Genomic DNA, 57,671 nt, shown 5'->3' with positions numbered 1-57,671 from the left:
GTTTGTGCTTGCGGCGCCACCCACGGGCCGCTGCCGGGGGCCGGCGCGCCGGCGCCACCGTTCAAGGAGTACCGCATGCCTCCGATCCGGCCCATTCAGCCGAAGCGCTGGCGGATTCAGGCCCAGGCTGTCGATGGTCTGACGGTCACGCTCGGGCGCTACGACACCGAGGAGGAAGCTCACCGGGACTGCAGTCGGTTTCAGCAGGAAGGCGCCTATCGCAACCTCCGCGTCGCGCCAATCCCACCGCCGGCCCAGTCACCGCCGGAGCCGTAGAAGACCGGCGGCGCCACCGGGGAGCGCCGCCATGTCGCACCGGCGCGGCGCGGCGCCGCAGCGGGGCCGAACGGGCACCCAAATGCGTGTGCTCGCGCGGCCGCCGGTGCGGCTGTGCCCCGCGAGCGGCGGTGAGGATGGTATGTCCTATCTCATTGCGGCCGGGCTGACGCTCCTGAACGCCGGCTGGCTGGCCCTGGTTGTCGTCGGCCTGCCGGGCACGTGGCTGATGGTGCTGGGCACGCTGCTCGTCGCGTGGTGGTGGTGGGACACCGGCGACGGCACCCCGCTCATTGGCGTCCCCGTCCTGATTGCGATCGGCGTGGTCGCGCTGGCCGCCGAGGTCTTCGAGTTCGTCGCCGGCGCGGTCGGCAGCCGGAGCGTCGGCGGAACGCGCCGGGGGGCGCTAGGCGCACTGCTGGGAGCCATCCTGGGTGCCGTCGTGGGCACCTTCTTCGCGCCGGTGTTGGGCTCCCTCCTGGGCACCTGCGGCGGCGCCGCGATCGGCGCCTGGGCGTTCGAGCTCAGCGGCGGGCGTTCTGGCCACGCAGCTCTGAAGTCGGGTCTCGGGGCGGGCGTGGGACGCTTCGCCGGCACGGTTGCCAAGCTGATAGCTGGTGCCGCGATCTGGATCACCGTGGCAATCGCGGCGTTCTGGCCGTGATGCGGGCTTGCGGCTGGCATGGCAACCCTGCGGTCTTACCCAAACGTGTATAATCAAGGTGTGACGGCGCCGGCCCGCCGGCGTGCGACACAACGTGCGCGACGGAAGACAGATGGTCAGTGACCGGGGCAACAACGGTGAGCCCGGGAGCGAGGCTCCGCAGCGGCTGCGGGACTGGATCCCGCTGGTCTACGACAAGGCCTGCGAGCGTGCCCATCGTCTGCTGGCCAAGTGGTCGGGCCTGAACCGGCCGGGGACCGCGTCGCTGGTCCACCAGGCGTTCTTCAAGCTGTCGGAATGCGGTGTCGAGAACTGCACGTCGCGCGCCCACGCCCTGGCGCTGCTGGTCCAGAAGATGCGCCAGCAGTTGTGCGACCTGGCCCGGCGGATCGACGCGCAGAAGCGCGGCGGGCGCGGGCACAACGGCGCGCATCGGCCCGTGTTTCACCGCCAACTGCTCTCCGACGAGTGCGCGGCCCAGCAGGGCTGGGACAGCTCCGATTTCCTCGCGCTCGACGAGGCCCTGCAGCGCCTGCACGAAATATCACCCCGTCACGCGCGCGTCGTGGAGCTGCTCTTCCTGCTGGGCCTGACCTTCCAGGAGGCGGCGGACGAGCTGGGGCTGTCGCGCGCCAGCATTCACAACGACTGGCGGCTGGCGAAGGCCTGGTTGTTCAACGCCCTGGACGGCAGCACGCCAGCCAACGACAGCGCGACGGTGCCGCCATGAACGCCGACAGCTTCCGCATCATCGAGCGGGTCTTCCACGCGGCGCAGAAAGTGCCGCCCGAGGCCCGGGATGCGTTTCTGACGTCGGAGCTGCCCGACGCCCCGGATCTGCGCCATGAGGTCGAGAACCTGCTCGCCGCCAGCGAACGCGGCAGCACATTCCTGGAAACGTCGCTCCTCGCCGGCCCCGTGGACAAGCCGCCCCGCACCGATGCGCTGGTCGGCCGGCAGATCGGACCGTATCGCCTCATCCGCGAGCTCGGCCACGGCGGGATGGGCACCGTGTACGAGGCCGAGCAGCGCTGGCCGCACCGCCGCGTGGCGCTCAAGGTCGTCCACACCGGCGGCGGCGACGCCCGCTGGTCCGGTCACGAGCCGCGCATCCTCGGGCGGCTGAACCACCCCTTTGTCGCCAGCATCTACGACGCCGACCAGACCGAGGACGGTCTTTCGTACTTCGTCATGGAACTCATCGAGGGCGAACGGCTGGACGACTACGTCAAGCAGCACAACCTGCCGCGCCGCGAGCGCCTCGTGCTGTTCTGCAAGATCTGCGAGGCGATTCAGCACGCCCACATGAAGTCCGTCATCCACCTGGACCTCAAGCCCTCGAACATCCTCGTCCTGCCGCCCAAGGACCCCACCTGCCAGGAGCTCCAGGTCAAGGTCGTCGACTTCGGCGTCGCCGCCATCACCGGCAGCGACACGACGCACGGGACCAGGATCGGCACCACCGGCGCCATGGTCGGTACGCTCGCCTACATGAGCCCCGAGCAACGCCGCGGCGAACGCGAGTCGTGCGACGTCCGCAGCGACGTCTACTCGCTCGGCGTGATCCTCTTCAAGCTCATGACCGGCGACCTGCCCTACCCGGTCGAGGACCTGCCGCTCCCCGAGGCGTGGCGCGTCTTCGCCGAGCAGCAGCCGCGACGCCCGCGGGCCATCGATCCCAGCGTGCCGCCGGATGTCGAGACCATCATCCGCACGGCGACAGCCGAGGAGCCGGCCCGGCGTTACCAGAGCGTATCGGAGCTGGCGGGCGACGTGCGGCTCTACCTGACGGACCGCCCGATCACCGCCCGTCCGCCCAGCACCTGGTACGAATGGACGAAGTTCGCGCAGCGGAACAAGGGGCTCGTCGCCACGCTAGCGGCCGTCCTGCTCGGCCTCGCGACCACGACCATCGGGACGTACAGCGGCCTGCTGCGCGCCCGCGCCGCGGAGGAGCACGCCCGGGCCCAGGCCGAGGCCACCAAGCGGCTGACGGAATTCATCCTCGGCGAGGACACCGGCGCCGACAGGGCCGAGGACGATGGCCAGCCGGCCTCGCCGCCGATCCTTCCGCGGATTCCGCTCGAGGTGCTGCGCACGACCGCAGCCCAACTGCTGGCACAAGGCCGCGCGGAGGAGGCCGAGGCTGAATACGGGCGGCTGGTGGCGATCGCCAAGCTCGTGCTGCCGCGCCGCAACTGGTATGCCGCGAAGCTTCAGAGCGAGCACGGTGAGTGCCTGATCCGCCTCGGCCGATACGCGCAGGCGGAACTGCCGCTGCTCAGCAGCTACGAGGGCCTGCGGAGCTCCTACGGACCCGAGCATCCGCAGACGCTCGAGGCCATGCGTCGGCTGGTGCAGCTCTACGATGCCTGGGGTCGGCCCGCCCAGTCCGCCGAGTGGACCGCGCAGCTCTACAAAGCAAGCGTCGGTGCCGGCAGCGACACCCCCGAAGTCCCCCCGTAGGCGCACCACGGCTCAACGGCCCTTGGCGAAGAATTCCTTGATGCTGTCGTAGATGTCGTCCTTCGTGTTCACCCGGCTGGTGACCATGTTCTCCTGGTTGGCCAGGTGCTCACGCAGGACGTTGATGAAATGCCCGCTGCCGTAGGCGCTGGCCACCTGGCAGTAGCCGAACTGGTTCGCGTTCGGCAGCAGGTGCTGCTTGAGCATGTCGCAGCACTCGCGCGAGTCCGCCTCCGATGAGTTGTCCCCGTCGGAGAAATGGAAGAGGTAGATGTTCCATTCGCTCGCCGCGTAGTGCTTGTCGAGCATTTCCTTGCAGAACTTGAACGCGCTCGAAATCTTCGTGCCGCCATCCTCGCGCAGATGGAAAAACGTCTCGCGATCGACCTCGGCGGCGTGCACGTCGTGCACGATGTACCGGCTCTCGATGCCGTCGTAGTTGCGGCGGAGCCAGGCGTCGATCCAGAAGGCCTCCAGCCGGACCAACTCTTTCTGCTCGTGACCCATCGAGCCGGAGACGTCCATCATGTAGACGATGACGGCGTTCGATTGCGGCTTGCGCACCGGCTTCCAACTGCGATAGAGCTTGTCCGATCGTTCGAAGACCATTTTCGGGTTGTTCGGGTCCCAGGCGCCGGACATGATCAGCCGGCGCAACGCGCGACGGAACGTTCGCTTGAAATGCCGCAACGACTCCGGACCGGATTGGCGAATGCTGCTGTAGCGCTCCTTGACGCTGGTGATGTTGTGGCGGCCCTTGGGCATGATCCGCGGGAGCTGCAGCTCTTCGCCGAGGATGTCAGCCAGCTCTTCGAGCGAAACCTCGACCTCGAGGATGTGCTGGCCGGGTTCGGTCCCGCCGGGGCCGGCGCCGGATTCATCGCCGTCGACCGTCTGACCGGCCTCGCCGTCGCCCTGCCCGACGCCCTGGTCATTGTTGTCGCCATAGCGGAAATGGGGCAGGTCGATACCGGGCACGGGGATGCTGACGAGGCGCTTGCCCTCTTTGCCGATCAGCTCGCCGCGGGTCAGGAATTTGCGCAAGTCCTTACGGATGCGCCCCTTGACGATCTGCCGGAAGCGCTGATGGTCCTTGCCGATCTTGAGCGGGCCGCCGTTATCCACCATGGCACCTGCAAGTCCAGGAAAAGGCGTCAGACGCCCTTTCTATCGGATTCTATACCGCCAGAGGTGAGAGCCGTCGAGGGCGCGAGCAGCGCTTGGGTGGTGTAAGGGCACCGAGTGGCGACGACGTGCCATTCAACAGCTCGTGGCACGGTCAGATGAACTCGGGTTCAAGCGATTCCCGGATCCAAAGAAGATTGCTGATAGCTGGACCACACTCTTCAACGAGGTCCTTTCGAAATGGGACGAGGATGAAGAGCCTGATAGCGCAGCAGTCGTTTCGACCGTGCGCAAGAAGTTGGACCACGTCTTTGAACGTATGGCAGCCATCCGAGAGATCCTGGCCCCCATCCTGCCGGCAGCGACGATGCCTGCGTCCGGACCAACAACCCCTTGATGTGCGCTACGCTCTTACTGGCAGCGCAGTCTGGTCGCTGGTCCAATCGCGCACCTCACTCCCGGCACCGGCGCGCCCTTCCCCGGGGCCACGCCGCACCAGATACACTCAGGCTATCGACCCGCCCGGCGCCGTTCACGCTGAAACCGCAGTGATCTACCCCGCAAGCAGACGACCAGCGGCGGTCACGATCCCTCCTCCTCCCAGGGAGAGGATACGCCGCTCCTGCCGTCGACCCTCCCCCTGCCCACTTCCTGAGAGGGAGGGGAATAAGGCGCCGTGCCCCGCACCGGAAACGGCGCGCGTTAATCCTCGCGCTTCGTGTCGCCGCGGGCGAAGATGCTGGCAACGTAGTTCAGCACGTCCGTCGCGCTCGTCTCGTTGTAGCCGAAGAACTTGATCAGGCGCTGCTTCACCACGTCGATCTTCGCCTGCGTCTCGTCATCGACGACGCCGGACACCACGTTCTTCAGCTTGATCGTGTCGCGGCTGTCCTCGAACAGCTTCAGCTCCAGCGCCTTGTAGAGCCGCGCGTTCGTGTTGTACTCGAACTTCTTGCCGTCCAAGGCCAGCGCGCCGATGTAGTTCATGATCTCCTGGCGGAAATCGTCCTTGCGGCTGTCGGGAATGTCGATCTTCTCCTCGATCGCGCGCATCAGCCGCTCGTCGGGCGCCTCGTCCCGGCCGGTGTACTTGTTGCGCACCTTCTCGTGCTGCGTGTAAGCCCGCACGTTGTCGATGTAGTTCGCGCACAGCCGCTGGATCGCATCCTCGTCCGCCGAGATCGCCCGCTGCACCTCAGCCTTGAGCGTGTCCTCGTACTCCTCGCGGACGATCGTCAGCAGCTCCTTGTAGCGCTTCTTCTGCTCCTCGTCCGTGATCAGCGAGTGGTGGCTCAGGCCGCCTTCCAGCTCGTTCATCACCATGAACGGGTTGATCGCCCGGTCCGCCTGGGCCTGCTCGCCCACGAGCGTGTTCGAAATCTTGTCCTGGATGTAGCGCGGGCTGATGCCCACCATACCTTCGCGCGGCGACTCCTCGCGCAGCTCCTTGACCGAGTCCTCGGTGAAGCCCGGGATGTTCTTGCCGTCGTACAGCTTCAGCTTCTGCAACAGCGTCAGCCCGGCCTTCTTCGGCTCCGCCAGCCGCGTCAGCACGGCCCACATCGCCGCCACCTCGACCGTGTGCGGCGCGATGTGGATGCCGCGCACCTTGTCCTTGCCGAAGTCCTTCTCGTAGATCTTGATCTCGTCCGACAGCCGGATGTTGTACGGAATGTCGATCTTGATCGTGCGGTCGCGGAACGCTTCCATCAGCTCGTTGCTCTGGAGCTTCTTGTACTCGGGCTCGTTCGTGTGCCCGATGATCACCTCGTCGATGTGCGTCTGCGCGAACTTCTTCGGCTTGATCGTATGCTCCTGCGACGCCCCCAAGAGGTCATACAGGAACGCGACGTCCAGCTTCAGCACCTCGATGAACTCGCAGATGCCGCGGTTCGAGATATTCAGCTCGCCGTCGAAGTTGAACGCCCGCGGGTCGGAGTCCGAGCCGTACTGCGCGATCTTGCGGTAGTTGATGTCGCCCGTCAGCTCGGTCGAGTCCTGGTTCTTCTCGTCCTTCGGCTGAAACGTCCCGATGCCCAGCCGGTCCTTCTCCGACAGCGCCAGCCGCCGCACGACCACGTGCTCCAGCACCTTGCGCCAGTCGCCCTCGTACTTCATCAACAGGTCTTCGAACGTCTTGCGGCAGAACGGGTCGAGATCGCCCTCCACGCGCAGTTGGCGATCCTCCGGCAGATCGGCGTTGATCTGCGCCAGGATCTCCCGCCGGGCCGCGCGCGGAATCAGCTTCAGCGGCTCTTCGTTCATCGGGCAGGGTTGCAGCTCGCACGAGCCGTCCTCGTTCGGCACCTTCCACGAGAACGTGTACAGCGCCCCTTCATCCATCAGCGAGTAGTACTCGAGCCCCTTCTTGAGCAGCCGCACGATTGTGCTCTTGCTCGACCCCACCGGCCCGTGCAGCAGCAGGATGCGGCGGTCGCTGCCGTAGCCCTGGGCCGCCGACTTGAACGTCTCGACCAGCCGCATCAGCGACGCGTCGAGCCCGTACACGGCGTCGGCGCCCTTGTCGATCGGGTCGTCGAAGAACTTGTAGTGCACATAGTCCTGCTTCAGGTACGTGTACTTCTCCGTCCCGAAGTGCAGCACCATGTCGTACACGCGCTGGAACGCATTCCGCGCCAGCCGCGGGTCCGCCAGCACCAGGTCAACATAGTCGAAGAAACTCCCCTCCCAGTGCTGCTGGCGGAACTTCTGACTGTCGAGGTGGCGATCGATCACCGCCAGGACGTTGTCGCGACCAGACATCTGCAGCCTCCATGCCCGCCGCCAGACCGCAGACGTGCCGGTCTGCCCGCAGGCGGCAACAACTCGCGGGGCGGCCGTTATCGGACCTCGACGGCCCCAAGCCTCCCCGCGTCTGCTTCGATGCTACGGACCACCACGCGGCCCGTCAACGCGGCCCGCCGGCGTCCTCGCCAGAACATTATCGACCGCTTCGCCCTGAACCCTTGTGTCACCCGCTGCTCAGGGCGAGTCACTACCCTCCAGCCCGCCCACCGTCGCCTCGGCCGTGCCCACCGCCGCGCTTCCGCACGCCGGACACCGCAGGTTGGTCGGCACGCCCTTGGGCAGGAATTGCGTCCCGCAATCGCGGCACTCCCACAGCTTCTGGCACGAACGCTGCTTGCACTTCGGACATTCCTGGGGCTGCTCGGTCTGCGCCAGCGGCACGTCCAGCACGCCCTCCCAACCGCAAGTCGGCACCACGCACCGGACGGCCAGCGGCACGGTCGGCACCATTGGCTTGGTCGGTGCCGGCCGCAGCAGGTAGTACGCCACGCCCGCCCCCACGATCAGCCCCAGCCCAGCCAGCCCGATCAGAATGCGCCGCCGGCGTTCCGCCCGGGCGTAGGCGCCCAGGGAGACATCGCCCTTCGCCTTCAGCACCCGGCGATAGTCGGTGTATTCGTTGGACCGCCGTGCCTTCGCCATTCGCGCCTGCCGTTCCTCTGATTCTACGTGTCGCCCGACTCGCCGTTCGGACGCCCGCTCGATAGCATAACCGCGCACCAAGTGCCCGTACCACCGGCGGACCGTCTAATGAGCACGCGGATCGGCATCGGCTATGACCTGCACCGGCTCGTTGAACATCGCCCGCTCATCCTGGGCGGCGTGCCGATTCCGCATGATCGGGGCTTGCTCGGCCACAGCGATGCGGATGTCGTGCTGCACGCCGTGTGCGATGCGCTGCTCGGCGCCGCCGGCCAACCCGACATCGGCGATCTCTTCCCGGACACTGACCCTGCCTGGAAGGGTGCCGACAGCCGGCGTTTCGTGACTGAGGCGCTGCGCCGCGCGCGTGCCGGCGGCTACGCAGTCGAAAACGTAGATCTCATCATCCACGCCCAGCAGCCGCGTCTGGGGCCGCACAAGGAACGCATCCGCGCTGCCGTCGCCGCATTGCTCGGCCTCGCGCCGGACCGCGTCGGTGTCAAGGCAACCACGAACGAAGGCCTGGATGCGATCGGCCGTAGCGAGGCCATCGCGTGCTGGGCGGCAGTGCTCCTCGGCCCTAGCGCGGCAGGATGAGTACGCCGGCGCGATCGGCGGGCGTGCCGCGCGGGTCGGCCCCGGAGGGATCGTGCTGCCGCTGGCGCGCCGCGGCCAGTTTGTCACCTCGCGCAAGCGCCTGCGCGCGCAGCGCCCGCAGCGGATCATCCCCCAGCGGCGGCAGCTCATCTTGAATGTGCGAGAACATCTCGTACACCACCGCGATCTGCCCGCCGGTCGTGTCGCGCCATAGTTCGACGAGCCGGGCCTCCTGCGGCGGATCGAGCGTCGCGCACGTTTCGATCTCCACATACGTCACACGATCGACCACGCGGTTGCGATGCATGTGCCCGGCCAGGTGCAGCACCACCGCCGGGCAGGCCTGCAAGGCGGCGCGAAACTCGTCCGCGCCGACTTCGGTGCCCGCGAGCGTCGTCAGCGTGTCGCTGGGATGGTGCGTCGCGACGATCACCAGCTCGCCGCGCCGGATCGCGGCGGCCAGTTCCGCCTGCAGGAACGCGAACTGGGCGCGCGAAAGCGCGCCGTTGTCGTACATGTGACCCGGCAGCTTCCGCACCGCGTCCGTCGTGTCGAGCCCGATCAGCCGCAGACCCGCCACCGGACTCACGCTGTACCACGTCGCCCCCGCATCCACACCGGCAAACCCATGCCCGGCCGGTTCCGTCGCGGTCGTGAACAGCGCCTGCACGAACTCGGGCTTGCTGAAGTACGCCCGCGCCGGGTCCGGCACCACCGGCTGGGCCACCTCGAACCACCCCGGCGGGCCCGGCTCAGCAGGCGTGACATTGCCGTAGGCCCACGCCCCGGTGGGGTCAAGCAACACGGGCAGCACGATCCCCGGCCGCCACTCGAGCGGTAGCGGCGCCGTGCGATGCCCAGCGGCCGCCTCGAAAAACGGAAATACGCCGAGGGCGAGCGCATCGTGGTTCCCGATCAGCGTGTACCAGGGAATCGAGGGTAGCGCGCCGTGCACGCCGGCCCGATACAGCCCCTGCGCCTCGAACGCCGCATACGGGTCTAGTTCCACCGCCGGACGGTCCGCCGGCGCGCGGTCGTCCGGCCCCGACAGCGGGTTCACGACGCCGCCATCGAACAAGGCGCGCAGCCACGCCAGTTCGTTCGCCTGTGCGTTGTCACACACGTCTCCCGTGAGCATCACGAAGTCAATTGTCCGACCCGCAGCGTGGATACGATTGGTGGCGCGCAGAATGCCGTCCGCGAGCTGCGTCGAGTACGCCTCGTACGGCCGCCAGGCGGTCGCGCTGAACGCGTGGGCCTGCGCGAACCGCGCCGGCGACAGGGTATCCATCAGGTGCAGGTCGCTGACGTGCATGAGGCGTGCAACCAGCACGGGTGCGGGCAGGTCCAGCGTGTCGCTTTCCCGTGCCGGCAGAAGTAACCCGGTCGTGTGTTCACAGCCGCCAGCGCGCACGCCAACGGCCAACGCAACTAACACGCCGACACACCCGCGCCGCATACCGACTCTCCTGGCTCATTGAAGAGTATAGGGCTGCGGCCAGGATGTGATAGTCAGACTCCGCCCGCGTAGCCCCCGGGACAGAGCAGACGGCGCCGTGTCGGGCACCGTCAGCGAACTGTCGTCTCGTCGTCCAGGTTGCTGCCGCTGCTGGCGGATTCGCCCTCGGCCCGCGCCGCGCTGACGTACGAGCCGATCCAGCGTGCGAGCGTGCCGACGCAGGCGTCGAAGTCGCCGCGTTGCGCTTCCAGCCGCTGCCGCTGCACGTTCAGCTCGCGCTCGCGGGCGGCCAGCTCGTCCGCGCGTCGCCCCAGGGTGCGCTCGCGCCGATCGACCTCCAGGGTGCGGCGATCCAGCATCTGGGCGCGCTGCTCATGGCGGCTGAGGTTGGCGGCCAGCTCTGCCTCGCGCTCATCGAGTTCCGTGGCCCGCACGGTGAGCTGGCTGCGCAGCTCGGCCAGTTGCGCCGTCTCGGCGCTCAGATCGGACCGGCAGGCGTTCAGCTCGGCGCTGCGAGCCTCGAGCCGCTCGGTCGCGCCCTGGATCGCGCGCCACTTCTCCTCGACTTCCGCCACGCGGCGCGACATGGCACGCCGCCGTTCCTTGACCTTGTGGGCCACCTTCGCGAGCGCCTTCTGGCGCTTATCCACGTCGGCCGCGCGCGTGGCCAGTTGCTCGGCCAGCGCGCCCAGCGTGCGCTGCCGCTCGTCCAATTCCTGCTCGCGCACCGCGCAGGCCGCGCTCTGGGCGTCCACCTCGCGACGCTGGCGGTTCAGTCGTTCGGCCAGGTCTTCCAGCGCGGCCTGCCGGGGCTCCAGCTCCGCCATCCGCGCCGACAGCTCACCGACTTGCGTGTGTACTTCGCGCGCCCGCATCTCGAGGACCCGCGCGCGCTCGTCAAGCGCACGCGCCCGGGAGGCGGACTCCTTCTCACGCTCATCCACCGCGGCGGCCAGCGCTGCCAACTCCTCGCTGCGAATCTTCTGGGCTTCCGCCTCCTGGTCCATTTCTGCGCGCCGCGCATCGAGCTGGGCGGCGAATTTTGACAGCTCGGCGCTGCCGTGCGCTAGTTCGGCGGCCAGGGCCTCGCTCTGCCGCACCTGCGCATCCAGGTCCGCCGCACGCGTGTCCAGCTCCTTCGCGCGGTCGTCGAGCAGTGCGGCCTTCGGCTCGATCTCGTCACGCAGTCTGCGGAGCGCTTCGGCGCGGGCCGTCAGGTCATCGCAGAGCCGTCGCCAGCGGGCCCCGCGCGAACGGGGCGGCTGGCTCGTCTTGCGCAACCCGGTCCCGGGTGCGTCCGCCGTCAGGATCAACCCGCCCTCATCCTCGGCGGTGTGCGGCGCTGGGGTCGTCACCGTGCTCATGCACTTCCTCGGGTGCTGGCCCGGCTTCGCGGGCCGGGGTGAACGTCTCGAAACTCCGTCTGCCCCGGTTCCATCGTCCGAATCGGGCAGGGCGCTCAGACCATTCCGATAGCGACGCGCCGGCCACCGCCGCCAACCCCGTCGTTACCGGCGGCTTCCGATAACGCGTGGGCGTTGTGTGCTGGAACGCCAGTCGCCGCCCGCACCGCACCTGCCCGGCCCCGGTGAACCAGCCGCGCTACCAGCCGCCGTCCCGCTTGGCGCGCGTCCGAAAACAGCCTACGGTTTTCTGCCGGCGACCCGTGGATATGGGCTCTGTAGTGCCTCAGAGGTATTCCAACATGGGTGGTACGGGCATGTTACCGGTTCCGACGACGGGCGGGACGCCCGTACCACCCCTGTGATGAACTCCCTTCGATGAGGCGGCACATGAGCGCACCCGGCTGAGGTTTCGCATGTTCCCGCAACGCCAGCGCGTGCAGTTCACCGGGGCCCTCGGCAACCGTCTGGCGGCCCGGCTGGACGCCCCCGCCAACCCGCTCGCCTACGTCCTCTTCGCCCACTGCTTCACCTGCACGAAGGACCTCAAGGCGGTCACCTGGATCAGCCGCGAACTCGTCGATCGCCGCATCGCCTTCTTCCGCTTCGACTTCACCGGCCTCGGCGAGAGCGAGGGCGATTTCGCCGACACCAATTTCACGTCAAATCTCGCCGATCTTCTCGCGGCCGCCGACTTCCTCCGCCAGAACTACCAGGCGCCGCGCATCCTGATCGGCCACAGCCTCGGCGGGACGGCGGTGCTCGTCGCCGCCCGGCAGATTCCGGAGACGGTCGCGGTCGCGACGATCGCCGCGCCGGCGGGACTCGGGCATATGCAGGAGTTCCTGACGCGGCAGGCGCCGGGGCTGGGGCATGACGAGGTCGCCGAGGTGGAGGTGGCTGGCCGCCCGATCCGGATCAAGGGGCAACTGCTCGACGATCTGCGGAAGCACGATGTCCTGGCCGAAGTCGCGCAGCTCAATCTGCCGTTGCTGATCTTCCATTCGCCCACCGACGACGTGGTCGGCATCGACCACGCCCGTCGCATCTTTGAGGCCGCGCGCCACCCGAAGAGCTTCATCGCCCTCGACGGCGCCGATCATCTCCTGATCGCCCGCGAGCAGGACGCCCGCTACGTCGCCGACCTGCTAGCCGCCTGGGCCCGGCGGTATCTGGCGTAAGCGCGGCTCGCGCGGCCGATCGCAGGTCAGTAGCTCTGGCTGAGTGCTGACCGCTGATTGCTGACCGCTTACAATCCCGCCATGGGCACCACCCGCTGTGACTGCAAGCAACTCAGCTTCATCGCCCTGCGCAGCTATGCCCGCCGGCATGGGATCACCGATATCGAAGAGTTGATCCGCCAGACCGGTTGCTGCACCGGCTGCGGCACGTGCCGGCCACACCTCGAAGAGTTCCTCCGCACCGGCGAAGTCCGCTACGGCGAGCGGACGTTCAAGCTGCCGGACATCGATCCGCCGGCGAAGACGTAGGCGCGCGGACGTTCCCGTAGAACCGCCCTTTCGGACTCGTCGCCCGAAGGGCGCACGACGGTTGCCAGGGGCTTCAGACCCTGGACGGCGAGCCCCACCACCGTCCTTTTCCCTCCTAGCCCGCGCAGCGGGCGTCTGTGAGTAGCCTCGGGCGCAAGCCCGTGGAAATCGGCCCCCTACATCTCCCCTTCTTCCTCCAATGAGAGTCCCCGCAGGGGACAATTGAAGCGTCACTCCCGTCGCCCCGTGTAACGAATATCCCGGCTGCACTCGTGACCACACTCCGAACACCGCCCGGTGACATTGCCGGTGAGGTCGTAGCCGCACGACGAGCACACCCGGCGCGCCGACCTACGCATACGTACTCCCAAGGCAAACATCCCGGCGGCGCAGCCCGACACGACGATCAGCAGCCACAGCCAGATCCGTATCGTGACTGGTGTGGACCACGACTGCATTGCCGCCTGCACCGTCAGCAGCGGAATCGACGGCGTTGCCAGGGTCTGCCAACGCCCCTTGGACAGCGTTGCCCCCGGGCCGCAGCACACGTCAACCGGCTGCTCGCAATGGATCGTCACGGACACGCTGCCCTGCGCGATCAGCACACGCGGTTGCCCCGCTGCGTCGATGCAGACGACGGCCTGGTAGTAACTCACGATGAACAGACCGACCAGGGCGGCGCACAGAGTTGTGCACGCCCATTGGGCGATTCACAGCGCTCGCATGCTTTCCACAGAAGGGTGTTCATCCGACTGGTACACGGCCTTCCATCTCTCGCGCAGCGCGGCGGCGGCTCTCAGGGCACGGTCCCATTCCACGCGTCATCAGGTGCCGCGCGGACACCTGCTGCCATTCTCCCGTGGGCGTCGCTCGACCACAACGCTTCGTCATCCCTCCAGGCTGAAGGGAGAATGACGAGGATGCCTCGCCCTCCAGGGTCTGAAGACCCTGGCAACCGGCGTGCGCCCTTCGGGCGGATGGGACACTGAAAGGGACGAAGGCACGCAGTCACGGAGGCACGCAGGCACGGAGCGGGACAAACCAGCGCGCTGCTGGGGCTTGAGGATCGGCGGCGCGGCGCTGGTGTCCGGGGGCGCGGACGCCCCCAGCTACCGACCTGCGGCCCGCCTGAAGGGCCGCCAGTTTCTGGACGCGCCCACGGCCGGGCGGACGCAGTGTGGCCCCCACTTGGGGGACCGACCTCCGGTCGGTCAGACGACAGGCCGGAGGCCTATCCCCCAGCTATGACGGCCGACTCGGGGGTCGGCTGCTACACGTCGGCCACGGGGGGCGGACCCTACATCACCGGCGAGCAAAGCAGAGCTTCGCTCTCCCCCAACCGGCGAGACGCCGGTGCCACTACACCACCACCGAGACGGTGGTGCCACAACTTCACCGGTAGGGTGGCGGTGCCACACATGCGGCGAAGCCGGAGCTTCCCCGTACCCGAGCGGGACAGCCGATTCGGGGATCGGCGGCTACCAGCCGACGATGCTGTAGCCGCAATCGACGTAGTGGACCTCGCCGGTTACGCCGCTCGATAGATCGCTCAGGAAGTACAACCCGCTCGTGCCGATTTCCGTCGGGCGGATGTTGCGGTGCAGCGGGGCCTTCAGCGGATAGTGCCGCAGGATCTTGTCGAAGTCGCTGACGCCGGCGGCCGACAGCGTCTGCACCGGGCCGGCGGAGATTGCGTTGACACGGATGTCCTTCTCGCGGCCGAGCTCGCCGGCGAGGTAGCGGACGCTGGATTCGAGGGCGGCCTTGCAGACGCCCATGACGTTGTAGCCGGGGACCATCTTGACGGCGCCGAGGTAGCTGAGCGTCAGGATGCTCGCGCCCGCGTTCAGGTAGCGCAGGCCGTGCTGGCACAGGGCGACGAGCGAGTAGACGCTGATGTCCAGCGCCTGGGCGAAGTCGGCGCGGCTCGTCTTGTAGTACGGGTTCGACAGGGCCGCCCGGCTGGCGTACGCGATCGAGTGCAGGATGAAGTCGAGCGGGCCGATCTGCCGGTTCGCCTCCTGAAACGCGGCCTTGATCTGGGCGTCATCGGTCACGTCGCAGGGCACGATGCACGTCGCCCCCAGCGGCTCGGCCAGCAGCCGGACGCGGCGTTCCATCTTCGGCGGCGGCAGGTGCGTGAACGCCAGCTCGGCGCCCTCGGCGTGCAGCCGCTCGGCGATGTGCCACGCGATCGAACGGTCGTTCGCGACGCCGAAGATGATGCCCTTCTTCCCGTCCATCAGGCCCATTGACATGTTCTTCACGTTCGACTCCTCGCCCGAAACAAGTATCAGCTCGCACAAGCTTAGGCGGGCGAAGGGGGAAAGCAAGGAGGAAGCCACGGAGCCACGGAGCCACGAAGCGACGAAGGACGGCGCAGCCCCTCAGCCCTCCGTGGCTCCGTGGCTTCCCCTTCCCTTGACGCTCCGGCGGCGCGCTGCTAGTTTCGCGGGGCTTTCCACGGTGGAGAGTGTGAGGGAGCCTAAACGTGCCGTACCACAGCGTCGTTTGCGTCAAGCAGGTCCCCGACACGGCGAACATCACCGCCGAGGCCATGAAGGCCGACGGCACCGTCAACCGCGCCGCCCTGCCGACCGTGTTCAACCCCGAAGACCTCCATGCGCTGGAGGTCGCACTCCAGGTCCGCGACCGCTACGGCGGGACCGTGACCGTCATCAGCATGGGCCCGCCGAAGGCCGCGGACGTGCTCCGCGACTGCCTCTATCGCGGCGCCGACCGGGCCATCCTGCTCACCGATCGCCGGGCCGCCGCCAGCGACACGCTCGCGACGAGCTACATCCTCAGCCGGGCGATCCGCACGCTCGGCCAGTACGACTTCGTCTTCTGCGGCCGGCAGGCCATCGACGGCGACACCGCGCAGGTCGGGCCGCAGTGCGCCGAGAAGCTCGGCATCCCGCAGGTGACGTACCTGGAGGAACTCGTCGAGCTGAAGGACCGCACCGCCCGTATTCGCCGGAACGTCGGCAATGGGTGGGAGCTGGTCGAAGTGCGGCTGCCGGTGCTGATCACGGTGCTCGACACAGCGGCCGAGCCGCGTCCGCCGGCCGCACGGCGCGTGATGAAGTACAAGCGCGCGGTGGTGCGGGCGGAGTTGGAGGCGGCGGTGAAGGAAGAAAGCAAAGCAGGAGCTTTGCTGTCCCCGGGAGAGCACAAAGCTCCAGCTGAGTTGTCGCCGGCGGCGCTGGAGGCCGAGGTTGAACGGCGGGCGGAGACGCTGCGGGCGCGGGGGCTGATGATGGACCAGTGGGGGCTGGACGACATCAAAGCGGACCTGAGCTGGTGCGGTCTGGCCGGCTCGCCGACGAAGGTGCACCGCGTGCAGGCGATCGTGCTCACGAAAGAGGGCTACACCGAGATTCCGCCGACGGAAGAGGGCGTGCGCAGACTGATCCGCGAACTCGTCGTGGATCACACGCTGGGATGAAGCAAGAAGTAATAAGTCAAAGTATTAGGTCGGAAGTCGGAAGCGCGAAGTCAGAAGCTCGAAGTGATGAGTCAGAAGTATGAGAAGCAACCGCGCCGACACGCGTGCATGGAACGAGAACCGTGGGCGGGCGGTCGGCACTTATGACTTCTGACTGCTGACTGCTGACTTTTCGTCGGAGTTGCCATGATTCCTGTGAATCGACAAGGCGAGGTCTGGGTTTTCGCGGAGCAGGAAGACGCCGCGCTGCATGATGTCGCGCTGGAGCTCTGCGGCAAGGCGCGCGAGCTGGCTGAACGGCTGGGCGTGAAGATGGGCGCGGTGCTCGTCGGCTGGAATGCCCGCGAGCTGTCGTACCGGCTGATTCAGCATGGTGCGGACAACGTCTATCTCGTCGAGGATCGGCGGCTGGAGCACTACCAGACGCAGCCGTACGCGCGCGCGATCTGCACGCTGATCGAGAAGCACAAGCCGCAGATCGTGCTGTTCGGCGCGACCGCGCTCGGCCGCGACCTGGCGCCGCGCGTGGCTTCACAGATGCGCTGCGGACTGACCGCGGACTGCACCGATCTCGACATCGCCGACGTGCCCGATCCGGCGGCGAAGGTCACGCACAAGAACCTGCTGCTGCAGATCCGGCCCGCGTTCGGCGGGAACATCATCGCGACGATCATCAATCCCGAGCGCTGGCCGCAGATGGCGACGGTACGCGAGGGCGTCATGCCGCTGCGCGAGCCGAACATGCAGCGCAAGGGCGAAATCGTGGCGGAGAAGGTCCAGTTCGAGGAGCAGGATTTCGCCGTCCGGCTGATTCAGCGGCACCGCGAGCCGCGGAAGGTGAACCTGAAGGGCGCGCGGACGATCGTCGCGGGCGGCGGCGGCGTGGGGAGCAAGGCGAACTTCAAGGTGATTCACGATTTGGCAGGCGCGATCGGCGGGGCCGTGGGCGCGTCGCGGGCCGCGGTCGATGGCGGGTTCATCGACAAGGCGCACCAGGTGGGCCAGACCGGCACGACCGTGCGGCCCGCGCTGTACATCGCATGCGGCATCAGCGGCGCGATCCAGCACCGGGCGGGCATGGAAGAGTCGGCCAAGATCGTGGCGATCAACTGGGACAAGGAAGCGCCGATCTTCGGCGTGGCGCATTACGGGATCGTCGGGGATTTGAACCAGGTGATTCCGATGATGGTGAAGGCGATCAAGGAGCGGCCGAAGGAATAAGTCAGAAACGTGAGGTCAGAAGTCAGAAGTGCGAGGCCTCCCGGAAAACCATGCAGTTTCTGGCTGACGGCTGAAGGCTGATAGCTGAGAGCTTTTCTTATGCCCAACTTCTTCACTGACAACGACGACATCCTTTTCCTCTTCCACCACATGGACCTCGCCGAGCTGGCGCGAGTGCAGGAACGCGGGTTCGCGGAGGGGCGCGCGGGTGCTACTGCTCCGGGGCAGCACCCGAAGGCCGGCGCGGAAGACACTGCTCAAGAGCAGTGGCACAAGGAGCAGTGTCACACGTGCGACTATGCGCCCGTCGACGAGGCTGATGCGATCGACAACTATCGTCGCATCCTCGAAATCGTCGGCGACGTTGCCGGCAATACCATCGCCCCGCGCGCGGAGCAGATCGACGCCGAGGGCAACACGCTCAACGAGGACGGCACCGTCACGCTGCATCCGCTCGTGCAGGACAACCTGCGCCGGCTGGCGCAGGCCGACCTGATGGGCTTCACCCTGCCCCGTAAGTACGGGGGGCTGAACTGCCCGAACCTGATCTACTCGATGGCCATCGAGATCGTCAGCCGGGCCGATGCCTCGCTGATGAACATCTTCGGCCTGCAGGGCATCGCCGAGACGATCAATGCCTTCGCCGACGACGCGGTCAAGGACGAGTACCTGCCGCGATTCGCGCGCGGCGAGGTTACGGGGGCGATGGTCCTCACCGAGCCCGACGCCGGCAGCGATCTTCAGGCCGTCCGCCTGCGGGCGATCGAGGAAAACGGGCAGTGGTACCTGCGCGGCGTGAAGCGGTTCATCACGAACGGCTGCGGCGAGATCCTGCTCACGCTGGCGCGCAGCGAGGCGGACATCGCCGACGGGCGCGGGCTGAGCCTGTTCCTGTCGGAGCGCAGCAACCGCATCCGCGTCCGACACCTGGAGCACAAGCTTGGTATTCACGGGTCGCCGACGTGCGAACTCGTCTATGACGACGCACCGGCGAAGCTGATCGGCCAGCGGCAACGCGGACTCATCACCTACGTCATGGCGCTCATGAATGGCGCCCGCGTCGGCATCGCCGGGCAGTCGCTCGGCATCGCCGAGGCGGCGTATCGGCTGGCGCGGACGTATGCGAACTCGCGCAAGCAGTTCGGCGGGCCGATCGAGCGGCTGCCGGCGGTCGCGGACATGATCACGGAAATGAAGATCGCGATCGAGGCGGCCCGCGCGCTGACGTACGAGACGAGCCGCGTGTGCGACATCGAAAACAACAACACGATGGTGCTGGAATTCAGCCCGCCAGCCGACAAGGACGAGTTGAAGGCGCGCAAGGAACTCGCGCGGACGCTGAAGCGGCTCAACGGCATGCTCACGCCGATGAGCAAGTATTACGCATCCGAGATGTGCAATCGCGTGGCGGACATGGGGCTGCAGGTCCTGGGCGGGTCGGGCTACATGCGGGACTATCCGGCGGAACGCTACCTGCGCGACGCCCGCATCACGAATATCTACGAGGGCACGAGCCAGCTTCAGATCGTGGCGGCGGTGCGCGGCGTGTGCTCGGGGGCGTTCGAGAAACGCGTGCTGGAGTTCGAGGAACGCAACTACGCCGACCCGGTGCTGGCGGAGCTGAAGCAGAAGCTCGTCGAGGGGCGGATGCACGTGCTGAACTCGATCGCGTTCGTGAAGAGCCAGAGCACGGACTATCTCGATCTGGCGGGCCGGCGACTGGTCGATGCGGCGGCGGCGGTGTTCATCGGGCATCTGCTGCTGCAACAGGCGGCGGGGCCGGCGGGCGCGCCGGGGCCGCAGGCGATTCTGTCCGAGGCGAAGCTGGCGGCGCTGCGGCAACGGAAGCAGCGCGTGGCGCGGCGGTTCATCGACGTTGAGATGGCGAAGGTGCGGCTGAACGCGGAGCTGATCGCGACTGGCGACCGTACGCCGCTGGAGGAATATGCGCTAATTGCGGGGCCGGTGCCGGCGAAGGATTAGGCTTCCTGTGAAAGAGAGCGTCCGGCCGAGCAATGGTCCAGGAGCAGCTCCGCTCTCCGATTTACGGGAATCTCAGCTTCAGGACGTACTTTTCCCACTTGCGTTGGAAGGCGGCCATGTCGGTTTCGCCAAGCGTGGCTTGCAGTGTCTTGTAGCCCGTCGGGTCGTCTGCCTGCGCAGCGACGAAGGCGCGATAAAACTTCACCAGCAGGCCCTTCTCCTGCAAGTAGTAGCACAGATAGCGCGACTGGGAGTAGTTCGTCCCGCGGTCGTGCTCGTAGAACGCGTCCGTGTCCATCGCCGTCAGCGCCTCGATCGTCGGCACGCCGTCGCCGCGGAGCGCGTCCTGCAAGCCGCGCAGCCGCCAGTTCGTCAGGCCGCGAATGTGGCCGTCCCGGTCGCAGCTCTGCTCGTACAGGCTGCCCAGCCCCTCGTTGAACCACGGCGGACACTCCGCGAAATTCGCGCGCATGAACGGATGCACGATCTCGTGCACCAGCGTTCCACCACCCGTCGCGATGTTCATCACCAGCGCCTTGTTCGTGCTCGAGTAATACCCGAACGGCGTCGTGGGCTCGTCGTTGAAGATCGTTTTCGCGTTTCGCCGGTAGCTGGCATCATCCTTGAACAACCAGATGTCGAGGATCTCCGCCGGATCGCGCTGGAAGAAATCGCGCTTCAGGCGATCGACGGCGAATTTCACGGTGTCCTCCGCGCGTCGGCGGACCGTGTCGCGTGACTCGTCGCCGATGACAACGAAGGGCGGCTGCACGACGATCGTGAAGTCGCCATGCGACGGCAGCTTCTTCTTCAGCTCGAGAATGTGCTGAGCATAGTCCGCGCTGGTGAAGCCCTCCGTCGCCGGCGGAGCCACAATCTTGTCCGCCGCGAGACGAAAGCGGATGACCTGCCACCGCTTGGCTTCGTACTTGAGCGGCCAGAGCTTGAGGAACTGCGTGCGCGGCATACGCCGGTACGCGCCGTCGACTTCCGCCGGCTCGTGATAGACGACTTCGTCGGACTCCGCGCGATAGCCGAGGACCAGCCGGAAATGCTCGGTGGTCCGCGGCTGGTCGCTGTAGTGCATGCAGACGATGGACGGTACACCCTGGAGGAGATCGGCATGCAAGGCCCCCCACTGCTCTTCGAGTTGCTGGTCCGCCCGGGCCGCCGCCACCGTGTAGCGGACCGCGCCGGTCCTAAATCCCAGGCGACCAAGGGCGGTGTCCAGCTCGGCCGTGTAGCAACCGCGGCCGAGGGTCGGGTCCAGGCCGGACGCGTTGAACACCTGGTCCTGCGTGATGATATGGCCGCGCTTGCGGAGGTACATCTCGGCGCAGGCCTCGCCGCAGAAGTCGGGCTTCTGGACGACGTGCGGCACGTCCGCGATGAGGACGTCGGCATAGGGAGCGTCGGCAAGGGCGGCGACACACAGAAGTGGCAGGATCGTCGCGAGCAGGCAGGCAGAGCGCATGGCGAGTCTCCCGGCTGCCGAATTGTACACGGCGCGGGGAAGGAGGTTACAACCGCTGGACGGATACCCGCCCGGCGCGGCGCTGAATTGGCTTGAGATGCGACGTGGGCCATCTCTATACTGGGGTTGAGGGTCTCGCGGATCGCGCCATCATTCGGGGTACGGTGCGGACAACGGGTGCACCGCCCACGCCCCGGGGAAAAGGAGCGTTGCATGTCTCGTCTGGCCGCCTTCATTGCTTTGGCACTGAGTGTCGCCGCCACCGCGCAGCCGATCTATCCCGTGCAACAGGACCGGCACGTCCAGGCCGCGGTCGGCGAGCGGTACGAACCAAACAGCCCCGAGAACGTCGAGGAGTACAATTCGGCGGTTGGATTCGACCTGTGGCAGGCGGACATCTGCGCGCAATCACCGACCGTCCCGCGGGCTGCGAGCGCCGGCCAGTATTCCGCGGTGACGGCGGCGACGATCGACGCGTTCGGCGCGGCGGACATCATCGTCACGTCTGGACCGAATTACGGTCCCCTCTACTTCGAGTCTGCCGAGAACCGCTGTCAGGTGCGCTTCGCCGTTCCGCAGCGCGCGACGGTCGATCTGGTCGGGTACGTCTCGCTCGGTGGCTTCGCCGACGGGACCTCCTCTGCCTGGACGCTCTTGCTCCATGCGAACGTCGAACTCCGGCAGGTCGCCGGCCCAACGCTCTATGCAAACAGTATCTACCTCGAAATGAGCAGCGGCGAATGGAGCCCCGAGCTATTCACGGACATGTCTGTCGCGTTCGCAACGGAGCTTCCGCCGGGCGTGTACGAGCTATTGGTCGCCACCGATCTGCATGGGGAGGCCTGGGAGGGATGGGACGATTACCCCCTGGTCTCGGGCGAAGCCGGTTACGTCGTCTCGGCCGAGTTCGCCCCCACCCCGGCCGAAGACCCCAGCGAAGCCGATCTCGACAGCGACGGCGATGTCGACTTCGCTGACTATGCGCGTTTCCAGCGCGCCTTCACGGGACCTTTGCTGGAGCCACGGTAATCACCGGCCGACGGCCACGCGGGAGACTACACGTGCGAATTTCTTGACCGGTGGCGCCCCCGGTCGGCGTCCCCAACCCTGTGCAGTTAGACTGTGCCCGCATTCAGACCACTCCAGAAGAAGGAGCATCGCATGGGTCTGTGGAACCGCTTGTGGCTGCCGGTCCTGATCTCGGTGTCCCTGGCCAGCGCGACCGACGCGCTCCCCGACGCGCTCGGACAGCCATCGCCTGGCGACTTCAAGGATGTGCGCGAGCTGCCGAGCGGCCCTGCCGGCGAGCGCCTCACCGGGCTGCTGGACGCCATCAACGCCGGCGACGACGCGCGCATGAGCGCGTTCATTAACGACACGTTCGCGCCCGAGTTCCGTGACTTCATGCCAATGAAGGATCACCTGAACTTCTTCCGGCGGGTGCGGCGCGCGAGCGGCGGGCTCGAGTTTTACGCGATCCGCACTTACGAACAGCCGCGCCGCGCTGGCGAGTTGGTGGCGATCTTGCGGCAGAAACTGACCGGCGGCTGGCGCGGCCTCATGATGCAGGTGGAAAGTGAGCCGCCGCACCGCATCGCCGGCCTGACCATCTCACCGGCGCGACCGCCGACGGACCTGCCCCCGGCGCCCAAGTTGACGCGGCCCGAGCTGATCGAAGAATTGCAGCGCTTCATCGAGCGACTCGTCACCGCAGACGTGTTCTCGGGCGCGGTCCTGTTGGCGAAGGATGGGGAGGTGTGGTTCAAGGGCGCGTGGGGTCAGGCGAGCAAGGACTTCGACATACCCAACAAGGTGGACACGAAGTTCAACCTGGGGTCGATCAACAAGTCGTTCACGGCGGTAGCGATCGCGCAGCTCGCCGAGCGGGGGAAACTGAGTCTTGCCGACCCGGTGAGCAAGTATCTCGGCCCGGACTGGCTGCCGCGGGAGGTGGCCGACAAGATCACGATCGAGCATTTGCTGACGCATACGGCGGGGCTCGGGTCGTACTTCAATGACACGTTCATGGCGGGGTCGCGCGAGAGATTCCGCGTCGTGGACGACTACAAACCGCTTGTGGAGGCGACGCTGGCATTCGAGCCCGGCACACGGTACGCGTACAGCAACACGGGGTTCCTGCTGCTCGGGGCGGTGGTCGAGAAGGTCTCGGGCGGGAGCTACTACGACTACGTGCGGAAAAACATCTATACGCCGGCGGGCATGACCAACAGCGACTGCTACGACCTGGACCGGCCGGTGCCGAACCTGGCCGTCGGCTACACTTGGGCGGCGGACGACGTCGGCGAGCATTGGGAAACCAATCTCTTCAAGCACGTGATTCGCGGCGGGCCGGCGGGCGGCGGGTTCTCCACGGTTGAGGATTTGCTGCGCTTCGATCAGGCCTTGCGCACCAACAAGCTTGTCAAACCAGAGACGGCGGCCCGGATGTGGACGCCGTCGGCGCAGTCCGGCGGTCAAGGCCAGGGGTACGGCCACGGTTTCGCGATCCGCGGCACGCCGGGCAATCGCGTCGTGGGCCACAGCGGCGGTTTCGCGGGCATCAGCGCCCGGTTCGACATGTATCTCGATGCGGGCTGCACGGTCGTGGTCCTGTGCAACTACGACCAGGCAGCGGAAGTGGTCGGCGACCAGCTCGCCGAGCTACTGGCGCGGCTCCCATAACCTGTGGTGACCTGCGCGCCGTCTTAGCGCATTGAAAACACTCCAGCGCGTATAATCGTCCATGGCCCCGGCCCGGCCGTGCGTTCGGCCCACCGGTGCAAAGGACGGAGTGCGCCAATCACATGCGTGACCCGCGGGAATTGAATCGTCGTGAACTGCTCGAACTGGGTATTGCCGCCGGTCTGAGCGCCGGGCTGCTCGGCGCGACCCGGGCGCAGGACGCCCCGACGACGTCCACGGCTGGCCGCCCGCGGAACATCGTCTTCATGGTGGCCGATGGCATGAGCCTGGGTGTGCCCTCGCTGGCGGAGCCGTTCTCGCAACTGGTCCGCGAGACGGGGACGGCGTGGGCGGCGTTGTTGCGCGATCCGCGGAACACGCTCGGCTTCTTTGACACCGGGTCGCTGAATTCGCCGGTGACGGACTCGGCCGCCGCCTCGACTGCCTGGAGCAGCGGCAGCCGCGTGTTCAACGGTTTTCTGAACGTGCTGCCGGACGGCACGACGCTCACGCCGATCGGCGCGCTGGTGCACGACGCGGGCTTGCGCATGGGGCTCGTCACCACGACGACGGTGACACACGCGACGCCGGCCGGCTTTGCCGCCGTGCAGACCAATCGCGGCGACGAGCAGTTAATTGCACCGCAGTACCTGGACCGCGTGGATGTCATCCTGGGCGGCGGGCGGAAGTTCTTTGACGCGGCGCGGCGCAAGGACGGACACGATCTGATCGGCGAGTTCGTCGGCCGGGGCTACACGTTCTGGGAGCAGCGCGGGCAACTGACCGGCAGCGCCCGGCCGCCGCGCGTGCTCGGCCTGTTCGACGACGGTCACCTGCCTTACACCATCGATCAGCGCAATACCGCTGAGCTGGCGCAGCGCGTCCCGACGCTGGCGGAGATGACGCAGGCGGCGCTGGAGCTGCTCGCGGCCGGCGACCGAGGCTTCGTGCTGCAGGTCGAAGGCGGGCGCGTCGACCACGCGGCGCACGGCAACGACGCCGCGGCGCTACTGTGGGACCAACTGGCCTTTGACGATGCCATCGCGGCCGTGGTGGCGTTCGCGCGCCGCCGGGGCGACACGCTGGTCGTCATCACGAGCGACCACGGCAACGCCAACCCGGGTCTCAACGGCATGGGCGGCGGCTACGGCGCCAGCCAGCGCTGCCTCGCGCGTCTGACGCGGGCGACGATGTCACTGGACCGCCTGGCGTGCGACCTGCGCCCGGGCCGGGACCAGCCTGCCCTGCCGGCCGAGCGCGTCATCGAGCTCGTGCGGGTGGCGCAGGGCGTGGACATTTCCAGGGAACATGCGGACGTGTTGCGCAACGTCGCGGCCGGCGCGGCGACGGCGGCGCTGAACGCGCAGCGCGCGGGCCTGTTGGCGGTGCTGGGTGAAATCCTCGCGAATCACAATGGGGTGAGCTGGACGGGCGTATCGCACACACAGGATCTGACTTTGGTGACGGCGCTGGGGCCGGGGGCGGAGCGCTTCGCGGGCCTGCGCCAGAACGCGGAGGCTTTCGAGCCCCTCACAGCGCTGCTGGATATCCACCACCAGAACCCGCGGATGAGCACCGAGCAGGCCCAGCGTTATGCCGCCGCGGCCCCCGAGCATCTGCCGCCAGACTGGGCGTAGCAGCGCGGTCCGCTCAATCGCTGCCGAAGATCTGCTCGGCTTCGACGAGCTGTGCGCCGAGCTCGTTGCCAACCTGCTCAATGTCCGGCAGCGTCAGGCCGGCGAGTTGCAGCAGCCACTCCGGATAGTCCTGCGTGTGGCCGGTCAGCCAGTAGCCGTGTTGGCCGCGACAGCTCAGCGTGTCCGCCAGGTAGATGAGCCCGGCGATGCGCTGGAATTCGGGCTGGAGCGAGCTCGGTTCGTGGTGGTAGCCGATCGCGAAACGCAGGGCCGGCGGGAATTTCCATTTTGTGGCCAGGACCGCGCCGAACAACTGGTGGTCGGCACCGATAATGGTCTCCTCGGCGGCGCAGTAGCTTTGCGGTGTGGCGAGGCAGCGTTCCGCCACGTCGCGGGTCTTTTCCGTGAAGAGCTGCTGGACGACGATCAGGCCCATGTCGTGCACGAGGCCGGCGACGAATGCTTCGTCGCCGAGCGCGTAGCGACCGACCCGGGCGAGGAGCTTGGCGGCGACGGCCACGGCCACGCTGTGGCGCCACAGGTCGCGGGTGGAGAAACCCGTGCACACCTCGCCGGCCTTGAGCAGGCGTGACAGCGAGGCCGCCAGCGCGAGGTTCTTCACGGCGCTGAGGCCCAGCATGACGATGGCGCGATCCAGGCTCGCGATCTGGGACGGCAGGCCGTAAAACGCGGAGTTGACGATCTTGAGGATCTTGGTGGCCAGGGCCGGGTCGGACTGCACGACCTCGTGAATCTGCCGGGCCGTCGAGCGGGGGTCTTCGACCACCTGCACGATGCGCGTCGTGATCTCGGGCAGCGAGCTGAGCTCGGTCACCCGGTTCAGGGATTTGAGCAGCTCCGGCGGCAGCGTCTTGCCGCCGACGACGGGCGCTTTGGCACTCGCCACGCAATCCGACATGACTTCATCCTTTCAGCGTAGGCGCCGGGCCGTGCACCGCGGTGATGTCCCGGCACCACGCCCCACCCGCGCGGATCGCGACCGTCTCAGTCGGCAAACACGCGCACGTTTTCCTCCAGATGCTCCGGCAGGCGCTCGCGTACGACGGCAAGCGCGTCAGTTGAGACATTCAGGTACGCCCAGGTCGCGTCCGCGACTTCCTGGTCGCGCGCGGAGAGCCAGAATCCATACTTGGCGTGCGCGCACAGCGTGTCGGCCGCGTGCACGAGCGTCGCGATCCTGCGCAGTTCACCGGTGAGCCCGTCGAGCGCATGGTGACACGCCACCGCAACGCGCAGGCCCACCGGAAACCCCCAGCGCATGGCGAGCGCGTCGCCGAACAACTGGTGGTCCGCGCCGATCAGACTGTCTTCCAGCGCCCGGAACGACACACTCCCGCCCAGGCAACGGGCCTCGAGCTCTTTCATTTCCTCGGGGAAGAGCTGCAGCATGACAATCAGCCCGAGGTCGTGCACGAGTCCCGCCACGAAGGCCTCGTCCGCCGCGATCTCCTGCCCCGCTTCGGCGAGCAGGCGCGCCCCCACCCCGACCGCGACCGAGTGCCGCCACAGGTCGCGCGCCAGGAAATGATTGGCCACGGCGGCGGCGTTGAACATGCGGGCCAGCGAGGCGGCGAGCGCGATGTTCTTCACCGCGCTGAGCCCCAGCAGCAGGATCGCGCGGTCCAGGCTCGCGACCTGGCCCGGCATGCCGTAGAACGCCGAGTTGACGACGCGCAAGATCTTGGTCGCCAGCGCCGGGTCGGTCTTCACGATCTCGTGCATGTCGTGCGCCGTGGACTGCGGGTCCTCGACGACGCGCACGATGCGGGTCGTCACCTCGGGCAGCGAATTGATCTCCGTCACCCGCGCGAGCACGCGCTGCAGGGCCGGAGACAGCGTTCGCGTCAACGTGGCCGTACCCGATTCCATATAGTTCCTTTCAGGCCGGGGGCGCGGTGAGCGCCGCCCGCGGCGGCTCGCAGCCATCAGCAATGGCACGCCGTCCGATAAGGGGCGAACCTCCGTACGGCGCGCGGTTGCTCCGTGACCGCACGAACAACCACCTGCACTCATCGGCCAGCCCCCCGGTCGGCTGCATGAAGTGTGGTTGAATGCACGGCGCCGCCCGCCCACCACAATCCTGCCTGAGCCGACGCGGTGTGTTCTGGGACCCGCGGCGGGGAAGATCACTCCGGCAGCGTGAGCGTGCGCCCCGTCAGGCGCCGATAAGCATCCTCGTACCCGCGACGGGTCTTGCGGATCACGTCGTCCGGGATCGGCGGGGGCGGCGGCTGCTTGTTCCAAGCCAGCGTCTCGAGGTAGTCGCGCAGGAACTGCTTGTCGAAGCTCGGCTGATCGTCGCCGACCCGGTAGTGCTCCTTGGGCCAGAAGCGCGAGGAGTCGGGCGTGAGCACTTCGTCGGCCAGGAGCAGCTCGCCGTTGTAGAGGCCGAACTCGAATTTCGTGTCGGCCAGGATGATGCCGCAGCGCTCCGCGTGCGCCGCGGCCTGCGTGTAGATGTCGAGCGATCGCCGGCGGACACGTTCCAGCAGGTCGCGCGCGTCGGCGGAGATGCTGCGCTTCGGAGCCAGGAAGCGGGCCACGGTCTCGCAGGCATGCTCGAACGAGATGGGCTGGTCGTGCCCGACCGTCGCCTTCGTCGACGGGGTGAAGATCGGTTCGGCCAGCTTTTCGGCGCGGCGGAGGCCCGGCGGCAGAGTCACTCCGCTGACGGACCCCGTGGTCTGGTACTCTTTCCAGCCGCTGCCGATGATGTAGCCGCGCACGATGCACTCGATCGGGAGGATCTCGGCGCGTTTCACGACCATCGTGCGTCCATTGAGCTGGTCCAGGTAAGGCGCGTACTCGGGGGGCACATGGTCGTCGTCGACCACGTATTCCAGGTGATGCGGCTGGCAGGCGGGCAGGGTCTCAAGCCAGAAACGCGACATCTCGGTCAGCAGGATGCCCTTGCCCGGCACCGGCTGATCCATGACGACGTCGAACGCCGAGATGCGGTCCGTCGCCACGATCATCAGGCGCCCGCCCAACTTGTAGACATCGCGCACCTTGCCGCGATTCACCAGTTCCGGCAGGTCCGTCTTCCGAATCACGGTCCGTGGGGCCATTAGCGCTCTCCATCGCATGTCACGGGTTGACTGGCGGGTGCGGTTTCCGCCGCGAGTCGTTCGGCCGCGTCTTCGGCCGGGTCAAATGTGTCATCATCTTCGAGTGGCGCCGTGTAGCCCGCCAACGCCTGCAGCCGGGCGGCCAGGCGCACGAGATCGCCACGCGTGTGCTCGAGGCGTGTCCGTTCCTCGGTCTGCCCGCGGAGCGCCGGATCCAGCCGTAACCGCGCCGCGATCGCCGCCGCGGCCCGGCTGGCGTCCTGCACCAGCGCCCGGGTATCAGGCTGCAGGGATGTGTAGGCGGCGGGCTCGGCCGCCCACGCGGCCACCGTGCGTCCCGCGTACTTCCGGTTCAGCCGCTCGGTGTGCATCTCGGCCAGCACGCGTCCGAGCGCCGCCCGTTCATAGGGGGTCGTGTAGCGCAAACGAAAGCCCCGACCAGCCGGGGCCCGCTCGGCCACGTCGACGCGCGTGCGCGCGAGCAACTCGTCCAGAGCCACTCCGCGTGCCGCGCGGCACATCTGGGCGAGGCGTTCCAAGAGCGCAGGGGGCGCGCCGAGCACGGCGCGCTGCATGGCGCGCAGGGCTGCCGGGCGGTCATCATCGTCGAGCAACTCGAACGCCTCGCGCAGCATCTGTTCACAATCCGCGGCCAAGGCGGCGTCGGGCGCCGTCCCGACGGGGAGGGGCGGCGTCACGGGCGGGCGTCCCCCCGGCGCGACGCTCCGCACCAGCTCGGCCGGGAACGATCGGACGAGCGCGGACGAGCCGTCGGCGGCCACGATCCGAAATACAATCACGTTATTGTCCTGGGACACCAGCTCGCCATAGTGGCGGGAACCATCGCGCAGGTGCAAAATGTCGGCCTGCAGTCCCGCCGCGACGGAAAGCAGGATTGTGAAGGCGAGCAGGCGCATGCGCTCCTTCCACGGCAACGAGACATGCTGAGACGCTTCATTATACGATGAGCACAGCGGCAAACAACGAGCAGAAATCGCGGGGCCCGGTGCGCGTCGGGCTGGTCGCCGACGGCGCGCGCGCCGCGCCGCTGGTCGCGGCCATCGACGGCTGCCTACTCATCCAGCCGCTCGGGCAGGCCGGCCTGCCGCCGGGAACGGGCCTGCGCGACGTGCCGCGGTTTGATGATCCGCGCACCCTGCTGGCCGAGCCCGGCCTGGAGGCCGTCCTGTTTGCCACCGGGACGCGCGGCGAGGTGGAATTCGTCCGCATGGCGGCCGAGCGGGGCCTGCATGTGTGGCGCTACCCACCACTGGCGCGCAGTTTCGCCGAGGGCACCGAACTCGTCACGCGCCTGCGACAACTTCCAACAATCCACCGCGTGGCGTCCTGGTGGGAGTACGTCGCTGATCACGTCTGGCACGAACTGCACTGGCCGGACGGTTTCACGCCGCGGTTTTCGGATTTGCGCGTCAACGCCCCTCAACCGAAGGCGGTACCCGGCGGGGTCCGTTCCAATGATGCAACAGCCGGCGTGCTCGGCGACGCGGGATATGCCCTGCTCGAGGCCCTGGTCGCCGTCCGCGGGCTGCCCGACACGGTGGACGCCGTCATCGGCCGGTTTCGCGCGGCGTCGGCGGCGGCGGGTCGCGAGGTCGAGGACACCGCGGCGGCAATTCTGCGATACGCGGACGGGGGCGCGGCGGCCCTCCGGGCCACGTGGGACCTGCCCGGCCACGAATTCATGCTCGCTCACCACGCGCACAATGCGTCCGTGACGCTCACGGACGAGGTGGTGGTGTTGCTGGACGGCAGTGGGCAGACGCTCGATCAGCGTCCCCTGCCGAGCGACTTCCTGGCAAGTGATCTCCTGCGGTTCGCGGAACTCGTCCGCAGCGGGGCGCGTGACCGGGCCGCAGCGCTGCTGGAACGGCACCTGACGGTGACGGCGCTCCTGGAGGCCATCCACCTGGCCGCACGCACCGGTCACCCCGAGGCGCCGTTGAAGCTCTACCAGGTGCAAGGTTGGCCGGAGCCACGCTCATGAGAACCAAATCGCGCAGCGCAGGGCTTTGGATTTCGCTCGCCCTGGTGTCGCTCGCGCTGGTGCTCTCGACCGGTTGCGCACTCCCCGGCGCGTCACGCAATGTCTCGTTCTGGATCGTGAGCGGCGACGAGGAGCTGGCGGCCGACACGCCACCCAGTCTCGAGAACGACATCTATTCCGCAGCCCGCGGCGAAGTGCGTCTCCAGGCCGCGTTGAATGAGACCATCGACCTCCAGATCGCGCTGCACACCGCCGCGCCGCCGGCCGGACCGTTTGATGTGCGTATCACCGACCTCACCGGCCCCGCGGAGACATTGCCGGCCGCGAGCGTCACAACGCTGTATCGCATCCAGTACGCCCGTGTCGAGCAGTTCCGCAGTTGGTTCGCCTCGGCCGCCGCCCGCCCCGCGACCCCTGGCCTGTTCCCGGACATCGCGGTCCCCTGGCGTGCAGCGCGCGGCGGTGGCCCCGTTACGCTCGCTGACCGCCGCAATGAGATCATCTGGGCCGACGTGCACGTGCCCGCGACGGCGACGCCCGGTGAGTACAGCGGACGGATCGAGGTTCGGCGGGGACGCGACGCCACACCGGTCTTCACGTGCCAACTGCGGCTGGAAGTCCTGCCGGTCGCTTTGCCGGACCGACGCGGTTTGGCCGTCATTTGTCGCCTGGACGCGCAGGACCTGCTGACCAGGCACTTGCGCTGGCCGCGCACCGCGCCTGAGGAGCTGCATCTGCTCCCCACCCTGCCGAACCACTCGGCCGCAGTGCAGCTCGTCAACCAGACGATGGAGACATTCCAGGAGCACCGGACGACGCCGGTGCTGTGGGGCTCGTTCCCGAAATTCCGGCCGATCGGCGAGCGGGAAGTGGAGGTCGACTGGGCGGATTACGACCAACTGGTGACGCCGTGGCTGGACGGCTCGGGCTTCCACGACCGCGTGCGGCTCGAAGCCTGGGCGGTTCCGGCCACGCTCGATTACCCGAGTGCGGAGCGCAACGGCGGACTGGAGTCGCCGCGCTACGCGCGGCTGCTCGCGGCATATCTGCAGGAATGCCGACGGCATTTTGCCGAGCGGGGCTGGCTGGAGCGTGCATTCGTGCGGCTCGCCCCGCCCGAACCCCTCACGTCGGGGGCGGTGAACCAGGCCCGCCGCATCACCGGCATCGTGCAGCAGAGTGAAGCCGGGCTGCCGGTGGTGGCCCACCTGCCGGCGCGTTCGCTGCGCGGCCTCGGCTGGCACGAGGCCCCGCCGATCGAGCTGCCCGACGTGCAAATCTGGGCGCCGCCCGCGATGTGGTACGAGCCGGCGGCGATGGAACGCGAGCGCAAACTCGGCAAGCGCACGTGGTTCATGCCCGACTACCCACCGTACAGCGGCGCGTTGACGGTCGAAGGCCCCGCCGCGGATGGGCGGATCATTGCCTGGCAGGCTTACCGCTACGGCGCCGACGCCGTCTGGATCGAGCACGCCGCGAAGATCGGAGACACGGCGTCCAGCGGCAGCGCCCTGACCCCGTGGCTCGCCGGTGGCCTGATCTACCCCGGGGAACAATATGGCGTGGGTGATCGGCCGCTCGCCTCGCTGCGCCTCAAGCGTCTGCGGCGCGGTTTGCAGGACTACGCGCTGCTGCGGCTGCTGGAAGACAACGGCAAGCGGCTGCTCGCGCAGACCCTGGCGGGCCAGATCGTCCGCTGGGCGTGCACGGACGCCTGTCTGGACAACCTGGTGAGCTGCAAGGAGACCGGCTGGCCGCGACAGACCGCTGTGCTGCGACTGGCCCGGACGCTGATGCTCCAGGAGCTGGCCGGTCAGTTCGAGCCGAACCCCACCGCGCGCCAGCGACAGATCGACGGCCTGTCGCAGTGGGGCCTGATGATGAACCAGGCGGAGCGCGTCGTCGCCACGGTGAACGGCGTGCGTCTGAGCACGGCGACCGAAACCCTGCGGGCCGACGTGTTTGGCAGCGTGCTCAACACGACGAACCGCCCGCTCGAGGGGCGCTGGCTGCTGCCCGTCCCCCCACCGGGCTGGCAGCAGGCCGCAGAGGTCGTCACGAGCCTCGACGCGGGCACGCGCCGACCAGTCCAGCTCGAACTGAGCATGACCGGGCTGGCGTACAACATCGACGGCGTGTACCCGTTCGAGCTGGCGTTCAACACCGCCGCGCTCGGCACGTTTCGCGTGCCCGCCCGGCTTGCGGTGGCCGTGTGTCCCATGCTGGACACGGCGCCCACGGTAGACGGGCGTCTGGACGACTGGCCGCTGGCGTCGAACAACGCGGCCGGTGATTTTCGCCTGTGCCGGCTGAGCCAGGCGGCGGTCGCGGCGGGTACGGACCTGCCGGCGCTGGGCACGCAGGCGTACTGCGCGATGGATCGGGCACATCTGTACGTGGGGGTGCGTTGCCGGCTGAAGCCTGGCGAGCCGCCGGTCGCGCGGGCGGATAACACAATCACGATCGACGGCGCGCTGCCGTGGGGCCAGGATGTCGTGGAAGTCCTGATTGACCCGCGCGGCGTGGCGACGGGGACGAGCAGCGATCTGTATTGCGTGCAGGTCAAGCCGACCGGATTGCTGGTGGCGCGCAACGGTTGCCGGACCGAGCCGCCGATGGGCACGTCGGAGACGTGGCCCTGTGGAGCGCGGGTCGCGGTGAACATCGAGCGCGACCACTGGGTCGTCGAACTGGCCATTCCGCTGACGGCGTTTGGCGCAGAAGCCCGCCGCAACCGCGTTTGGGGGCTCAACATCACGCGGCTGGACGCCCGGCACGGGGAATACTCATCCTGGTCCGGCGCGCGCGGCTATTGCTACACCCCGGCAGCGCTAGGCAATCTGATCATGCTCTGGCCCTGAGCCGCCCGCCTTGGAGATTCCGGCGGCAGCCGCTATGATCGCGGTTTTCCGGGATCCGCACATCCAGACCGTGTCGAGGTAGAGCGCATGAAGGTACTCGTTGTCGTCCGTCAAGTGCCCGATTCGACCACCGCGATCAAGATCCGCGCCGACGGTCAGGACATTGACCGCACCGGTGTGAAGATGGTGGTCAACCCGTTCGACGAATTTGCCATCGAGCAGGCCGTTCAGTTGCGTGAGAAACGCAAGGACGTGGAGGCCGCCACAGCGTTAATCGTCGGGCCGGCGCAGGCCGCGGAAGCTCTGCGGACCGCGCTGGCCGTCGGCTGCGACGATGGCATTCATCTCCAGGATCCGGCATTCGACGCGCTCGATGAGCTGCAGCTTGCCGCCCTGATCGCGGCCGTCGTCAAGGACCGGGGCTACGGGTTGATCCTGATCGGCAAGCAGGAGATCGACCTCGACAGCGGACAGCTTGGGCCGGCGCTGGCCGAGCTGCTCGACCTGCCGCACGTAGGCGCGACGGTAAAGCTGGAAGTGGCCGACGATGGCAAGTCCTTCACGGCGCGGCGACGCATCGAGGGGGCCGAGGAAGTCGTGCAGGTACCGCTGCCGGCGCTGCTGACGTGCGACAAGGGGCTGTGCGAGATGCGCTACCCGTCGCTGCCCAACCTGATGAAGGCCAAGAAGAAGCCAGTGCAGGTGCTGAAGGCGGCCGATGTGCCGGGCTTCGCGACGAGCGCGGTCGGGGGGACGCAGTTGCACACGTTCCAGCCGCCGCCGGAACGTCCGCCGGGCAAGCTGATCCCCGGCGAGCCGGAAGAAGCCGCCCGCAAGCTGGTGCGCCTGCTGCGCGAAGAGGCGAAGGCGATCTGATGATGGGGGCGGGGTCCCGGCCCCGTGCGCGACTGGACCATGACCTCTGAGAGCTGCCTGGAGCGAACATGAGCAACGATATTCTGATCTTTGCCGAACAGCGAAATGACCAACTTCACCCCACGGCTTTGCAGATCGTCACGCCCGCCCGCGACCTGGCGGCGAAGACCGGCGGTCAGGTCGTGGCGTGCCTGATCGGTGACAAGCTCGATGCGGCGACGGCCGCGCTCGACAAGGCGGGCGTGAACCGCATTATCACGACCAGTGCGCCGGCGCTGGGCCTGTATTCCGCCCTCCGCTATCGCACGGCCCTGACCGCCGCCGTCGCGAAGGTCGAGCCGCGCGTGCTGCTGCTGCCGGCGACGTTCATGGGGCGCGATCTGGGGGCGCGCGTCGCCGCCCGGATGCAAGCGGCGGTCGCGACCGACGTTGTTGAATTGACGATCGGCGCGGACGGCGGGCTGGATGTCCGGCGGCCCGTGTACAACGGCAAGGCGTTCTGTCACGTGCGGTTCCCGAAGGATCGGCTGGCGGTTGCGACGGTGCGGCCCAACAGCTTCCCGGCCGCGACCGGCGGCGGCGGCGCGGCACGCGAGACGTTGGCGTACGCCCCGGTCGCCGGCGATGATCGCATCGATGTGAAGGAGCTGGCGAAGGCCGGCGGGACGGTCAAGGACGTCACTGAGGCAGACATCATCGTGTCCGGCGGGCGGGCGCTAAAGAACGAGGACAATTTCCGCATCATCTTTGAGTTGGCCAAAGAGCTCGACGCCGCGGTCGGCGCTTCGCGCGCCGCGTGCGACGCCGGCTACCAGCCGCACAGCCGGCAGGTCGGCCTGACGGGCAAGACGGTGACGCCGCGGCTGTACATCGCATGCGGCATCAGCGGCGCGATCCAGCACCTGGCGGGCATGCGCGGCAGCAAGGTGATCGTCGCGATCAACACGGACAAGGAGGCGCCGCTGTTCAAGATCGCGGACTATGGGATCGTCGGCGACCTGTTCAAGGTGGTGCCGGCGATGACGGCGGAAATCAAGAAGCTCAAGGGGTAGGCGCGACCACGCGCCAGAGCGGCTGGCTCTTGTCGATTTCGAGCGGCGGCGGAATCTGCCGCTCGATCAAGGCGGACGGCACGAGCAGCACGCGACCGCCGCCGCGGACGTGTGCGCCGAGTTCGTCGTCTGTCAGTGGCGGCTGGGCGGGGTCGGTCAGGCATTCGCGGAACCAGTACACGCGCACCGCGGGCGGGCCGCCCTGCACGAGATAGGTGATTGCCACAGGGAAGGCGGTCGTGTTATCACCGATCAGCCAGCCGCCGGATCCCAGCTGCTCCATGGCGCTGGACGCCAACGTCGCAGCACCGCGTCCGCTATGCCGCCAGGGTCGAAAGAAATGCTGATATTCGTCGCGGTAGGGAATGTCCCGCAACTGGCCCGCGAGCCAGCCGTGGCTCGCGGCGAGGATGGGAAAGCAAAAGTACACCACCACCGGTAGCAGCGCATTCGCGGTCAGCAGCCCCAGCAGCCACCACCTGCCAGGTCCAACACGCCAACGGCGTAGCATCCCTGCTACCCCCCAACCGAACCAGAGCGCGGTCACTGCACAGATCGGGACAAAGTACTTGTAGACGTCAGGAATCCTGTAGCGGCCGACGAACACGCAGATCAGCAAGGTTTGCCCGAGCAGCACCCAGTGAAAGATGCGCCGTCTGCCGCGTGCCCGTCGCAGCAGACCAACGCAGGCGACCGCTGCTGTCGCACAGGGGAAGCAGTAAATGAACGCAAAGGTGACAAGCTTGATCTGAGCGAGCGACATCTGAACGTTAAGGACATTGCCAGTCCAGCCGGTCGTTCGCGCGCTGCCACCAAACAGCGCAGAGCGAACAGTCTCGGCCAGGTCACCCGTTCGTTGCCAATGCGCCAGGACGAGGGTCCAATAGCACGAAGCCGTCAGCAACCAGACGCCCGCAGCGACTACGAGCCAGCCGGGCCGGACACGGCCACGCACGACCAGGACTGCCAGCAGGACCACATATGAGAGCAACGGAAACAGGCCGAGCAGGTGGTCCGCAACCTGCAGCCCATTTACGGCCAAGACACCGACGAGCCAGATCGGCCGTTGTGAATGCACGAATCCAAGCAAGAGGGCCCACTCGATCGTCATGAGCATGGCCGCCAGGGTGTACGTCTCGGTCAGCGCGGACATCTGCCAGAACGCGTGAGCGAGCCCCACGGCCGCCGCTGCAAAGCCGGCTGCCAACGCACTGCGCGTCAGCCTGGTGAGGACACCGGCGAGCACGCCCACAGCGGCGGCCCCGCACAGACCGGACAAAAGGTTGAGCTTGTGGATCGGATCACCCAGTGGGACACGCAGCATCAGGCGTCCGAGCCAATAGTGCAGGGGATGCGACAAGGCGAGCCCGAGCGGACTCTCAATTCGGCCAGTCAGGATGCGATACTGGTGAATGCCGGAGTCCTGCCACTCCACACCCCGTGAGCCGGTGGCGGCGTATAGCACGAGCGCCGCCAGCCCGGCGGCCAAGCCCACGACCGCGGGGGAGAGCCGGCGACGCGGACCGGCGACGCGCAGATCACGCGCGGCGATGTTACCGGTGGGCGCCATCCTGGCCCTCAGACTGTCCCGCCGACGCCTTCTGGGCCTGCTGGGCGGCGTAATCGAGCGCGGGCCGGCCAATGAAGGTCATGAACTCGCGTTCGTCCACGGCCCCGGACACCGCCGGTCCCTGGCGGTTGCCCTTGGCATCGAGCAGCAAGAAGAGCGGGCGGCCCTCGTACCCGTACTTCACGCGCCGCACGTCTCCGGGCTGGAGGGCGACCCGGCAACTGACGGCCTGCTCGAGCGGCCGGCGTGCCCAGCGCTGCGCGAACACCTCGCGCTCATTCCGGGCATGGATCGGGTCGTTGGGCTCATAGAGATACAGGAATACGCGGCAGCGGCGGCTTTGGGCCTGGGCCAGTGCCACCGCGAGATCGTCGTCGATCCACTGCACGGGGGCGCCCGACGTGGTAAGCCACTGGCTGGTGGCGATCACGCCCGCGAGCAGGACCAGGAAGAGCGCGACGCCCCAGGCCGGTGGGCCCTTGCGGCGCGGCACAACGGCGGGCTCGGCGGTGGTGGCAGCGGGCGGCGTCTCAGCGTCCATGGCGATCTCCCGCGGTCGCGGCGCGACCGAGGCGGCGGCCGCGGTCCAGAATCTACCCGACGGCGGGCGGTTCGTAAATCGCCGGCCGGGAAAGAGCTGCGTCCGGGCGGCCGCCAGAAGACCGCCGGCCCGAAGGACGATAGAATCCGACAGACAGCAGACTGGAGGTCCGCGTGCTGAGGACGATTCCACCCGAGCTGGAGCGACAGCGGCGTGTCATCGAGGAAGTGGCCCGCGCCCAGGGGCTGGACTTCTTCGACACGATCTTCGAGATCCTCGATTTCGAGCAGATGAACCAGATCGCCGCGTACGGGGGCTTTCCACAGCGCTATCCGCACTGGCGCTTCGGCATGGATTACGAGCGGCTCCGCAAGCAGCACCAGTACGGGCTGGGCAAGATCTACGAGATGGTCATTAACAATGACCCCTGCTACGCCTACCTGCTGTCGGACAACGAGTTCGTCGATCAGAAGACCGTGATGGCGCACGTGTACGGCCATTGCGACTTCTTCAAAAACAACGTCTGGTTCAGCAAAACTAACCGCAAGATGATGGATGGCATGGCGAACCACGCCACCCGGATCCATCGGCACATTGACCGGGAGGGCTTCGAGACCGTCGAGCAGTTCCTCGACGTGTGCCTGTCGCTGGAGAACCTGATCGACCCCTACTCGCCGTTCATGGCCCGTGCCGAGCCGCCGCGCCGGCCACAGCGCCCCACGCTGCGCGAGCAGGTCGAGCGTGGCATCCGCTACCCGGCCAAGCCGTACATGGAGCGCTACATCAATCCGCCGGATCGGCTGCGCGCCGAGCGCGAGGCGGAAGAGAAGGCCGAGCAGGCCCAGCGGCAGGCGTTTCCGAGCGCGCCACAGCGCGACGTGCTCGCCTTCGTCCTACATCACGCCCGGCTCGCGGACTGGCAGGCCGACTGCCTCGACATCATCCGCGAGGAGGCGTACTACTTCGCGCCCCAGGGCATGACCAAGATCATGAACGAGGGCTGGGCGACCTTCTGGCACTCGCGCATGATGACGCGCTTTCACCTGCGCGACGACGAGCTCATCACCTATGCCGACCACCACTCGGGCACGCTGGCGACGGGGCCGGGGCGGCTGAACCCGTACAAGATGGGCGTCGAGCTCTTCCGCGACATCGAGGACCGCTGGAACCGCGGGCGCTTCGGCAAAGAATACGAGGAGTGCGAGTCGATCGAGCAGCGCCGCCGCTGGGACACCGGGCTGGGCCAGGGTTTGCAGAAGATCTTCGAGGCCCGGCGCGTCCACAACGACGTCACGTTCATCGACGAATTCCTGACGCCGGAGTTCGTCGACCGCTACAAGCTCTATCACTACCGGCGTGACCCGGCGACGGGGCGCATGGTGGTTGTGAATCACGACTTCAACCAGATCAAACAGACTTTGCTATTCCAGTTGACCAACCACGGCCAGCCGTACATCTACGTGGTCGACGGGAACTACGCGAATCGCGGCGAGTTGTACCTCGCGCACAAGCACATCGGGATTGACCTGGACATCAAGTACGCCACCGAGTGCCTCACGAACCTGCAGAAGCTGTGGCAGCGCCCGGTGCACCTCCAGGCCCGGATCAAGGACGACATGGTCCTGTTCACCACGTCCGGCGACAGCGTTACGCAGCAGAAAATCCGGGACGACTTGCCGAAACCCGCGCACGCGGTGGCGTGAGCGCGCCTGGGTGGTGCACACTTGCGCTGCCGGGCGGTGCGCTGAATTACCGGTTCGCCCGCAATAACGCCTGACCCGACGCCGCCGGGCGGTTATACTGCCCGTCCATGGACTTGTTCGCCGCACAACGGGAGGCTGCTGTGCAACGCGTGCAACCGCTTGCAGTCCGCATGCGTCCGCAGAACCTCGACGAGTTCGTCGGCCAGGAACACTTCGCCGGGCCGGGCCGGCTGCTCCGGCGACTGCTCGAAGCCGACCGGCTCACCAGCGCGATTCTCTACGGCCCGCCCGGCTGCGGCAAAACGACGCTTGCCCGGCTGATTGCCGGCTACACCAAGGCCGAGTTCGTCACACTCCACGCCGCTGAGGCGGGCGTGAAGGACGTCCGCGCCGTCATCGAAGCCGCCCACGACCGGCTGACCGCCCATGGCCAGCGCACCGTGTTGTTCCTCGACGAGATACACCGCTTCAACCGAGCCCAGCAGGACGTACTACTTCGCGACGTCGAAGAGGGCACGCTCGTCCTGGTCAGCGCAACCACCGAAAACCCTTTCTTCGCCGTCAACAGTCCCCTGATCTCACGCAGCCAGGTCTTCGAGTTCCGCCCGCTCACGCCGGAGCAGATTGAGGTGCTGCTCCGGCGGGCCCTGACGGATCGCGAGCGCGGCCTGGGTGCCGCGCGCGCGACGGCCGATGACGCCGCCTTGCGTTTCATCGCCCAGCGCGCCGACGGCGATGCGCGGCGTGCGCTCGCCGCGCTCGAGGTCGCCGTGCTCTCGCAGTCACACGGGGACACCCCGCCGCATGTCACGGTCGCGATCGCCGCGGAGTCCATGCAGCAGAAGTCACAGGGTTATGACGGCACCGGCGACACGCATTACGACATCGCGTCCGCCTTCATCAAAAGCATGCGCGGCAGCGACCCCGACGCGGCCCTGTACTGGCTTGCCCGGATGCTGGAGGGCGGCGAGGACCCGCGTTTCATCGCCCGGCGGATTGCGATCTGCGCCTCCGAGGACGTGGGGAACGCCGCCCCGCTGGCGATGGTGCTGGCCGCCGCGGCCGTCCAGATCACGGCGGCCGTGGGTTTGCCGGAGTGTCAATTCGCGCTGGCGCAGGCGGCCGTGTACATCGCGTGTGCCCCGAAATCGAACGCCGTCACGCTGGCGATCGGCGCGGCCCGCCAGGAGGTACGCGAGGGGCTGACGCTGCCGGTGCCGCCGCACCTGCGGGACGCGAGTTACGGGGGCGCAGCCCGGCTGGGGCGCGGCGCGGGGTACAAGTACCCGCACGATGATCCTTCAGGTTATGTTCCGCAGGACTACCTGGGAGTGGCCCGGACGTATTACAATCCCACGGAGCGTGGACAGGAGGGACGTATGGTACGGGAGTGGCGCGCGATGCGCGCGGCACATCCTGCTACGTCCAGCCCCAAGCAGAAGAGTTGACGGTGCCGAAGAAACTGCTGCGACAGGACCTGCGCCGCCGCCTGAGCGCAATCGCGCCCGAGGCCCTCCAGCAGCGCAGCGCCGCCGCCTGTCGCCTGCTCTGCGAGCAGGACGAGTACCGGCGCGCCGAGGTCCTGATGCTGTTTCTGTCAACCGCGCACGAGGTGGACACGCGCCAGCTCGCGCTGCAGGCCTGGGCCGACACGAAGACCGTCCTGGCCCCGCGTGTCTCCTGGGACCAGCGGCGCATGCTGCCGGTCGAGATCCAGTCCCTGGCCAGCGGCGTACAAGAAGGCTTTATGGGCATCCGCGAGCCCGTCGAGGGGATGCCCATCCCCGTCTCCGACATCGACCTCGTCATCGTGCCCGGTCTCGGCTTCGACGAGCACGGCAACCGCCTAGGCCGCGGGCGCGGCTTCTATGACCGCTTCCTATCGCACCCGGACTTTCGTGGCGTCTCGTGCGCCCTGGCCCTCGAGGACCAGGTCGTCGAGCGCATCCCGGTCGGCCCATCGGACGTGCGGGTCGATATGCTCGTCACCGACGCCCGCGTGCGCCGCTTCTCACACTAGAACCCGACCATGAGCAGTGCCATCGGCCGCCGCCGCTACCTGACCAATTTTGAGCACCACCGCCTGCCGCACCTGTTCACCGACGTGCTGGTGCTGGGCTCCGGCATCGCCGGGCTGGAAGCGGCACTGCAGGCGGCCGAGCACGCCGACGTCGTGGTCGTCACCAAGGACCGCGCCGATCACTCGGCCACGGCCTACGCCCAGGGCGGCATCGCGGCCGCGACGATTCCGGGCGATACGCCGGACCAGCACGCCCGCGACACGATCGACGTGGCCTGTGGCCTGGGCCACCCGGCGCTCATCCGCAGCGTGGTGAGCGAGGCGCCGGAGCTGGTGCGGGCGCTCGAGCAATACGGCGCGGTATTTGACCGCAACGGCCCGCAGCTCGAGGCCGGTCGCGAGGGTGGGCACTCGGTGGCGCGGATCATCCACGCCGCCGACACGACCGGGCGCGAGATCCTGCGTGCGCTGCTGGCGCGGGCGCAATCCCATCCGCGCATCCGCATTTTCGAACAGTGCTTTGCGATCGACCTGCTGACGCACGAAGGACAGGTCGTCGGCGTGCTCACCGCCCACCCGAAGCATGGCCACCAGATGTTCTGGGCCACCACGACGATCCTCGCGACCGGCGGCTGCGGCCGGGCCTACCGTGAGACGACCAACCCCGCCGTGGCGACCGGGGACGGGCTGGCGATGGCGTTTCGGGCCGGCGCGGTGCTGCGCGATCTCGAGATGGTGCAGTTCCACCCGACCACGCTGTACGTCGCCGGGGCCGCCCGCGAGCTGATCAGCGAGGCCGTCCGCGGCGAGGGCGCGCGCCTGGTGACCCGCGAGGGCCGGCGATTCATGCTGCACTACGACCAGCGCGCCGAGCTGGCGCCGCGCGACATTGTCAGCCGTGCCATCGCCGCCGAGATGCAGCGCGGGCACAGCCCCTGCGTGTATCTCGACGTGCGGCATTTTCCGCCGGGGCATTTCGCCGAGCGCTTTCCGAACCTGGCGCGACTGTGCGCCGATTTCGACATCCAGCCGGAACGCGACCTGATTCCCGTCCGGCCGAGCGCCCACTACGCGGTGGGCGGCGTCGTGGTGGACGAACGCGGGCAGACGAACCTGGCCGGGCTGCTGGCGTGCGGCGAGGTGGCGTCGAGCGGGCTGCACGGCGCGAATCGCCTGGCGAGCAACTCGCTGCTCGAAGGGCTGGTTTATGGGCGGCGGGCGGGGCGACTCGCCGGCGAGCTGGCGACCGCGAATCACCGCATCAACAGCCCCCTGCCGGTCAGTCATCTGCTGCCGCGCTCGACCCGCACCGAGTTGGACCTGACCGACGTCGCCAACAGCCTGACGAGCCTGATGTCGCGCAACGTGGCGGTCGAGCGCAGCGGCGATCGGCTGCGCGAGACGATCGAGATCGTGGAGTTCTGGGCGCGCTACGTGATGGACAAGGTCTTCGATACGCCGCGCGCCTGGGAAACGCAAAACTTGCTGACCGTGGCGCTGGGGATCGCGACCGGCGCGGCCACGCGCTGCGAGTCGCGCGGCGTGCACTACCGCACGGATTTCCCGCAGCCCGACCCGCACTGGCGATGCCATATCGACCTGGTGCGGACGGACGACGAGGTCCAGGTGTCGACCAGCCCGGTCGCGGAGGCGTGAGCGCGTGCCGCGACAACGACCAACCGCGCGTCAGCTCACGCTCGCACTAGCTGTGCTCGGCCTGATCTGGCGCACGGTTCACTACGCGCTGGGCATGCCGATCTGGGGGGACGAGGCGTTCGTCGCCGTCGACTTGGTCGTGCGCGACTACCGCGAGATGATCGAGCCGTCGGTGTATGGGCAGATCGTCCCGTTGCTGTTCATGTGGGCCGAACTCGCCATCAGCCGCGTGCTGGGGCTTTCCGAGCAGGCGCTGCACCTGCTGCCGTACGTGGCCGGCGTCGTGGCCCTGCTGCTGTTCTGGCGGTTTGCCGGTCGCGTGTTGCCGCGCCGCGCGGCGCTGCTCGCGATCGGCATTTTTGCGGCCTCGTTCTACGTGGTGCGACACTCGGCCGAGGTGAAGCCCTACGAAACGGACCTGCTCGTCGCGCTGGGCATGACGATGCTGGCGTGGAGCGTGTTCGAACAACCGCGCTCGGCGGCGCGGTGGGTCGCGCTGGTCGTGCTGGCCGCGGTCTCGCCGTGGTGCGCGTACCCCGTCGCGTTCATCGGCGGCAGCGTCGGCGTGCTGCTGACGTGGCTGCTGGTGCGCGAGAAAGGCCGCGCGGGCGTACTCGCCGGCTGGCTCGCGTTCGGGCTCGTCTTCTGTGCGAGCTACGGGTGGATGTACTGGGTCTACGGGCGGCCCCATGCACAATTCGCGAGCCACCTGACCGAGATCACGATGTGGCGCAAGACGTTTCCACCGCTGGCGGAGCCGTGGAAATTGCCGGCGTGGTTTGTCGGTATTCACACGGGACTCATGTTCGCGTATCCGCACGGCGGGACCGCGCCTGGCAGCGTCGCCACGTTCCTGCTGTTCCTGGTGGGCGCCGTGCGGTTGTGGCGGCGGCGGCCGGCGCTCGTCGTGCTGCTGCTGACGCCGTTGCCGCTGACGTTCGTCGCCGCCGCTTGGCACGCGTACCCGTATGGCGGCTCGGCGCGGACGTCGCTGTACATGGCACCCGCGATCGGCCTCCTGACGGGGCTGGGCGCGTGGGTCGCGCTGCACTTCGTCGTGCGCCAGCTGGTCCGGGCGATGCGCGCGCGGGGCGGCATCTGGACGCGGCCGTGGCCCTTCCACCTGCGCAACGGCGTGTACGCGGCCACCGCGGCGCTGGCCCTGTTCATGGTCGGCGCTGTGCTCGCCGACGTGATTCAGCCGTACAAATCCCTGTCCGTTTACAGGGGACGCGAGGCGGTCCGCGCCGTCGCGCGGCAAACCGCGCCCGGCGACCGCTGGGTGATCTTCAACGCCGATCGGCAGGTGCCCTACGCGCCGTACCTGGGCGACTGGCATGGCGTGGGTGGGCAGTTTGTATTCGACGCGCTGCGTTTCGCACCGCCGCAGATCGAGTTGGCACCGCCGCCGGAGTCGGTCTCCGCACCGCCGGGCGGCCGCGTGTGGCTGCTCGCGTACCGGGCCGTGCACCCGAAGGTGGACTTCTCGGACGAGCAGCTCGAGGCGTATGTGCAGGCGCTGAGCGCGCGGCTCGGTTCGCCGCAGCGCACGGAGCACAGCATCAAGAGCGAGGAATTGAAGCAGGAAGCGCTGATCGTCTACCGGTTCGATCACCGGTAGCGTCAGGCTGCATTGGACGGTACCGGCCGCGGCGGTGGGCCCCGCCCGTCCTTGATCGGCCAGAGCAGCGCCGCGGCCAGGACGGCGACCAGAGCGGTCAGGCCGTACGGCGCCGTCGGCGTCAGTGCCGCGAAGAACCAGCCGGCCAGTGGAGCGCCCGCCGCCCGTCCCAGCGACATCGTGCCCTGGCTCAGCCCCATGACCGTGCCCTGCTGCTCCGGCCCGACGCTGCCCGACAACAGCGCGGCGATGGTCGGCGTACTCAGCGCCACACCGCCGCCGACCAGTCCCATGCACAGCCACAGCGTCCACTCGGGCGGCTGCGCGAGGATCACGAGCGCGCTGCCCACGATACACGCCAGGCCGACCAGCGCCAGCCTGCGATCGCCGCAGCGCGGGTGCAGGACCCGCACGACGCCGCCCTGCACCAGAGTCCCGATCAATCCGAACACCGTGAAGGCGTACCCGGCCTGGCGCTCCGCAAAGTGGTAGACACTCTCGCCCAGCATCGCGAACGTGGTCGTCACCTGCGACAGCGCCAACGCGCTGCCGAACGTGACGAGCAGCAACGGCGTGACACGTGGCCGGCGCAACAGTTGCCAGTTGGTCGGGGCCGGAACACGCGGCGCGCGTGGGTCCAGCCGCGCCGGGTGCGTCTCCTTCAGGACGAACACGACCGTCAGCACCGACAGGCCCTGCAAGGCGGCGCTGACCCACCCGACGGCGGCATGTGACCACTGCGTGGTCACTTCACTGCCGAGGAGCGGGCCGAAGACCATGGAGAGACCGAAGGCCGCCCCGACCACGCCCATCGCGCGGCCGCGCCGCTCCGGCGGCGTCGTGTCGGCCACGACGGTCGCGGACAACGCCGCCTGCGCACCAAACACGCCTGCGATCGCGCGCGACACGGCCAGCCAGGTGAGGTCCGGCGACACGGCCCAGAGAATCGAGCCGGCCATCGTGCCGAGGCTCGCGACCGCCATCAGCGGCCGCCGCCCGAACCGCTCGGCCAGCCACCCGAACAGTGGATTGCAGATCACGCGCGGCGCGGACAGCAGTGCGAACATGACCCCAACCGCGACCGGCCCGCCGCCGAACTCGGCGCAGTAGTAGCTCATGATGGGAAACACCGCCCAGAGGACGAGGCCCTCGAGCAGCACTACCACGGCGGCAGCGAGCACCGGCGACATGTCGCGGCATGTTAACCGATCGGGGCTACCACGGTGGACGGTTTCGAGCCTGCGCAAACTCTGGCCGGCAGAACGCCGGTGCCCCAGTGCCGGATATGCCGCAGCGCCGGGCGCTACTTCGCGTGAACGGTCGCAGGGACGATGCGTCGATCGCCGGTGGGCTCGAGTATCTCCAGGCGGACTTTCTCGCCCGCCGCGACGCCCTTCAGCAGCTCATTCAGCTCATGGACCGACGACACCGGCCTGCCGTTGCAGCCGACAACCACTTCAAACGGCTGCACATCCGGTGCGGCCTCCGTCGACTGCTCGTCCAGTCGCATGATCATGACGCCGCGCGGTACCTCGTCGTAGCGGCCCATCCAGAAGTCGAGCACGCCGCCCGTGCGGGCCGTCCGCACGCCGAGCCCCAGGCGCGCCAGCGGCCGGCCCTCGTCGCGCAGCGCGGAAACCGGCGCCGTCACATCTTCCGGCTGCAGACCCAGCCGCACCGTCAGGTCCTGCTCCCGTCGATCACGCACGATGCGCAGCCGGGCGCTTTCATCCGGGCCCAAGTCGGCCACGAGCGTGCGAAACTGCTCCAGGCCGGTGACCGGCGTACCGTTCACCGACATGATCACGTCCTCGAGCTGCAGACCGCTGCGCGCCGCCGGCGAGTCCTCGATCACCTTGTCCACCAGCACGCCGTTCGTGTCGCGCAGGCCGAAGATCTCGACGTCGTCGCGCGTCAGGCCGGTCGGCAGGATGCCGAGGTAGCCGCGGCGGACCTCGCCGCCGGCCTTGAGCTGAGCGGCGATCTTGACCGCCATGTTGGATGGAATTGTGAAGGCGATGCCCGCGTTGACGCCGTCGCCGTGCGTCGCGATCGCCGTGTTCACGCCGACGACCTCGCCGCGCAGGTTCAGCAGCGGGCCGCCGGAGTTGCCCGGGTTAATCGCGGCGTCGGTCTGGATGAAGTCCTGGTAGCGGATGTCGACGCCCGCGACGCGCGTCCGGCCCTTGGCGCTGACGATGCCGTGCGTCACGGTCTGCGTCAGGCCAAACGGCGAGCCGACGGCGATGACCCAGTCACCGACGTCGAGGGCGTCGCTGTCGCCGAAGGTCAGCGGGTGCAGGTCGGGGGCGTCGATCTTGACGACGGCGAGATCGGTCTTCGGGTCGCGGCCGACGATCGTGGCGTCGAACTCGCGCTCGTCGGACAGCACCACGGTGATCTCCGCGCGGTTGGCGACGACGTGGTTGTTCGTCAGGATGTGGCCGGCCGCGTCCATCACGATTCCGCTGGCCGAGCCATCGGGGATGCGCCGCAACCAGTGCTCGAGCTGATCGGGCGGGATCATGTCCTTCAATCGCTCGCGCAGCCGCTGGCTGCCGTCCGCGTCATCGCCCTCGCGCTCGCCGCCACGCACGCGGATATGCACTACGCCGGGGCGTGCGATCTTCGCGACCAGCCGAAACGCGCGCGAGACGGTCTGCACTTCGGGCAAGTCGGCCTGCAGCTGGGCCAACTCGTCGCTGGTCGCCTGGAGTTCGCCGCGTTCGACGGCGGCGGCGCCGGGGGTGAGTCCGCGGTCGCCGACGCCGACGCACAGCACGGCGATGGCCGCCACGGCCCAGGGCGTCCGACGTACCGGCCTATGCGATCTAAACATGGGGTTTATCGCTCCTCAGCGTGGGCCGCCGCGCTGGCGCACGCCGCGCGCCGCGGTCCGCACACACCATTCTAGCCGCACGGCGCGCGGTGTGCCCGCCCGCCGCAGCGCGGGTTGTTGACCACCGCATCCGCTTATGATAAAAGGCCAGATTCACGAGGAGGGGCGCAGGATCGCGGCGCGGTCAGGCCCGTAGCGCATCCGGCGCAGCCCGGCGATCGGCAGCCCGGTCGGCCGCTGTATTCCACGGTGATTGATAGCGAGCTGTCGGGAAGACATCCATGATCGGGATTCGACGCGAAGACAAGAGCCAATGGGAAGCCCGCGTGCCGCTGGTGCCCGCCGATGTGCGCGTGTTGATACAGGAGCACGGGCTGGCCGTGCAGGTCCAATCCTCCCCCATCCGGCGGTTCGCCGAGGCCGAGTACCGGGCGGCCGGCGCGACGATCGTCGACGACCTGCGCGCCTGCCCAATCATCCTGGGGGTCAAGGAGATCCCGCCCCGCTACTTCGAGCCGGGCAAGACGTACGTCTTCTTTTCCCACACCATCAAGGGCCAGCCGGCGAACATGCCGATGCTGAAGCGCCTGCTCGAGCTGGGCTGTACGCTGATTGACTACGAGCGCATCGTGGACGAGCACGGTCGGCGGCTAGTGTTCTTCGGGCGCTTCGCGGGGCTGGCCGGCATGATCGACTCGCTCTGGGCGTTCGGGCAGCGTCTCGCGCACGAGCGCATCGCCAACCCGTTCACCCAGGTGCGCCGGGCTTATGACTACCGCGACCTCGCGCATGCGCGCGACGAGCTCGCCGCGCTGGGGGCGCAGATCCGCCGCGACGGCCTGCCCGCGCAGATCCAGCCGCTGGTGTGCGGTTTCGCAGGCTACGGCAACGTGTCGCAGGGCGCGCAGGAAATCTACGACCTGCTGCCCATGCGCGCGATCACGCCCGAGGAACTTCCGCGACTCAAGCCCAGCGCCCGCGAGTGCTTCAAGGTGGTTTTTCGCGAGGAGCACATGGCGGCGCGCGCGACGGGCGCGGCGTTCGAGCTGCAGCACTACTACCAGCATCCGGAAGAGTACCGGGCGACATTCTGTGCCCACGTGCCGCACCTCAGCCTGCTGATCAACTGCATCTACTGGGAACCGAAGTACCCGCGGCTGGTGACCAACGCCGACCTGCGCGGCCTGTTCGGCGGCCCGCAGCGCCCACGGCTGCGGGTGATCGGCGACATCTCGTGCGACATCGACGGCTCGATCGAGTGCACCGTCCGCGCGACCGAGCCCGGCGATCCGGTCTACGTGTACGAGCCGCAGACGGGCGCCACGCACCCGGGCGTCACGGGCGAAGGTCCGGTGATTCTGGCCGTGGACATCCTGCCGTGCGAGCTGCCCGTCGATGCATCGACCTATTTCGGGCAATCACTCCGCCCGCTGATTCCCGCGCTCGCGCGGGCCGATTTTTCCGGCGAGCTGGCGGCCAGCGGCCTACCGCCCGAGCTGCGGCGCGCGACGATCGTCTACAAGGGCCGGCTGACGCCGCCCTACCAATACCTGGAGTCCAAGCTACGTTGAGCGCCGCGCGGCACCGGCGTGCCGCCGCGAGCGCAGCCGGCCCCGGGCCGGCGTCACAGGAGAGCAGCCCATGAAGAAGATTCTCGTTCTCGGTGCCGGTCTGGTTTCCCGTCCGCTGGTCCGCTACCTGCTGAATCCGCCGGACTTCCACGTCACCGTCGCGTCGCGGACCGTCAGCAAGGCGGAAGCCCTGATCGCCGGCCATCCGCGCGGCGCGGCGTTGCAGTTGCTGGCCAACGAGACTGCCAAGCTCGAGAAGCTGGTCAGCGAGCATGACCTGGCCATCAGCCTGTTGCCGGCACCGCTGCACCCGGTCGTCGCCGAGATGTGCGTCTCGCACCGCAAGCACATGGTCACGACGTCGTACGTGAGCCCGAAAATGCGCGCCCTCGACGGGGCGGCGCGCGCCGCCGGCGTCATGCTGCTCAACGAGGTCGGCGTGGACCCCGGCATCGACCACATGTCGGCGATGCGGATCATCCACGATGTCGCCAAGCGGGGCGGCCAAGTCGTTTCCTTCAAGTCCTACTGCGGCGGGCTGCCCGCGCCGGAAGCCAACGACAACCCGTGGGGCTACAAGTTCTCGTGGAGCCCGCGCGGCGTGTGCACGGCCGGCAAGAACGCCGCCCGCTATCGCGAGAATGGCAAGCTGGTCGAGATCCCCGGGCCGGAGCTGTTCTCGCACCATCATCCGGTGCCGGTGGCAGGCATCGGCGAGCTGGAAGGCTACCCGAACCGCGACTCGCTGATTTACGTCGAGATCTACGGGCTCGCGGGCATCGAGACTATGTTCCGCGGGACGCTGCGTTATCCCGGCTGGTGCGCGTGCCTGAAGAAGGTCGTGGACCTGGGCCTGCTCGACGAGACGCCGGTCACCTATCCCGCCGGGATGACTTTCGCCGAGTGGATCGCGGGGTTCATCAAGAGCAAAACGACCAAGGACCTGCGGGCCCAGGTCGCGCAGCACCTGAAACTCGACGTGAAGTCCAACGTGCTCGATCGCTTCGAGTGGCTTGGCCTGTTCTCAAACGACCCGCTGCCGATCACCGGCCAGCAGACGACGGCGCTCGATGTGCTCGCCGCGCGGCTGGATGCGAAGATGCCGTACAAGAAGGGCGAGCGGGACATGATCGTGCTCATCCACCGCTTCGTGGCGCGCTTCCCGGACGGCAAGGAGCAGCGGATCTCGTCAACGCTGATCGACTATGGCCAGCCCGACGGCGACAGTTCGATGGCCCGCACTGTCAGCCTGCCGGCGGCGGTCGGCAGCAAGCTGATCCTCACGGGGCAGATTCGCACGACCGGCGTGCATGTGCCCGTGACGCCGGAGATCTACAACCCGATCCTCGATGAGCTGGCCACGATGGACATCTGCTGCGTCGAGAAGACGGAGAGATAGCGCTCCGTCAAACTGGATCGATGGCGGCCAGGGCCGCGCGGCGCGGCAGTTTCGCGCTGCCGCGTCTATCTTGCGGCTGGTGCGGTCGTCGTCCGGGGCAGCCACTTGGAGACGTCCAGCCCGTTCGCTGCGGCCGCGTAGCGCTGCGCGAAATCGGCGAGGGTCTCCGGCGTAACCAGTTCGCAGGAGATCACGCGCTCCAGCGTCGCGCGCTGCGTGCCGAGCAACAGGCGCGCCGCCAACTCAACGGCCGCGTACCCGATCTGGCCGTCCAGCGGCCCAACGAGCGCGGCCGCGTCGCCCGGCGCGGCCGGCGTTCCCAGCCGCGACCACAGCACGGGCGCCGCCGACAACGTCGCGAAGCGGAATTCGCGATTGCGGGCCCGCAGCTCACCGTCCCAGCCCGCCCGCGCCGTCAGCCAGACATCTGGATTCAGCGTAATAACCAGGCCCGCGTGCGAGAACCGCCCCAGAAGCTCCTCGACCGCCGCGCGCGGGTCGCCAGTGCCGCGGCGCGCCTCAAGCAGCGTCAGGTCGTACTGCCGCGAAGCCGCTGCCGCGAAGCGCCGGTAGCAGGCGGTGGCGAGCGGATCGCGCCCCTCCTCGTGGACCAGGACATAGCTGCGCCGGCCGGCGGCGACCACGCCGAGCTGGCTGCCGAGCAGGTGCGCCGCGCTGGACCAGTCGAGGTCCACATGGGCCGCCGGGTATCCAGCCGTGGCGCGCGCGTTCATCGTGACCAGGACCACCTGCTGGTTCGCAATCCGTGCAACGCTCGGTGCGGCGGCTTCGGGATCCGTGATCCACAGGCAAACGATCGCCGGCCGATCGGACAGGACGCGCTCCACCGCGGTCGCCAGCGTTTCGCCCCACTCCTCGCGGGGGGCGGTGCACAGCAGTCGGAGCGAAGGGTTGCCGGCGGCGAAGCGCTCCGCGCCACCGCGAATACCGGGCCATTGCGGGTGTCCCTCGGCGGGTCCGATCACCGCAACGAGCGCGCCGCGCAGGGCCCGCGCGTCGCCCGACGGCGGACCGTCCGAGCGCTCGCAGCCCATAAGTGACGCAAAGACAATGAGATACGATAGGGCCGTCAACGCGCTGCCCCCGGCGAACCTGCGTCGTACGTGCGTCCATGACATGCGACTGCGTCCTTCGGTCCCCGGGTTAGCGTGCATCTGCCCTTTGCCGATCAGGCTATAATAGGGCAGAATACCGGGAGAGGATAGGCGTATCACGCGCAGTGAGGATGAACTATGTCCCGCCGCTTTGCAGTCGCGCTCGTTCTGACCGCGTTCCTGGTCTACCCGGTCGCCGCCCAGACGACCAGCACGACCGACGCAACGAACCTCGCCGCCAACACACCGGCCGAGAACGCCTCCGGCGGCTTCGTCGCGGCCCGCTCACCCGGCACGTGGGTCAAGGCCGCCCTCAGCCGGCACAACGGCCTGCAGGGCATCCGCCTCACGGGGCCCCGTTTTGGCCAACCGAACACGGAAGAGGGCGCGATTCGCGCCGCCGGTAACACCGGCACGAGCGGCACATCGACCGCGGGCGGCCTATCCAGCCTGCTCGGTCTGGTCAGCCAACTCGGCGGCCTTGACAGCCTCGCGGACCTGACGAACACCGGCGCGAACACAAACACCGGCACTGGGGACACGGATTACACGCTGGAAGACCTGATCGCGCTCGGACAGGCCTACGAGAATAGCCAACAGAAGTCCAGCAACGCCGCGAGCAGGAGCAGCGTCAATACGCAGGCCGGCGGCGCCATCGCGCGCCTCCCGAAGCGGGCGCAGACTGCGCAGTCGACCACGACCACCACGACGACCGGCACCACGGAGTCCAGCTTCGCGGTGCGCTGGACGAACGCCATGCTGGGGACTTTCTTCTCGGCTCTCTCGGTCGGCTTCCAGTCATCGGCGTTCATCACGATGCTCGAAGATGCGTTGCGCCCGCTGGTCCTGCCGGGCACCGAGAATGCCGACGACGGCAACACCAACAACAACGGCAACTCCCAGGGTATCGAAGGCCTGGATGGCTCGGGTGGCGGTAACGACGGCAGCTCAACGCTATGACACGTCCGCTGTCGTCGTGGCGGCCTTGACCACACGGCCGGGGCTGCCGATATAGAAGCTTCGGGACGCTGACTGACCGCGCGCGGGCGCAACGCTGCGCCGGCCCGGTTTTCCGCGGCGGTGATCGGTGCTTCGGCTCCCCCAGCGCTGGCAGGTGTACAATGCTTGGTCCGCCAACGCGACATGAGAAGCTGCGTCGTTTTGCCACGGCGGCGCTCGTCGTCGGCATCCTCGCCGGACTCGCGGCCGACGGCTACGGCCTCTACCTCGTCGCGGTGCACGACACGGCGCTCGGGCTGGCGTTCGTGGGCACCGGGCTGGCCACGCTGCTGGTCTGCGTGCTGCTTTACTGCCAGATCCTGCTGATCTACAAGTTCGTCAACTACTCCTTCCGCGTCTACGACGCCCTGCTCGAAGCGTCCGACCTGCTGCGCCGGCAGGAAGAGCACAGCCGCACGATCGCCGAGAACAGCAACCTGTCGGACTGGGCGAAGCGCGTCGTCTACCGGGAGAAGGACTACGAGTTTCTGCGCGACACCATCCAGGGCGCCATCATTCGCCAAGACTGGGAATCGGCCCAACACCTGATCCGCGACATGGACGAGGAGCTCGGCTATCACGACGAGGCAGCCCACCTGCGCGCGAAGCTCGAGCAGGCCCGCCGCGCCACGACGGAGGAGCGCATCGCCGCCGCGCTGGCGCGCTTCGATTCGCTGTGCGATCAGCACAAGTGGGACCAGGCCCGCGCCGAATGCGCCCGCCTGGCCACGCTCTTCCCGGAGGCCCCCACCATCGTCGCGCTGCCCCGCGAGATCGAACGCCGCCGCCAGGAGGTCAAGGCCGAACTGCTCGAGGAGTACGACGTGGCGGTGCGCAACCAGGACATCGACCGGGCCCACCGCCTGCTCTTCGCGCTCGACCAGTATCTCGTCCCCAAGGAGGCGGAGGCCCTCAAGGAGTCCGCCCGCGGCGTGTTCCGGGCCCGCCTGGAACAGCTCAAGACCCGCTTCACGATTGCCGTCTCATACAAGCAGTTCCCCAGCGCCATCGAGGCCGGCGAACGCCTGATCCGCGAGTTCCCCAACAGCGGCTACGCGCAGGAGATTTCGAAGCTGCTCCCCATTCTGCACCAGCGCGCCAGCCGACAAAGCCCGCATGCCGTCGCCAGTTCACAAGCCAGTGATTCCTGAGCCGGCGAGGGCTGCGGCCACGCCCGCACGTACCTGAGGTTCCGCGCATGCACACGCCGGCGTTGCTCGCTCGCCTGGTCGCCCGCGAGGATCTGTCGCGCGCGGACGCGCGGGCGCTCTTTGACGCCCTGATGGACAACACGCTGGAGCCCGCGGTGGTCGCCGCGGTGCTCACCGCGCTGGCCGCCAAGGGCGAGACCGTGGACGAGCTCGTCGGCGCCGCCGAGGCGATGCGCGCCCGCGTCACGCCGGTGCGGCCGCCGCTCGGCCTCGCCGCGATCGATACCTGCGGCACGGGCGGTGACGGCCGCCCGGTTTTCAACGTGTCCACCGCGGTGGCAATTGTCGCCGCCGCCGCCGGCGCGACCGTCGCCAAGCACGGCAACCGCAGCAACGTCCGGCCGAGTGGCTCGGCGGAGGCCCTGGGCGCGCTGGGGATCGATACGGACGCGGACGTGCCGGTCATCGAGCGCTGCCTCGCCGAATGTCGTGTGGCGTTTCTCTACGCGGTCCGGCTGCACCCCGCGATGCGCTACGCGGCCCCTGTGCGGCGCGCGCTCGGCATTCGCACGATCTTCAACCTCGTCGGCCCACTGACCAATCCAGCCGGTGTGCGCCGCCAGTTGCTGGGCGTCAATCGGCCGCACCTGGTCGATACGCTCAGTGCCGCGCTGCGTGAACTCGGCGCGGAGCGTGCCATGGTCGTCCATGGCCGGGAGGGCCTCTGCGACCTGAGCATCGCCGGTCCGTCGCGCGTCGCCCGCTTGGACGAGCACGGCATCCAGTGCGAGGATGTCGACCCGCGCGTGGTCGGCATCGAGCCCACGCCGCTCGAACGCGTCCACGTGACCTCGCCCGCAACGAGTGCGGCAATGATCGAGCGTGTCCTCGCCGGTCAGACCGGCCCAGCGCGCGACATGGTCGTGTTCAATTCGGCGGCCGCCCTGTGGGTCGCCGGCCTGTGCGACGACTGGCCGTCTGGGGCGGACCGGGCGCGCGCCGCGCTCGACAGCGGGGCGGCGCGCCGCACGCTCGAGGCGTGGCGACGACTCGCACCGGCACCGCCGGCGCACTCCACCTGAAACCGCTTGCCGCAAAGCGCGCCGGGTGCCCTCGAGCTTGGTTGACAGTCAGCGCGCGTGCCGATATACTTAGAGGGCTCTGGCGGCCATGCGGCGATGTCGTTGCTCCATAAGGGGTTACGACACGCTAGCCGCCTTGTTCGTTCTGGTTCGGGAACGCTGCCGTGGCCAAGAAACCTCCCCGAAAGTCGGCTGCTGCAACGCGCGGCAAGAAGAAGAAACCGGCCGCGGCCAAACCGCCGCGCCGCACGCCCGCGCCCGCCGCCAAAGCCAAGGCCAAGCCTGTCCCCGCCAAGGCTGCCAAGCCGCGGCCCGCCGTCGCGGCCAAACGCCCCGCGGTGCCGGCGGCCAAGCCGCATCGCGAACCGAAACGCGCCCCGCGGCCCCTGCACGTCGTCACTCCGGCGGAGGACGCGGCCGTCGCCGACATCAGCACCGACCAGTTGCTGACGCCCGAGGAGGTCGAGCAGTTCCGCCAGTTGCTCCTCGAGAAGCGGGCGGAGATCCTCGGCGACGTCTCCACGCTGCACAACGAAGCGCTGAACAAGGACCGTCGCGACGCCGCCGGCGACCTGTCGAGCATGCCGATCCACATGGCCGACCTGGGCAGCGACAATTACGAGCTGGAGTTCACGCTCGGGCTGATCGAGGGTGAGCGGGCCATCCTGAAGGAAATCGACGAGGCGCTCGAGCGTATCCGCAACAACACATACGGCATCTGCCTCGCCACCGGCAAGCCAATCGGCAAGGCCCGCCTGAAGGCCAAGCCCTGGGCCAAGTACAGCTACGAATACACTCTGGCCCAGGAGCAGGGCCAAGCACGCAGGTTCTAGCGCCTTGTCCACCGACGCCGTCCCCCCACCTGTGCTGACCGCCGCCCCACCACCGGTTGCCGCTGTCGCACACGCCGGCGGTGACGAAGTCCCCGCGCTGCGCAGCGTCGCCGCGCACCTGCGTCTGTGGTGCGTGGTGGGGCTCGGGCTGGTGCTCGACCTGTGGTCGAAAGAGTGGGCGTTCCACACGCTGCGGCAAGGCGGTCACCGGGTGCTGATCCCGAATGTGCTCGAGTTCCATACGACGCTGAACCCCGGCGCGCTGTTCGGCATCGGCAGGGGGAAGACCGAGCTGTTTCTGGTCGCGTCGGTGCTGGCGCTCGTGCTGGTGATCTGGATGTTCGCGCAGTGTCCGCGCCGGCGGTGGCTGACGCAGATCGCGCTGGGTGCGATTCTGGCCGGCGCCCTGGGGAACATGTACGACCGCGCGTTCGTCGTGCTCGTCGAATTCGGGCTGCCGACCGCGCAGGGCACCGTCGCGCGCTACTACACGACCACGGAGAGCCCCGACGGCTCGTGGATCCTGCTGCACGAATATCCCGCGGCGGCGGAGCAGACGCCACGGCGCATTCCGAAGGCGTATTCCGACCGCCTGTTGCCGCCGATCGGCTATGTGCGCGATTTCATCAAAATTCCGACACGCTGGCTGGGTGGGCGCGAGTTGTGGCCGTGGGTTTTCAACGTCGCGGACGCGCTGCTGGTGGTGGGCGTGGGGATTCTCGCGGTGCGGCTGCTGCTGGACCGCAAGGCGCACGCGGCGGTAGGCGAACCCAAGCTTGACGCCGGCGCCGCGAGCCCCTAAGGTACCGTGTGCCGAATTGAGATTTCGCCGGGGCGTGGCGCAGTCTGGCTAGCGCGTCTGCATGGGGTGCAGAAGGTCGCAGGTTCGAGTCCTGTCGCCCCGAGTCGCGGCTCAGTCGCTATGGCGGAGAGCGTAGAGAGGAGAAAGGAGAGCCGCGGGGGACGGTTCGCGGACCAGCTACTGGCAATGCCGCGAGGTGGGCTCTCCCGCCGCCTACTTGCTCCTTTCTACTTTCGGGTCCTGTTCGTTGCTTCCGGGGCTCCGTTCGGCGACTACGTTCTCGAGGTACACATCGATAGGCGGCGAGTCGAACGCGAAGCGCTGGGCCTCTGACTGCGTTGCAGCTGCGATCCCACTGGCGACGTCAGCGGACGGTGGCCGGAACGTGGTGCGGCGTCTTCTGTCGGTTGAGCGATATGTGCGGATCCGAGAAACGCTTCCTGCGAATCGGCGCGTGGATCGCGTTCGCGACGTGCACCGTCGTGCTCACGGCCTTTGTCTCGAGCTTCGTTTCGCCAGGGGAGCTGGTGGTCGGCAAGCGCTGGACGCTGTTTCTCGCCGGCGGCAAGTATTCCCTTGAACCAAGTTTGGAGCGATTCGAGGTTGCTTACGCGAGCGGAAACGTCGCGGGCCGCTGGCTGCTGTTGCCAAGTGTGGCGGACAAGCCGTTATGGCCGCTGCTCGCCGGCACCGCGGTGGTGGGGTTTGTCCTGCTATACTGCGGACGTCGCCGTATCGTGCGCGGCCATTGCGACTGCGGTTACGATCTGACCGGCAACGTCAGCGGCGTGTGCCCCGAGTGCGGCGCGACTGCGCAGAAACGCGACTAACGCGCAGGCGCGGAGTCGGCATAGCGAGGTGATGTATCGGGGCTTTCGCGGCGCTTGGTGGTGGCGCGCAAACTGGACGGGAAGGCCGTTCGCATGTTGACGACAGTGCTCTTCATCGTGCTGCAAAGCACGCCCGCATCGCAGCCCGCGCTTTGGCAGGCGGAACTGGATGCGCTGGCGGAGGAGGTCGCTGAATCTCTGGGCCGGCCGGCGTGGTCCCGACTGGCTTATGATCAAGCCACGACGCGCTATGTTGAGGATCTGAAACTGGCCGACGTTTGGCCGCACCCGAGTTTTCGCGGTCCCTTGCTGAAGTTGCTCGAGGCGGAAGAGCCGGGCATTGTGACGCATGCCGCGGAGGGGCTTCTCAAGTTCAAAGAACCAGAGCTGCGTCGCCCAGTGGAGGCGCTGCGTGACGATCCGCGGCGCCATTGGTACACGGACGACATCGTTGCCACGCTCGGCTACTCCATCAAGGGAGTGCTCGAACAAGCTGACCGCGATCCCGACGCGATGACGATTCCTGTAGCCGCTGCGGCGCTGGGGGATGCCGACCCAATTCTGTTCGGCACGGCAATTGCTTACGGGGTGTAGCGCGTCATGTGTCGCGACGGACGGGGCTCGGTTTTTAGGGGTGGAGTACGTTCGAAGGTGGGCGACGATCTCAGCGCAGCGTGAACC

General features: G+C 67.9%; 48 protein-coding genes and 1 tRNA gene. 32 read left to right on the top strand and 17 right to left on the bottom strand.

Going from position 1 to position 57,671, the window contains the following annotated elements; genetic code table 11:
- Window positions 1-75: 75 nt before the first annotated feature.
- The 4 genes from KA383_17605 (at window position 76) to KA383_17590 (ending at window position 3,406) form a co-directional block, all read left to right on the top strand.
- Complete coding sequence (locus KA383_17605; protein ID MBP7747935.1) at window positions 76-276, top strand: hypothetical protein; 201 nt, start codon at window positions 76-78, stop codon at window positions 274-276.
- Between the two features lie 142 nt (window positions 277-418).
- Entirely contained in the window at window positions 419-940 is a 522-nt protein-coding gene (locus tag KA383_17600) for a DUF456 domain-containing protein (protein MBP7747934.1), read from the top strand.
- A gap of 112 nt (window positions 941-1,052) precedes the next feature.
- Window positions 1,053-1,670, top strand: a complete 618-nt coding sequence (locus KA383_17595) for a hypothetical protein (protein ID MBP7747933.1) — start codon at window positions 1,053-1,055, stop codon at window positions 1,668-1,670.
- Window positions 1,667-3,406: a serine/threonine protein kinase gene (locus tag KA383_17590; protein MBP7747932.1), complete on the top strand. Its 1,740-nt coding sequence runs from the start codon at window positions 1,667-1,669 to the stop codon at window positions 3,404-3,406. The genes KA383_17595 and KA383_17590 overlap by 4 nt, the downstream gene beginning before the upstream one ends.
- Before the next feature lie 12 nt (window positions 3,407-3,418).
- Here KA383_17590 and KA383_17585 read toward each other — a convergent pair whose 3' ends face one another.
- From KA383_17585 to KA383_17575, 3 genes are all read right to left on the bottom strand, one after another.
- Window positions 3,419-4,534, bottom strand: coding sequence for a DUF444 family protein (locus tag KA383_17585; protein ID MBP7747931.1), 1,116 nt, complete (start codon window positions 4,532-4,534; stop codon window positions 3,419-3,421).
- 699 nt (window positions 4,535-5,233) lie between these two features.
- Window positions 5,234-7,294, bottom strand: a complete 2,061-nt coding sequence (locus KA383_17580) for a serine protein kinase (GenBank protein MBP7747930.1) — start codon at window positions 7,292-7,294, stop codon at window positions 5,234-5,236.
- A 219-nt stretch (window positions 7,295-7,513) separates the two neighbouring features.
- Window positions 7,514-7,981 carry a hypothetical protein gene (locus tag KA383_17575; GenBank protein ID MBP7747929.1) on the bottom strand — a complete coding sequence of 156 codons (468 nt, stop codon included), beginning with the start codon at window positions 7,979-7,981 and terminating at the stop codon, window positions 7,514-7,516.
- Between the two features lie 108 nt (window positions 7,982-8,089).
- Between KA383_17575 and ispF the strand changes: the two genes are divergently transcribed.
- Entirely contained in the window at window positions 8,090-8,578 is a 489-nt protein-coding gene (gene ispF, locus KA383_17570; GenBank protein MBP7747928.1) for a 2-C-methyl-D-erythritol 2,4-cyclodiphosphate synthase, read from the top strand.
- On the opposite strand, the gene KA383_17565 is transcribed toward ispF, so the two are convergent.
- Both KA383_17565 and KA383_17560 read right to left on the bottom strand, forming a co-directional pair.
- Window positions 8,562-10,037 (bottom strand): metallophosphoesterase, encoded by a 1,476-nt coding sequence (locus tag KA383_17565; protein ID MBP7747927.1) that lies wholly within the window; start codon window positions 10,035-10,037, stop codon window positions 8,562-8,564. The two genes, ispF and KA383_17565, sit on opposite strands and share 17 nt — an antisense overlap.
- 110 nt (window positions 10,038-10,147) lie before the next feature.
- Window positions 10,148-11,401: a hypothetical protein gene (locus tag KA383_17560; GenBank protein ID MBP7747926.1), complete on the bottom strand. Its 1,254-nt coding sequence runs from the start codon at window positions 11,399-11,401 to the stop codon at window positions 10,148-10,150.
- Between the two features lie 455 nt (window positions 11,402-11,856).
- On the opposite strand from KA383_17560, the gene KA383_17555 reads away from it, so the two are divergent.
- Both KA383_17555 and KA383_17550 read left to right on the top strand, forming a co-directional pair.
- Window positions 11,857-12,621 carry an alpha/beta fold hydrolase gene (locus KA383_17555; GenBank protein ID MBP7747925.1) on the top strand — a complete coding sequence of 255 codons (765 nt, stop codon included), beginning with the start codon at window positions 11,857-11,859 and terminating at the stop codon, window positions 12,619-12,621.
- Window positions 12,622-12,702: 81 nt separating this feature from the next.
- Entirely contained in the window at window positions 12,703-12,930 is a 228-nt protein-coding gene (locus KA383_17550; GenBank protein MBP7747924.1) for a (2Fe-2S)-binding protein, read from the top strand.
- Window positions 12,931-13,160: 230 nt separating this feature from the next.
- Here KA383_17550 and KA383_17545 read toward each other — a convergent pair whose 3' ends face one another.
- Together KA383_17545 and KA383_17540 are read right to left on the bottom strand one after the other, a co-directional pair.
- Window positions 13,161-13,586 carry a hypothetical protein gene (locus KA383_17545; protein MBP7747923.1) on the bottom strand — a complete coding sequence of 142 codons (426 nt, stop codon included), beginning with the start codon at window positions 13,584-13,586 and terminating at the stop codon, window positions 13,161-13,163.
- A gap of 822 nt (window positions 13,587-14,408) precedes the next feature.
- Window positions 14,409-15,182, bottom strand: coding sequence for an enoyl-ACP reductase (locus KA383_17540; protein ID MBP7747922.1), 774 nt, complete (start codon window positions 15,180-15,182; stop codon window positions 14,409-14,411).
- Window positions 15,183-15,487: 305 nt separating this feature from the next.
- Here KA383_17540 and KA383_17535 point away from each other — a divergent pair, with 305 nt between their 5' ends.
- From KA383_17535 to KA383_17525, 3 genes are all read left to right on the top strand, one after another.
- On the top strand, window positions 15,488-16,378 hold the full coding sequence (locus KA383_17535; GenBank protein MBP7747921.1) for an electron transfer flavoprotein subunit beta/FixA family protein: 891 nt from the start codon (window positions 15,488-15,490) through the stop codon (window positions 16,376-16,378).
- A gap of 186 nt (window positions 16,379-16,564) precedes the next feature.
- Window positions 16,565-17,599, top strand: coding sequence for an electron transfer flavoprotein subunit alpha/FixB family protein (locus KA383_17530; protein MBP7747920.1), 1,035 nt, complete (start codon window positions 16,565-16,567; stop codon window positions 17,597-17,599).
- Between the two features lie 99 nt (window positions 17,600-17,698).
- Complete coding sequence (locus tag KA383_17525) at window positions 17,699-19,582, top strand: acyl-CoA dehydrogenase family protein (GenBank protein ID MBP7747919.1); 1,884 nt, start codon at window positions 17,699-17,701, stop codon at window positions 19,580-19,582.
- A gap of 61 nt (window positions 19,583-19,643) precedes the next feature.
- On the opposite strand, the gene KA383_17520 is transcribed toward KA383_17525, so the two are convergent.
- Complete coding sequence (locus KA383_17520; GenBank protein MBP7747918.1) at window positions 19,644-21,056, bottom strand: C39 family peptidase; 1,413 nt, start codon at window positions 21,054-21,056, stop codon at window positions 19,644-19,646.
- Window positions 21,057-21,269: 213 nt separating this feature from the next.
- On the opposite strand from KA383_17520, the gene KA383_17515 reads away from it, so the two are divergent.
- From KA383_17515 to KA383_17505, 3 genes are all read left to right on the top strand, one after another.
- Window positions 21,270-22,085, top strand: coding sequence for a hypothetical protein (locus tag KA383_17515; GenBank protein MBP7747917.1), 816 nt, complete (start codon window positions 21,270-21,272; stop codon window positions 22,083-22,085).
- A gap of 132 nt (window positions 22,086-22,217) precedes the next feature.
- On the top strand, window positions 22,218-23,738 hold the full coding sequence (locus KA383_17510; protein MBP7747916.1) for a beta-lactamase family protein: 1,521 nt from the start codon (window positions 22,218-22,220) through the stop codon (window positions 23,736-23,738).
- Window positions 23,739-23,860: 122 nt separating this feature from the next.
- Window positions 23,861-25,375 (top strand): alkaline phosphatase, encoded by a 1,515-nt coding sequence (locus KA383_17505; GenBank protein ID MBP7747915.1) that lies wholly within the window; start codon window positions 23,861-23,863, stop codon window positions 25,373-25,375.
- Window positions 25,376-25,388: 13 nt separating this feature from the next.
- On the opposite strand, the gene KA383_17500 is transcribed toward KA383_17505, so the two are convergent.
- From KA383_17500 to KA383_17485, 4 genes are all read right to left on the bottom strand, one after another.
- On the bottom strand, window positions 25,389-26,294 hold the full coding sequence (locus KA383_17500; protein ID MBP7747914.1) for an HDOD domain-containing protein: 906 nt from the start codon (window positions 26,292-26,294) through the stop codon (window positions 25,389-25,391).
- An 86-nt stretch (window positions 26,295-26,380) separates the two neighbouring features.
- Entirely contained in the window at window positions 26,381-27,265 is an 885-nt protein-coding gene (locus KA383_17495; GenBank protein MBP7747913.1) for an HDOD domain-containing protein, read from the bottom strand.
- A gap of 257 nt (window positions 27,266-27,522) precedes the next feature.
- Window positions 27,523-28,464, bottom strand: coding sequence for a phosphoribosylaminoimidazolesuccinocarboxamide synthase (locus KA383_17490; GenBank protein MBP7747912.1), 942 nt, complete (start codon window positions 28,462-28,464; stop codon window positions 27,523-27,525).
- Window positions 28,464-29,381: a hypothetical protein gene (locus KA383_17485; GenBank protein MBP7747911.1), complete on the bottom strand. Its 918-nt coding sequence runs from the start codon at window positions 29,379-29,381 to the stop codon at window positions 28,464-28,466. Before KA383_17485 ends, KA383_17490 begins: the two co-directional genes overlap by 1 nt.
- Window positions 29,382-29,428: 47 nt before the next feature.
- On the opposite strand from KA383_17485, the gene KA383_17480 reads away from it, so the two are divergent.
- From KA383_17480 to KA383_17465, 4 genes are all read left to right on the top strand, one after another.
- A complete protein-coding gene (locus tag KA383_17480) occupies window positions 29,429-30,469 on the top strand; it encodes a hypothetical protein (GenBank protein MBP7747910.1) in 1,041 nt (346 codons plus the stop codon).
- Window positions 30,466-33,330, top strand: coding sequence for a DUF4091 domain-containing protein (locus KA383_17475; GenBank protein ID MBP7747909.1), 2,865 nt, complete (start codon window positions 30,466-30,468; stop codon window positions 33,328-33,330). The genes KA383_17480 and KA383_17475 overlap by 4 nt, the downstream gene beginning before the upstream one ends.
- Before the next feature lie 87 nt (window positions 33,331-33,417).
- A complete protein-coding gene (locus KA383_17470; protein MBP7747908.1) occupies window positions 33,418-34,206 on the top strand; it encodes an electron transfer flavoprotein subunit beta/FixA family protein in 789 nt (262 codons plus the stop codon).
- Window positions 34,207-34,274: 68 nt separating this feature from the next.
- On the top strand, window positions 34,275-35,258 hold the full coding sequence (locus tag KA383_17465; protein ID MBP7747907.1) for an electron transfer flavoprotein subunit alpha/FixB family protein: 984 nt from the start codon (window positions 34,275-34,277) through the stop codon (window positions 35,256-35,258).
- On the opposite strand, the gene KA383_17460 is transcribed toward KA383_17465, so the two are convergent.
- Both KA383_17460 and KA383_17455 read right to left on the bottom strand, forming a co-directional pair.
- Complete coding sequence (locus KA383_17460; protein ID MBP7747906.1) at window positions 35,248-36,828, bottom strand: DUF2723 domain-containing protein; 1,581 nt, start codon at window positions 36,826-36,828, stop codon at window positions 35,248-35,250. The two genes, KA383_17465 and KA383_17460, sit on opposite strands and share 11 nt — an antisense overlap.
- A complete protein-coding gene (locus KA383_17455; protein MBP7747905.1) occupies window positions 36,812-37,369 on the bottom strand; it encodes a hypothetical protein in 558 nt (185 codons plus the stop codon). The genes KA383_17460 and KA383_17455 overlap by 17 nt, the downstream gene beginning before the upstream one ends.
- A 176-nt stretch (window positions 37,370-37,545) precedes the next feature.
- On the opposite strand from KA383_17455, the gene KA383_17450 reads away from it, so the two are divergent.
- The 5 genes from KA383_17450 (at window position 37,546) to KA383_17430 (ending at window position 44,369) form a co-directional block, all read left to right on the top strand.
- Entirely contained in the window at window positions 37,546-39,072 is a 1,527-nt protein-coding gene (locus KA383_17450) for a SpoVR family protein (GenBank protein ID MBP7747904.1), read from the top strand.
- A gap of 107 nt (window positions 39,073-39,179) precedes the next feature.
- A complete protein-coding gene (locus KA383_17445; GenBank protein ID MBP7747903.1) occupies window positions 39,180-40,520 on the top strand; it encodes a replication-associated recombination protein A in 1,341 nt (446 codons plus the stop codon).
- Between the two features lie 2 nt (window positions 40,521-40,522).
- Window positions 40,523-41,092, top strand: a complete 570-nt coding sequence (locus KA383_17440; GenBank protein MBP7747902.1) for a 5-formyltetrahydrofolate cyclo-ligase — start codon at window positions 40,523-40,525, stop codon at window positions 41,090-41,092.
- 9 nt (window positions 41,093-41,101) lie between these two features.
- Complete coding sequence (gene nadB, locus KA383_17435) at window positions 41,102-42,748, top strand: L-aspartate oxidase (protein MBP7747901.1); 1,647 nt, start codon at window positions 41,102-41,104, stop codon at window positions 42,746-42,748.
- 4 nt (window positions 42,749-42,752) lie between these two features.
- Window positions 42,753-44,369 (top strand): glycosyltransferase family 39 protein, encoded by a 1,617-nt coding sequence (locus tag KA383_17430; protein MBP7747900.1) that lies wholly within the window; start codon window positions 42,753-42,755, stop codon window positions 44,367-44,369.
- Window positions 44,370-44,371: 2 nt separating this feature from the next.
- Here the strand turns inward: KA383_17430 and KA383_17425 are convergent, their stop codons facing one another.
- A complete protein-coding gene (locus KA383_17425; protein MBP7747899.1) occupies window positions 44,372-45,559 on the bottom strand; it encodes an MFS transporter in 1,188 nt (395 codons plus the stop codon).
- A 113-nt stretch (window positions 45,560-45,672) separates the two neighbouring features.
- Window positions 45,673-47,208 carry a trypsin-like peptidase domain-containing protein gene (locus KA383_17420; GenBank protein ID MBP7747898.1) on the bottom strand — a complete coding sequence of 512 codons (1,536 nt, stop codon included), beginning with the start codon at window positions 47,206-47,208 and terminating at the stop codon, window positions 45,673-45,675.
- A gap of 281 nt (window positions 47,209-47,489) precedes the next feature.
- Here KA383_17420 and KA383_17415 point away from each other — a divergent pair, with 281 nt between their 5' ends.
- Window positions 47,490-48,779, top strand: a complete 1,290-nt coding sequence (locus KA383_17415; protein ID MBP7747897.1) for a hypothetical protein — start codon at window positions 47,490-47,492, stop codon at window positions 48,777-48,779.
- Between the two features lie 70 nt (window positions 48,780-48,849).
- The gene (locus KA383_17410) at window positions 48,850-50,178 is read left to right on the top strand and encodes a saccharopine dehydrogenase NADP-binding domain-containing protein (protein MBP7747896.1); all 1,329 of its coding nucleotides are present in this window, start codon (window positions 48,850-48,852) and stop codon (window positions 50,176-50,178) included.
- Between the two features lie 65 nt (window positions 50,179-50,243).
- Here the strand turns inward: KA383_17410 and KA383_17405 are convergent, their stop codons facing one another.
- Complete coding sequence (locus KA383_17405) at window positions 50,244-51,317, bottom strand: sugar ABC transporter substrate-binding protein (protein MBP7747895.1); 1,074 nt, start codon at window positions 51,315-51,317, stop codon at window positions 50,244-50,246.
- 114 nt (window positions 51,318-51,431) lie between these two features.
- Here KA383_17405 and KA383_17400 point away from each other — a divergent pair, with 114 nt between their 5' ends.
- The 8 genes from KA383_17400 to KA383_17365 all read left to right on the top strand — a co-directional run bounded on the left by KA383_17400 (window position 51,432) and on the right by KA383_17365 (window position 57,584).
- The gene (locus KA383_17400) at window positions 51,432-52,253 is read left to right on the top strand and encodes a hypothetical protein (GenBank protein ID MBP7747894.1); all 822 of its coding nucleotides are present in this window, start codon (window positions 51,432-51,434) and stop codon (window positions 52,251-52,253) included.
- Window positions 52,254-52,414: 161 nt separating this feature from the next.
- Window positions 52,415-53,443 carry a hypothetical protein gene (locus tag KA383_17395; GenBank protein MBP7747893.1) on the top strand — a complete coding sequence of 343 codons (1,029 nt, stop codon included), beginning with the start codon at window positions 52,415-52,417 and terminating at the stop codon, window positions 53,441-53,443.
- Window positions 53,444-53,490: 47 nt separating this feature from the next.
- A complete protein-coding gene (trpD, locus tag KA383_17390) occupies window positions 53,491-54,525 on the top strand; it encodes an anthranilate phosphoribosyltransferase (protein MBP7747892.1) in 1,035 nt (344 codons plus the stop codon).
- A 428-nt stretch (window positions 54,526-54,953) separates the two neighbouring features.
- Complete coding sequence (locus KA383_17385) at window positions 54,954-55,358, top strand: TraR/DksA C4-type zinc finger protein (GenBank protein ID MBP7747891.1); 405 nt, start codon at window positions 54,954-54,956, stop codon at window positions 55,356-55,358.
- 4 nt (window positions 55,359-55,362) lie between these two features.
- On the top strand, window positions 55,363-56,160 hold the full coding sequence (locus KA383_17380; protein MBP7747890.1) for a signal peptidase II: 798 nt from the start codon (window positions 55,363-55,365) through the stop codon (window positions 56,158-56,160).
- A 28-nt stretch (window positions 56,161-56,188) separates the two neighbouring features.
- Window positions 56,189-56,263: transfer RNA gene (locus KA383_17375), tRNA-Pro, on the top strand.
- Window positions 56,264-56,576: 313 nt separating this feature from the next.
- Window positions 56,577-56,990, top strand: coding sequence for a hypothetical protein (locus KA383_17370; protein ID MBP7747889.1), 414 nt, complete (start codon window positions 56,577-56,579; stop codon window positions 56,988-56,990).
- A gap of 93 nt (window positions 56,991-57,083) precedes the next feature.
- Window positions 57,084-57,584, top strand: coding sequence for a hypothetical protein (locus KA383_17365; GenBank protein ID MBP7747888.1), 501 nt, complete (start codon window positions 57,084-57,086; stop codon window positions 57,582-57,584).
- The last annotated feature ends 87 nt before the right edge of the window (window positions 57,585-57,671 follow it).

Source organism: Phycisphaerae bacterium, from assembly GCA_017999985.1.
In the GTDB taxonomy this organism is placed as follows: domain Bacteria; phylum Planctomycetota; class Phycisphaerae; order UBA1845; family Fen-1342; genus JAGNKU01.
This window is presented reverse-complemented; position numbering and strand designations above follow the sequence as displayed.

What these genes read in the sequence shown, in the direction of transcription:
- KA383_17605 (MBP7747935.1), top strand. Translation starts at nt 76, where the DNA reads ATGCCTCCGATCCGGCCCATTCAGCCGAAGCGCTGGCGGATTCAGGCC.
- KA383_17600 (MBP7747934.1), top strand. Translation starts at nt 419, where the DNA reads ATGTCCTATCTCATTGCGGCCGGGCTGACGCTCCTGAACGCCGGCTGG.
- KA383_17595 (MBP7747933.1), top strand. Translation starts at nt 1,053, where the DNA reads ATGGTCAGTGACCGGGGCAACAACGGTGAGCCCGGGAGCGAGGCTCCG.
- KA383_17590 (MBP7747932.1), top strand. Translation starts at nt 1,667, where the DNA reads ATGAACGCCGACAGCTTCCGCATCATCGAGCGGGTCTTCCACGCGGCG.
- KA383_17585 (MBP7747931.1), bottom strand. Translation starts at nt 4,534, where the DNA reads ATGGTGGATAACGGCGGCCCGCTCAAGATCGGCAAGGACCATCAGCGC.
- KA383_17580 (MBP7747930.1), bottom strand. Translation starts at nt 7,294, where the DNA reads ATGTCTGGTCGCGACAACGTCCTGGCGGTGATCGATCGCCACCTCGAC.
- KA383_17575 (MBP7747929.1), bottom strand. Translation starts at nt 7,981, where the DNA reads ATGGCGAAGGCACGGCGGTCCAACGAATACACCGACTATCGCCGGGTG.
- ispF (MBP7747928.1), top strand. Translation starts at nt 8,090, where the DNA reads ATGAGCACGCGGATCGGCATCGGCTATGACCTGCACCGGCTCGTTGAA.
- KA383_17565 (MBP7747927.1), bottom strand. Translation starts at nt 10,037, where the DNA reads ATGCGGCGCGGGTGTGTCGGCGTGTTAGTTGCGTTGGCCGTTGGCGTG.
- KA383_17560 (MBP7747926.1), bottom strand. Translation starts at nt 11,401, where the DNA reads ATGAGCACGGTGACGACCCCAGCGCCGCACACCGCCGAGGATGAGGGC.
- KA383_17555 (MBP7747925.1), top strand. Translation starts at nt 11,857, where the DNA reads ATGTTCCCGCAACGCCAGCGCGTGCAGTTCACCGGGGCCCTCGGCAAC.
- KA383_17550 (MBP7747924.1), top strand. Translation starts at nt 12,703, where the DNA reads ATGGGCACCACCCGCTGTGACTGCAAGCAACTCAGCTTCATCGCCCTG.
- KA383_17540 (MBP7747922.1), bottom strand. Translation starts at nt 15,182, where the DNA reads ATGGGCCTGATGGACGGGAAGAAGGGCATCATCTTCGGCGTCGCGAAC.
- KA383_17535 (MBP7747921.1), top strand. Translation starts at nt 15,488, where the DNA reads ATGAAGGCCGACGGCACCGTCAACCGCGCCGCCCTGCCGACCGTGTTC.
- KA383_17530 (MBP7747920.1), top strand. Translation starts at nt 16,565, where the DNA reads ATGATTCCTGTGAATCGACAAGGCGAGGTCTGGGTTTTCGCGGAGCAG.
- KA383_17525 (MBP7747919.1), top strand. Translation starts at nt 17,699, where the DNA reads ATGCCCAACTTCTTCACTGACAACGACGACATCCTTTTCCTCTTCCAC.
- KA383_17520 (MBP7747918.1), bottom strand. Translation starts at nt 21,056, where the DNA reads ATGCGCTCTGCCTGCCTGCTCGCGACGATCCTGCCACTTCTGTGTGTC.
- KA383_17515 (MBP7747917.1), top strand. Translation starts at nt 21,270, where the DNA reads ATGTCTCGTCTGGCCGCCTTCATTGCTTTGGCACTGAGTGTCGCCGCC.
- KA383_17510 (MBP7747916.1), top strand. Translation starts at nt 22,218, where the DNA reads ATGGGTCTGTGGAACCGCTTGTGGCTGCCGGTCCTGATCTCGGTGTCC.
- KA383_17505 (MBP7747915.1), top strand. Translation starts at nt 23,861, where the DNA reads ATGCGTGACCCGCGGGAATTGAATCGTCGTGAACTGCTCGAACTGGGT.
- KA383_17500 (MBP7747914.1), bottom strand. Translation starts at nt 26,294, where the DNA reads ATGTCGGATTGCGTGGCGAGTGCCAAAGCGCCCGTCGTCGGCGGCAAG.
- KA383_17495 (MBP7747913.1), bottom strand. Translation starts at nt 27,265, where the DNA reads ATGGAATCGGGTACGGCCACGTTGACGCGAACGCTGTCTCCGGCCCTG.
- KA383_17490 (MBP7747912.1), bottom strand. Translation starts at nt 28,464, where the DNA reads ATGGCCCCACGGACCGTGATTCGGAAGACGGACCTGCCGGAACTGGTG.
- KA383_17485 (MBP7747911.1), bottom strand. Translation starts at nt 29,381, where the DNA reads ATGCGCCTGCTCGCCTTCACAATCCTGCTTTCCGTCGCGGCGGGACTG.
- KA383_17480 (MBP7747910.1), top strand. Translation starts at nt 29,429, where the DNA reads ATGAGCACAGCGGCAAACAACGAGCAGAAATCGCGGGGCCCGGTGCGC.
- KA383_17475 (MBP7747909.1), top strand. Translation starts at nt 30,466, where the DNA reads ATGAGAACCAAATCGCGCAGCGCAGGGCTTTGGATTTCGCTCGCCCTG.
- KA383_17470 (MBP7747908.1), top strand. Translation starts at nt 33,418, where the DNA reads ATGAAGGTACTCGTTGTCGTCCGTCAAGTGCCCGATTCGACCACCGCG.
- KA383_17465 (MBP7747907.1), top strand. Translation starts at nt 34,275, where the DNA reads ATGAGCAACGATATTCTGATCTTTGCCGAACAGCGAAATGACCAACTT.
- KA383_17460 (MBP7747906.1), bottom strand. Translation starts at nt 36,828, where the DNA reads ATGGCGCCCACCGGTAACATCGCCGCGCGTGATCTGCGCGTCGCCGGT.
- KA383_17455 (MBP7747905.1), bottom strand. Translation starts at nt 37,369, where the DNA reads ATGGACGCTGAGACGCCGCCCGCTGCCACCACCGCCGAGCCCGCCGTT.
- KA383_17445 (MBP7747903.1), top strand. Translation starts at nt 39,180, where the DNA reads ATGGACTTGTTCGCCGCACAACGGGAGGCTGCTGTGCAACGCGTGCAA.
- nadB (MBP7747901.1), top strand. Translation starts at nt 41,102, where the DNA reads ATGAGCAGTGCCATCGGCCGCCGCCGCTACCTGACCAATTTTGAGCAC.
- KA383_17425 (MBP7747899.1), bottom strand. Translation starts at nt 45,559, where the DNA reads ATGTCGCCGGTGCTCGCTGCCGCCGTGGTAGTGCTGCTCGAGGGCCTC.
- KA383_17420 (MBP7747898.1), bottom strand. Translation starts at nt 47,208, where the DNA reads ATGTTTAGATCGCATAGGCCGGTACGTCGGACGCCCTGGGCCGTGGCG.
- KA383_17415 (MBP7747897.1), top strand. Translation starts at nt 47,490, where the DNA reads ATGATCGGGATTCGACGCGAAGACAAGAGCCAATGGGAAGCCCGCGTG.
- KA383_17410 (MBP7747896.1), top strand. Translation starts at nt 48,850, where the DNA reads ATGAAGAAGATTCTCGTTCTCGGTGCCGGTCTGGTTTCCCGTCCGCTG.
- KA383_17405 (MBP7747895.1), bottom strand. Translation starts at nt 51,317, where the DNA reads ATGTCATGGACGCACGTACGACGCAGGTTCGCCGGGGGCAGCGCGTTG.
- KA383_17400 (MBP7747894.1), top strand. Translation starts at nt 51,432, where the DNA reads ATGTCCCGCCGCTTTGCAGTCGCGCTCGTTCTGACCGCGTTCCTGGTC.
- KA383_17395 (MBP7747893.1), top strand. Translation starts at nt 52,415, where the DNA reads ATGCTTGGTCCGCCAACGCGACATGAGAAGCTGCGTCGTTTTGCCACG.
- trpD (MBP7747892.1), top strand. Translation starts at nt 53,491, where the DNA reads ATGCACACGCCGGCGTTGCTCGCTCGCCTGGTCGCCCGCGAGGATCTG.
- KA383_17370 (MBP7747889.1), top strand. Translation starts at nt 56,577, where the DNA reads ATGTGCGGATCCGAGAAACGCTTCCTGCGAATCGGCGCGTGGATCGCG.
- KA383_17365 (MBP7747888.1), top strand. Translation starts at nt 57,084, where the DNA reads ATGTTGACGACAGTGCTCTTCATCGTGCTGCAAAGCACGCCCGCATCG.